Genomic DNA, 56,412 nt, shown 5'->3' with positions numbered 1-56,412 from the left:
TGTCCGGCGTTGGCAGCACGACGGCCGCCGGGGCGATCGCTTCGCCCAGCAGTTCGTCCAGGTAGTCGTCCAGTACGCCGGTGCTGTTCATGCGGCCTGCTCCAGGGCACGAGCATCCTCACCGAGGATCCAGTTCAGTGCGCGGCGATAGGCGGCCAGGCCGCGGCCCGGGTAGTCCTCACCAACGCTGGGCAGGGTCAGGCCTGCGGCATTGCTGATGCGGGTGTCGATCGGAATGGCGTCTTCCCACACGCGGGTGCCATGGCGATCCTGCATCGTGCGCAGCGACTCGTTGCCGGCGCGGGTGCGGCGGTCGAACAGGGTCGGCAGGATCGAGATCGGCAGCGGGCGGCGGCGCGAGCGCTCGACCATCTCGCCGGTGCGGACCATGCCGTCCAGGCCATGCAGGGCCAGCGGCTCGGCCTGGGTGGGAATGATCAGGCGGTCGGCAGCGGCCAGCGCGTTGATCATCAACAGGCCAAGGGTGGGGGCGCAGTCCAGCAGGATGTAGTCGTGCTGGCCCTGGTGACGCGCCAGTGCGTTCTGCAGGGCCAGGCCGAGGCCGGGCTGGTTGGCGCTGCGGCGCTCCAGCGTGGCCAGCGCCGACTGCGCGCAGACGTAGTCCAGGCCGTGGATGCTGCTGGCATGGCACAGGCTGGAAAGATCGGCCGGCGGGGCGCCGAACAGTTCCAGCACGCCCGCCGGCGGCGGATCCACCGGCACGCCGAAGGCGCGGCTGAGCGAGGCATGCGGATCGAGGTCGATCAGCAGCACGCGATGGCCAAGCGCGGCCAGGCCGCGGCCGAGGGCGAGGGTGGTGGTGGTCTTGCCGACTCCGCCCTTCTGGTTGGCGACTGCCCAGATGCGCATCGGTTTACTCCTTCATTGCCGGGGGAACGGCGGCGCCGACGCGGCTGCCAGCCGGCACCGGCGGCAACTTCACCGGTGCGATGGGGGAGGTGGGGGCGGTAGCCGGAGTTGCGGCGGCCTGTTCGGTGGTGCTGTCGTCGACGGCGCCGGTGGCCGCGTTGAGGCGCTGGCCAAGCGGATCCACCGAATGCGAGGTGTCGGCCAGGATGATGACCATCACCCGGCGGTTGCGGTTGCGCCCCTGCGCGCTGTCGTTCTCTTCGCGCGGACGGAACTGGCCATAGCCAACCATCGCCAGCCGTGATGGCTGCACGCCCTGGTCGGCGAACAGGTGCACCACGCTGGCGGCGCGTCCGGCCGACAGTTCCCAGTTCGAAGGGAAGGTGGCCGTGGCGATCGGCACGTTGTCGGTATGGCCCTCCACGCGCACGCTGTTGGGCACGTCGCGCAGCACCTCGGCCAGGCTGGCCAGCGTCTGCCGTGCATGCACGTCCAGCGCGGCCGAGCCGGTGGGGAACAGGATGTCGCTGTTGATCTCCACTTCGATCCACAACTCGGTGCGGCGCACGCTGATCATGCCGCGGTCGATCAGCGGTGCCAGCGCGGCGGTGAGGCGGTCGGCGATGCTGTTGAGCTGGCGCTCGGCACGGACGATCTGTTCCTGGTTGTGCACGGAGACCGGCATGCGCATCTGCGAGGCCATCGACGGCAGCAGGGTCGGGTCGTGCGACGGCGCGGGCGCGGAGGGGCCGATCTTGGTGCCGGACTTGATCACCGAGGGGCTGTCCCAGCCGCCACCCTGCACCTGCTTGTTACCCACCTGCACCGGATTGATGGTGCGCGGTGCGCCGCCGAAGGCATCGGTGAGCGCGTCGGCCATGATCCGGTACTTGCCCTCGTTGACCGAGGAGATCGCGTACATGACCACGAAGAAGGCGAGCAGCAACGTCATCAGGTCGGCATAGGGGATCGCCCATGCTTCATGGTTGGCGTGCTCTTCGTGGTGCTTGCGGCGGGCCATGTCAGTGCAGGAAGCCGGAGAGGTTGGTTTCGATGTTGCGCGGGTTCTCGCCCTGGGCGATCGAAATCAGGCCTTCGATGACCATTTCGCGGTCGCGGGTGTTGTGCGAGATCACACTCTTGAGCTTGGCGGCGATCGGCAGGAACAGCAGATTGGCCGAGGCGATGCCGTAGATGGTGGCGGTGAACGCGGCGGCGATGCCGTGGCCGAGTTTGCTCGGGTCGGCCAGGTTCTTCATCACCGCGATCAGGCCGAGCACGGCACCGATGATGCCGAGCGTGGGCGCGTAGATGCCCATCGCTTCGAAGACCTTGGCACCGGCCTGGTCCTGGTGCTCCTGGCTGCCCAGTTCGATCTCCAGCATGTGACGCATCGATTCGGGTTCAACGCCGTCCACCAGCAGCTGCAGGCCCTTGCGCAGGAACGGGTCCTGCTGCGCTTCCACCTGCGATTCCAGGCCCAGCAGGCCCTGGCGGCGGGCGATGTTGCTCCACTCGACGATCTGCTGGATCAGTTCGCGGCGATCGCTGTGCGGCGGGCGCACGACCCAGCGCACGATCTTGAACGCATGCTTGAACACCGCCGGCGAGGTGTGAAGCAGGATCGCGGCAACGGTACCGACGATGACGATCACGAACGCCGCAGGCGACCACAACGACGCCAGGCCAGCGCCCTTGAGGATGCTGCCACCGACCAGCGAGGCCAGGGCGAGAAAGAGTCCAATGAGGCTGAGTCTATCCATGGTTCCGGTATCGGCTTGTATGAATGGGACTTGAGACACCGGGAGAATGCGTACAGACGGTAGTCACAGTTTTCGGGTCGCCGGGCCATGCCCGGCGGCGTTCAGCGTATGCCGTCCACGTCCAGGATCAGTGCCATGCGACCATCGCCGATCAACGTTGCACCGGCATAACCGCGCAGGCCGCGCAGGGCTTTTGGCAGTGGCTTGATGACCACTTCCTCGCGCCCGCGCACCTGGTCCACGACCAGGCCGAAGCGCGCTTCGCCGGCCTGCAGCACCACGATGGTCAGCAGGGTTGACGCGGCCGGCGTCACATCCAGCCACTGGCGCAGGTCGACCAGCGGCAGGGTGTGCGAGCGGCGATCAAGCACGGCGCGGCCATCGAACCAGCCCAGCGAGGTGCGCGGCGCGTGCAGCACTTCCATCACGCGTGCCAGCGGTAGCGCGTAGACGTCCTCGCCGGCCTGCACCAGCAGGGTCGGCAGGATCGCGAGGGTGAGCGGCACGCGGATCAGGAAGCGGCTGCCACGACCCAGTTCCGACTGGATCTGGATCTGGCCGCTCAGTTCGCGGATGCGCGACTGCACCACGTCCATGCCGACGCCACGGCCGGAGATGTCGGTGACCTGCTGCTTGGTCGAGAAGCCGGGCAGGAACACCAGGTGCAGGCATTCCTCGCTGCTCAGGCGGGCGGCGGCTTCCGGATCGATCAGGCCTTTCTCACGCGCCTTCGCGCGCAGCTTCTCCGGGTCGATGCCGGCGCCATCGTCCTGCACCTCGATGCTGACGTAGTCGCCTTCCTGCTGCGCTGAGAGGCGTACATGGCCCATCCGGGGCTTGCCTTGTGCTTCGCGCAGGTCGGGCATTTCCACGCCATGGTCGATGGCGTTGCGGACCAGGTGCACCAGCGGATCGGCCAGTGCTTCGACCAGGTTGCGGTCGAGTTCGGTCTCGGCGCCGACCAGCTCCAGGTCCACTTCCTTCTTCAGCGAGCGGGCGACGTCGCGGGCGACCTTGGGGAAGCGCGAGAACACCTTGCCCACCGGCTGCATGCGGGTACGCATCACCGCCGACTGCAGGCGGGCAGTGGCGATGTCCAGCGTCGATACGGCGCGGTCCAGCTCCTCGTCGCGCAGGCGTGCACGCAGGGTCTTCAGGCGGTTGCGGGAAAGCACCAGTTCGCCGATCAGGTTGACGATCGCATCCAGGCGCTTGGTGTCCACGCGCACGGTGTGCTCGGCCTCGGCCATCGGCTTGGCCGCCGGCTTGGCGACGGGCGCCGGTACGGGCGCCGGGCGCGTTGCAGCGGCAGGTGCTGCCGCGACGGTGGCAGCAGGCTTCGCGCCTGGCGCAGCGCCGCCGTGCAGCTGGTCCAGCAGCGCTTCGAACTCGTCTTCGCTGATCAGGCCGTCGTCGGCCTTCCTGGCCGGCGCGACCGCGGTCGGTGCGTTGCCGCCATGCAGCTGGTCGAGCAGGGCCTCGAATTCGTCGTCGGTGATCAGGTCGCTGCCAGCTGCCGCAGGGGCGGCCGCAGCGACCGGCGCGGCAGTGCCACCGTTCATGTCGAACTGCGCGATCAGGTCCGGCGGCGCATAGCCTGGCTCGGTGCCGGAGGACACGGCGTCCAGCATCGACTGCAGGTAGTCCAGCGATTGCTGGGCGGCGTCGAAGTGGTGGGCCTGCAGCACCGCCTGCCCGGCACGCGCGATGCCCAGGGCCTCTTCAGCGGCGTGGCACAGTTCGACCATCGCGGTGACGCCAAGGAAGCCGGCACCGCCCTTGAGCGTGTGGTATCCACGGAACACCGCGTTGAGCTGCTCGGTGTCCTGCGGTGCCTGCTCCAGCGACACCAGCTGTTCGCCCAGGCGATCCAGGATTTCCTGTGCCTCGATGATGAAATCGGCAGTGATGTCGTCGGATACCGCGCTCATGCTTACAGCCCCAGATCCGACAACAGGTCGTCGGCGTCGTTCTGCGAGACCGCGTGGCGGTCCAGTCCCTTCAGTGCCGGCCCGGCCAGTTCCGGGTCGGTGCGATGCTGTTCCGGCGGCAGGCCGAGTGCGCCGAAGCCCTCGTGCACGCGGCGGACGATGCCGACCACGCGACGGATGATCTGCCCGGTCAGGTCCTGGTAGCTCTGGGTCAGGGCGATCTCGGTCAGGTTGTGGCGGATGCGCTCGAGCTGCGCGTCCTGGCCAGGCTGCAGGCCTTCAGCGCGCAGCTGTTCGGTCAGGCTGCGGCATTCCTCGGCCAGGTCCAGGGTGCGGTGCGTGGCCTGTTCGGTCATGGCCACCACGTGGTCCAGGCGTGCGCAGGCGTCGTCCAGCTCACCGGCCTCGCTGGGCACGGTCGGCAGCTCACCCAGTGCCTGCCCCAGCTCGCGGGCCAGCCGCGAGAGGCCGCTCATCATCGGCTGCGTACGCAGCGCGACCAGTCCGTCGATGCGCTGCCGCCAGGCGGCCTCGTCACCGGACTCGAGTGCGTCCAGGGCTTCCTGCAGGCGCAGGGCGAGGGCGCTCTTGTCGACCGTGGTATCCATCAGGCGCTGGCCGCCAGGCGTTCGAAGATCTTGCCGAGCTTCTCTTCCAGCGTCTGCGCAGTGAACGGCTTGATGATGTAGCCGTTCACGCCGTTCTGGGCGGCTTCTATGATCTGTTCGCGCTTGGCTTCGGCGGTGACCATCAGCACTGGCAGGGTCTTCAGCTTGGCATCGGCACGGATCGCCTTCAGCAGCTCGATGCCGGTCATCACCGGCATGTTCCAGTCGGTGACCACGAAATCGAACGGCTGGCTCTGCAGCAGCGACAGCGCGGCATGCCCGTCCTCGGCTTCGGCGGTATTGGTGAAGCCCAGATCGCCCAGCAGGTTCTTGACGATCCGACGCATGGTCGAGAAGTCATCGACGATCAGGATGCGCATGTTCTTGTTCAAAGCAGAGTTCCTTTGTTGTTCATTCCGGGCGGCCGGGGGCAGCCGCCTCGGGCATGTTCATTCTTCCAGGCCGGCGTCCGCCGCCTCGAAAATCTTGAGCCGGCCACGCAGGCGCAGCACCGCCTGGCCGTGGATCTGGCAGACCCGCGACTCGCTCACGCCGAGCACCGCGCCGATCTCCTTCAGGTTCAGTTCCTGCTCGTAGTAGAGCGAGAGCACCAGCTGTTCGCGCTCGGGCAGGTGGCCGATGGCCTTGCCCAGCTCGCGGCCGAACTCACCACGCTCCAGCACCTGCTGCGGGGTCGGGCCGCCCTGGGCGACGGTGTCCAGCTCGCCCTGGTCCTCGATGCGCGACTCCAGGCTCAGCACCTGGCCACGTGCGGCGTCTTCCATCAACCGCAGGTATTCGGGCAGCGGCATCTCCATCGCTGCGGCCACTTCGGTGGCGCTGGCGGCGCGGCCGCTGCTCTGTTCCAGGCGGCGGATGGTGGCGGCGGCATCGCGTGCACGGCGGTGCACCGAGCGCGGCACCCAGTCGCCACGGCGGATCTCGTCGATCATCGAACCGCGGATGCGGATCGAGGCATAGGTCTCGAACGAGGCGCCCTGGTCGGCGTCGTAGCTGCGCGACGCTTCGATCAGGCCCATCATGCCGGCCTGGATCAGGTCGTCCACTTCAACGCTGGCCGGCAACCGCGCGGCCAGGTGGTGGGCGATGCGCCGCACCAGGTCCGAATGCTGGGCGATGACCTCGTTGGCCGCCGAGCGCTGGACTTCCCTGTACTGGGCTGCGCCTTTCATGCGGCCACCCCGCGCTGCTTGAGGATGCGCTCGAGGAAGAACTCGACGCCGCCACGCGGTTCGGTCGGCGCCTGCCAGCGTGCGGTGCGACGCGCGATCTCGGTGATCGCCAGCGCGGCCGGGCTGGACGGGTAGGCCTTCACCACCGGCTGCTGGCGCTGCACCGACAGGCGCAGCCAGTCGTCCTGCGGCACGCAGCCCAGGTAGTTCAGCGAGACATCGGCGAGGAACTTCTCGCAGACGCGGGTCAGCTTTTCGTACAGCACGCGGCCCTCGTTGGGGTCGCGCACCATGTTGGCCACTACCTGGATGCGGTCCACGCCGCGTTCGCGCGACAGCACCTTGATCAGCGCGTAGGCGTCGGTGATCGAGGCCGGCTCGTCACAGACCACCACCACGGTGTCCTGCGCGGCCTGGCAGAAGGTCAGCACGCCGTCGGTGATGCCTGCGGCGGTGTCCACCACCATGATGTCCAGTTCGCGTTCCAGCTCGGAGAACACGTTGACCAGGCCGACGTGCTCGGCCGGGGCCAGCTCGGCCATGTGCCGGCGGCCGGACGCGGCCGGCACCACCAGCACGCCGTTCGGGCCTTCGACGATGACGTCGTCCAGCGAGCAGCGGCCGGCGACCAGGTCGGCCAGCGTGAAGGTCGGGTTCAGCCCCAGGATCACGTCGATGTTGGCCAGGCCCAGGTCGGCGTCCAGCAGCAGCGTGCGCTTGCCCATCCCGGCCAGTGCCACCGCCAGGTTGGCGGACACATTCGTCTTGCCCACGCCGCCCTTGCCGCCAGTGACGGCAATGGTGCGCACAGGGCCGAGCGGCTCGCTGCGGGTGGCCGACAGCGGGAAGGTCTTGGTCAGCTTGGCGTACTCACGCGACGGCATGGTTCAACTCCGGGTTGCAGGGCATATCGGCCGCTCGGCGCAAATCTTCAAGGCGAAGTACAAGATTGGCTGCACTGGCCCGGTGCAGGTCGTCCGGAACGTCCTGGCCATCGGTCACCCAGGTGATCGGCAGGGCGTGGTCCACGGCCACTGACAGGGCGTTGCCGAAGCGGCCCGTCTCGTCCAGCTTGCTCAACACCAGGCCCTGCAGGTTGGCGGCGCCGAAGCGGCGGACCACCTCGTCCATGTCGCCGAAGCTGGTGTTGGCCGGCAGCACCAGCAGGGTGCGTACCTGGCGGGCGGCGCGCAGCCACTGCAGCTGCGCGGCCAGCGCGCGGTCGCGCGGGCCCAGCCCGGCGGTGTCGATCAGCACCAGCTTGTAGTCCTTCAGGCGTTCCAGCAGCTGGTCCAGGTCGGTGCCGCTGTTGGCCTCGTGCACCGCGATGCCGAGCTGGCGGCCGTAGCCGTACAGCTGCTCGCGGGCGCCGATGCGGGTGGTGTCGGTGGTCACCAGGGCCACGTCGCGCGGCGCATGCTTCTCGGCGAAGCGCGAGGCCAGCTTGGCGATGGTGGTGGTCTTGCCGGCGCCGGTCGGGCCGACCAGGGCGATCACGCCGCCTTCTTCCAGCGGGTCGACCGGGGCGATCGGCAGCTTGCGCGAGATCAGCCCCAGCATCAGGCCGCGGCCACGATGGGCTTCGGTCTCCAGCGGGATCTGCATGGCCACGTCGCGGGCCAGCCCGGCGTCGAAACCGTACTCGTCCATCAGGTCCAGCGCGGTGGCGCGCACCGGGCTGCCACGCAGGCGCTCGTCGGTGAAGCGGTTCATCTCGCGCTCGATCACCTGGCGCATGCCGGCCACTTCCTGGCGCAGCTGGCGGATCTCGGCGTCGTCCTGGGCAACCACGGTCAGCGTCGGTGCCGGGGCCAGCATGGGGGCCGGGCTGGCTTCGCCGGCGGCTTCGAGCGCTGCCGTTTCGCTGGCGGCGATGTCAGGCTGGACATCGGCCATGGCAGCGCCCGGCAGCGGCGGCGGCTGCACGGCGGGGGGCACGCTTTCGTGATGCGTGTCGTGCGGCGGGTCGATCTGGAAGCGGGCGCGGTTGGCCGGCGCGGTGACGGCCGGGCCCGGTGCGACGATGGCCTCGGCGAACGGGGCGAAGATCTGTTCGGGCAGCGCCGGTTCGTTGACGGCGGCGCGCGCCAGGGTGGCTGCGAAGCCGGTGCTGCCGCGGGTCGGCACGATCTCGTCGGCGCTGTCCAAGGTGCGGCCGGTGGCACCCACGGCCGCACGGGCGAGGGCGGCCACGGCCGAGGTGGTGGCGGCCACCGGCTCCGGCGCCGGGGCAGCGCTGCGGCGGCGGGTGACCGCGGCGATCACCGCGTCAGCAGCGGTGCGCGGCTTGGGTGCCGGCGGCGGTGCGACATCACGGCGCGAGGCTTCCAGTGCACGCTGCACGGCGCTCTCGTCGTAGTTGGCCGCGGCGACGATCTCGACGCCTTCCTCGATCCGGCGGTTGGACAGGATCACGGCGTCAGGACCATGTTCCTTGCGCACCAGGTTCATGGCCGAGCGCATGTCGGCGGCGACGAATCGTTTGATTTTCATGCTGTGGTCACGGGACGAAGACGGCGGGGTGGCGGTCGGAGAACTCGGGTGGTCGGTGGTCTGCACGGTGCGGGTTCCCCTTGGTATCTGTCTGTTGCGTTGGTTCGAAGGTGGTGTCTGTTTTCTGGCGCATCGGTGGGCGGCGTCAGCTGATCGTTCCGACCAGCTTCAGGCGCTTGTCCTCCGGCACCTCGCTGTAGGCCAGGACCGACAACGACGGAACGCTGTGGCGGACCAGGCGCGCCAGCGCGGCGCGCACCGGGCCCGGTACCAGCACGACCGCCGGCTCGTTTCGCGCTTCCTGCTTGCTGACACATTCGGCCAGGCTCTGGTGCAGTCGCTCTGCGAGTCCGGGTTCCAGCGCGGCGCCGTTGCCCTGCGTGGACTCCTGCAAGACACGTTCCAATTGCGGGTTGAGGGTGAACACCGGCAGCTCCGCCGACATTCCGGCGATCTCCTGCACGATGAAGCGGCCCAGCGCGGTGCGCACGGCAGCGGTCAGCACCGCCGGGTCCTGGCTGCTGGGCGCGTGTTCGACCAGCGCTTCGGCGATCTTGCGCAGCTGTCGGATCGGGATGCGCTCGACCAGCAGGTTCTGCAGCACGCGCACCACTGCCGACAGCGGCAGCGCCTTCGGCGTCAGATCTTCGACGAGCTTGGGCGCGCTCTTGGCCAGGTTGGCCAGCAGGTGCTGCACTTCCTCGTGGCCGAGCAGTTCCGGCGCATGTTCGCGGATCAGGTGCGAGAGGTGGGTGGCCACCACGGTGGCCGGGTCGACCACGGTGTAGCCCAGCGTTTCAGCCTGGGCACGCTGGTGCGGCTGGATCCAGGTGGCATCCAGGCCGAACGCGGGATCCTTGCCGGCAATGCCCTCCAGGGTGCCCAGCGCGCTGCCCGGGTCCAGCGCCAGTTCGCGGTCCGGGTGGATCTCGGCGGTGGCCACTGGCACGCCATGCACCAGCACGCGGTAGCCGTTGGCCGGCAGTTCCAGGTTGTCGCGGATGTGCACCGAGGGAATCAGGAAGCCGACGTCCTGGGTCAGCTTGCGGCGCACGCCCTTGATGCGCGCCATCAGTTCGCCGCCCTGGTTGCTGTCCACCAGCGGGATCAGCCGGTAGCCGACCTCAAGGCCCAGCGGATCGACCGGGCGCAGCTCGTCCCAGCTCAGTTCGGCGGTCGGCGCAGGTGCCGCCGGGCGGCCGAGTGCGTTGAGTGCGGCCGCGTCATTGCCGGCGGCTGCCGGGTCGGTGGCTGCGGCCTTGCCCTTGCGGTAGACCTTCCAGGCGATGAAGCCGAGGATAGCGGCCAGCGTCAGGAAAGCGACGTTGGGCATGCCCGGCACCAGGCCGACCACGCCGATGATGCCGGCGGTGATCGCCAGCGCGCGGTACTGGCCGAACACCTGGCCGGTCATCGCCTGGGCCATGTCCTGCGAGCGCGAGGCGCGGGTCACCAGCATCGCCACCGCGCTGGAGACCAGCAGGGCCGGCAGCTGCGCCACCAGGCCGTCACCGATGGACAGCAGGGTGTAGGTGGCAGCGGCTTCGCCGAACGGCATGCCATGCTGCAACACGCCCACGGCCAGGCCGCCGAGCATGTTGATGAACAGGATCAGGATGCCGGCGATGGCGTCACCGCGGATGAACTTGCTGGCGCCGTCCATCGCGCCGTAGAAGTCGGCTTCCTCGCGCACTTCCTCGCGGCGCAGCTTGGCTTCTTCACGCGTCAGCAAACCGGCGTTGAGGTCGGCGTCGATCGCCATCTGCTTGCCGGGCATCGCGTCGAGGATGAAGCGCGCGGTCACTTCCGAAACGCGGCCGGCGCCCTTGGTGATGACCACGAAGTTGATGATGGTCAGGATCGCGAACACCACGATGCCTACCGCATAGTTGCCGCCGATCACGAATTCGCCGAAGGCGGCGATGACCTTGCCGGCGGCGTCGTGGCCGTTCTGGCCGTTGAGCAGGATCACGCGGGTGGAGGCCACGTTCAGCGCCAGCCGCAGCATGGTGGTGATCAGCAGCACGATCGGGAAGATGGTGAAGTCCAGCGGGCGCTTCACGTAGACCACCGCCAGCAGCACCATCAGCGAGATGGCGATGTTGAAGGTGAACAGCGCATCGAGCACCGGCGCGGCCAGCGGGACCACGACCATGGCCAGCAGGGCCAGCACGATCAGCGGTGCGCCAAGGCCCTGGCGGATCATTTCCAGGGCGCGGCGGGTGTTGAAGCCGGTGGAGGGCTGGGCGCTCACGGGCGGCCCCCCTTGCCGAATTCATCCACCTGGATGTGCGGGGCGTCCGGCATCGGGCCAGTGCGCCAGGCGCGCAGCTGGTAGACGTAGGACAGGACCTGGGCGACGGCCGAATACAGTCTCACGGGGATTTCCTTTCCGAGTTGGCCTTCCCGATACAAGGCGCGTGCCAAAGGCGGGGCGGAGACGATCGCGACCTTGTTGCCGTCGGCCACCTCACGGATGCGCAGGGCGGTTTCGTCCACGCCCAGGGCGACCACGGTGGGAGCATTCATGGTCCCACCCTCGTACTTCAGGGCCACCGCGTAGTGCGTCGGGTTGACCACCACCACGTCGGCGGTGGGTACCGCCTCCATCATCCGGCGGTTGGCCATCTGCTGCTGCAGCTGGCGGATGCGGCCCTTCACCTCGGGGCTGCCCTCGCTCTCCTTCATTTCCCGGCGCAGCTCTTCACGGGTCATCTTCAGCTTGCGCATCCAGTTCCAGCGCTGGTACGGCGCATCGATGGCGGCCAGCACCAGCATCGCGCCGGCGGTGGCCAGCAGCAGGCGCAGGGTGAAGCCGAGCCCGTCGGTGATGGCGGTCTCCAGCGGGTGGTGGATCAGCCCGCGCAGGGTGTCGAAGCCGGTCCAGACCACCAGTCCGGCGGCCACACCGACGAACGCCACGCGCAGCAGCGATTTGGTGAACTCGGCAATGGCCTCGGGGCCATAGAGGCGCTTGAGCCCGCTCATCGGGTTCATGCGGTTGATGTCGGGCAGCAACGCCTTCTGCGACCAGCGCAGGCCGCCCATCACCAACGGGGCGACGAAGCTGGCCAGCAGGCAGACCAGCACCAGCGGTGCGATCACCAGCATGAACTGCAGCAGCAGGTCGCCGAAGTGGCCGAACAGTTCCTTCGGGTTCTGCCGCAGGCCCTGTTCCGGGCTGAGCGCGTGCTTCATCCAGGCACTGGCGCCACGGCCGATCGAGCCGCTCATGGCCATCATCGCCAGCACGCCGGCACCGAACACGGCGGCGGTGCCAAGTTCGCGCGAGCGCGGCAGGTTGCCTTGTTCACGGGCGTCGCGCAGGCGTTTTTCGGTAGGTTGTTCGGTCTTTTCGCCGGCGGATTCGTTCTCGGACATCACGGGCACTGCGGCAGGGGATGCCGGGGTGCGTGCAAGAAGTGTTCCGTGATGGGCCGTTGCCTATCCACGCATGGTATGGATCTACTGTAGGGAGTCGCTGGCGGGGCGCAGGGGAATCGTCAGAACACTGTCGCTGTGCCAATCCACCTGCAGCGGGGTGCCCGCATCAGCGGCCGATTCGTCGCTGACATCGCGGCCGCTGCCGTGGTTGACCTGGTGCATGGCGTCCTTCAGCACATCCACCTTCACCAGCAGGCGGCTGCCGGCAGCCAGGCGGCGGGCGACCATGCGCGTGCGATCGAAGGGCAGGTGGGTCCATTGGCCGGGCTGCAGCAACTGGCGCGTGCCCGGGTCACGCACGTGGCTGGCCCGGCCCATGTAATAGGACAGCTGCATCCGGTGTCCATCGGCCATCAGCTCGTACAGGGTGACGGTGAAATCGAAGTCGCGCTTGTTGATCCGCACCTTCAGGTCGCCGGAGAAGCTGCCCACCAGATCCATCGGTCCGGTGAAGGGTTCCGAGACATAGGCCAGCGCGGTGTCGGCTTCATCCTGTGCTGCGACGATGGGGAACGGGTAGTAGCCGTGCCGCATTTCGTTGCGGTCGGCCATGTCCACGGTCTGCTCCAGCTGGCCCGGCGCTGGCGGCTGTTCCTGCAGGCGGTGGTAGCCATCGGGCGAAGCGGGTGCGGCCGACAGGTGGTAGCGGTGGTGAGCGCCCGCGGCGGCGTCCAGTGTTGCCGCATGCCCCCAGCGATTGGCGCCCATCAGCTGGTAGTTCACGCGGTCGGGCACCAGCGCCGGGCGAGGGGCGCCGCGCAGCACATGGTCCAGCCACTGGAAGGTCAGTGCGGGCGTGTCGAACTGCGCGACGGCGTCCAGGTCGTATCCACGCAGCTGCATCGGCTTGAGCGCCGACTGCGCACCGCGGTGGTCATAGGGGCCGATCAGCAGGGAGTGATCGGCATCGGGGCGGTGCCGCAGGTGGTCCTTGAAGTACTGCAGTGCCGAGATCTGGCCGTCGTCGTAGTACCCGGTGATGGTCAGCACCGGGATGCGGATGTCGTCGAACTGGTCGCCATAGGGAACCATCGACTGCCAGTAGGCGTCGTACGTCGGGTGATCGAGCCAGCGCTGCAGCCAGGGGTTGGGCGTGCCGTCGATCTGGTCGATCTGCCGGTAAGGGCGGCCGGAGGCATACCAGCGGCGGGGCAGCTGTGACCAGCGTTCGTTCTGGTTGTAGGTGTCGTTGTCCAGCATCGGGTCATTGGCCACATAGAACGCCCAACCGTAGTTGGCACTCAGGAACACGTTGTTCTCCATCGGCAGGCCCTGGCCGGGGATGGCGGCAACGTAGGGCACGATGGTCTTCAATGCGGGATGGTGATGGCGCGCCGCCGCCCAGGCAGTAAAGCCCTCGTAGCTGCCGCCATACATGGCCACCCGGCCATCGCTCCATGGCTGGCGGCTGATCCAGTCGATGGCCGCGTTGGCGTCCGCGCCGTCATGCTCGTAGGGGGCGATGGTGCCGCTGCCCTGGCCCTTGCCGCGCGCATCGACCACGATGCCGGCGTAGCCATGCGCGGCGGCCAGCAGCATCTTCTGCCGGTTCTTGGGTGGATCGGTGTAGATGGTGAACAGCATGGCCGCAGGCAGGGGCACCGATGCGGCGCGAGGGCGGGCCAGCTGCGCCGACAGCACGACGCCATCGCCAACGGGGATGCGCAATGCGTCGTCGATGGCGAAGCGGCGCTGCTCTTCCGCCACGACCAGCGGAGGGGCCAGGGCAGCGGCCAGGGTCTGCGCACGCAGTACCGCCCGCAGGCGCAGCAGTTCCAGGGCGACGGCCTCGGCAATGGTCGTCGCCCCCGCCTGTGCCGCGACGGCCTGCTCCAGCTGGGCGCGCACCGGGGCTGGCTCAGCCGAGAGTGCGGCACCGGCCTGCACCGCCGCAACGTCGTCGAGGGCGGCGAAGGTGGCGTGGAAGGCGCGCGCATACTCCGCTGCGTCCTGCTCGCCGGCGGTGACGAGCAGCAGCATCGGCACCCAGCGTTGCACTGCTGCGGTATCACCGTCGCTTGCAAGCGATGCGCGTGCCCGCTGGATCGATTGCCGCGCTTCGGCCGTCTGGCCCGCCGCCACCAACGCGTGGCCGCGCTGTACCTCGGTCAGGCTGGGCGACTTCAGCACGCCCTTGCCAAGGGCCTGCAGGGCAGCGTCGACCTGGGCCGGGGAAGCATCGGCTGGCAATGACCACGGCAGATCAGCGGCAGCAGCGTGGCCAACAGCAAGGGCCAGCAACAGGCCAGCAAGGGGGGTGCGTAGGGCCACGGGCGCTTCCTGGGATGAGGGTGGAACGGCGCATCCACGCGTGGCGTGGATCTACCGAAGGCCAACCAATGGTAGCGCCGGGCCGTGCCCGGCGGGAGCCGAGCGCAGGCTCGGCGCTACCGGGGCGCGTTGTCGCTGGGCGGTGGGCTCTGCGCCAGTTCCACCCGCGGCCGGGGCAGGTCGTGCAGCTGCATGAAGCGCGCCGCATCGACCGGCCGTCCCAGCAGGTAGCCCTGCAGGTAGTCGCAGCCCAGGCGCTCCAGGTAGGCGCGCTGGGCGGCGGTCTCCACGCCCTCGGCGACGATGTCCATGTCCAGCGCATGGCCCAGCGCCACGATCGCCGAGACGATCACCACGTCCTCTGCACTGTGTTCCAGGTCGCGCACGAACGCATGGTCGATCTTGATCTCGGTGGCTGGCAGCCGCTTCAGGTACAGCAGACTGGAATAGCCGGTGCCGAAGTCATCGATGGAGATGCCTACGCCCAGCGCCGACAGCGCCTGCAGCAGGCGCAGGCTGGTGTCGGTATCGCGCATCACCGTGCTTTCGGTGATTTCCAGCACCAGGTGGCGCGGGGCGATGTTGTGGCGTTCGATCACCGCGCGCACATCCTGCAGCAGGTGCGGCGAACTGAACTGCACCGGCGACAGGTTCACCGACATCGACCAGCCTTCGTGACCGGCATCGTGCCAGCGCCGCAGCTGTAGGCAGGCCTGGTCCAGCGCCCAGCGCCCGATCTCGTTGATCGCACCACTGCGCTCGGCCAGGCGGATGAACCGATCGGGCGGAATCAGGCCATGCTCCGGGTGGTGCCAGCGGATCAATGCTTCGGCACCGGCCACCTTCTGCGTGGCCACGCGGATCTTGGGCTGGTAGTGCAGGAACAGCTGCTCGCTGCCGATGGCCCGGCGCAGGTCGGCCAGCAGCCGGAACTGTTGTTCGGCGCTGTCATTCATCCAGTCGGCGAACAGCACGAAGGCGTTGCGCCCGGATTCCTTGGCCTGGTACATCGCCGCGTCGGCAAAGGCCATCAGCTGCCGCTCGCTGGCGGCGTGATCCGGGCAGATCGCCACGCCGATGCTGGCGGTTACCTGCAGTTCGTTGTCCGGCAGCAACGGCCCACTGCCGACCGCCTGCAGGATGCGCCGGGCGAGGGTTGGCAGATCCTCATCGTGCTCGATGCGCACCACCAGCACGAACTCATCGCCGCCCAGGCGCGCCAGCATGTCATGCGGGCGCAGCAGCTGGCGGGTGCGCTCGGCCACCGCCACCAGCAATGCGTCACCCGCCTGGTGGCCATAGGCATCGTTGACCTGCTTGAAGCCGTCCAGGTCCATGAACATCACCGCGAAGCGGCTACCGCCCTGTTCGGCCTCGGCCAGTGCCTGCACGATGCGGCGCTGCAACAGCAGGCGGTTGGGCAGGCGGGTGAGCGGATCATGCAGTGCGGCCTGGGTCAGTTCCTGCTGCGCATCGGTCAACGAAGTGCTCAGCATGGAATTGCGCAGCCGCAGCAGCTGCGCCTCCACCCGCTGGTCCAGCCAGGACACCACCAGCACCACCGCGAGGATCGCGACCGTCAGCACCACTACCAGCATCGCCAGCCACTCGTTCTGCAGGCCATCGCCGACCGCCGCGCCGCAGATGCTGCCTTCCGGAAAGCGTGCAGCGGCCATGCCGGTGTAATGCATGCCGACAATGGCCAGCCCGAGCAGGCCAGCGGCTGCCAGGCGATCACCGATGCGGGTGCGCTGCGCGCGCAGGCGGAATGCCACATACAACGCAGTCCATGAGGCGGCGACCGCCACGATCAGCGAGAACAGCAGCCAGCCCGGGTCATAGTCGATGCCGGGTTGCATGCGCATCGCCGCCATGCCGACGTAGTGCATGCCGGCAATACCGGTACCCATCAGCAATGCCCCGCCGGCCAGGCGTGGGTGCGGCAGGGTGCGCAGCGAAACCAGCCACAGCGCGAACACCGATGAGGCGATGGCCAGGGCCAGGGAGAGCAGGGTGATCGGCAGGTCGTAACCGAGCGGAATGGGCAGGTCGAAGGCGAGCATGCCGATGAAGTGCATCGACCAGATGCCCAGGCCCATGGCGAAGCCACCACCGAGGCGCCACCACCAGGCCGCGCCCTTGCCGGGTGCGGTGACCGTGCGCCCGGCCATCGCCAGCGCGGTGTATGACGCCATCACGGCAACCAGCAACGAGATCGCCACCAGCCACGGGTTGTACGTGCCTACCAGCATTCGTCAGTCTCCCGGACCTGCCTGTCGACGGAAACCACGGTGGGGCATGCATGAGGCAGGCCGACGCAGGGCGGCGGCCACGTGCGGCATCCCCCCGGTTGCCGCGCATTCACTCTAGCGCGCAGACCCGGGGGAAGGGCAAGCAGTAAAACGTGATGATCGGGTCAGTGTGTGACCGCGTCCGCAGCCTGGAAGGCGGCATCGAACAGGCGCTGTACCGGCGGGCCCATTTCCCCGGCCAGCAGGGCCAGCAGGAACAGGCCCAGCAGCAGTGAGACCGGCAGGCCCAGCTGGATCGGATTCAGTGCCGGGGCTGCACGCGCCAGCACGCCGAAGGCCAGGTTCACCGCCAGCATCGCCACGGTCAGTGGAATGGCCAGGGTCAGTGCGCCGCGCAGCACGGTCAGCAGGAAGGTCGGAGCGATGCTGAAGAAGGCGTGCGGGTCCGGCAGCGGCGCGCCGATCGGCAGCGCCCGGTAGCTGTCCACCACCAGCGAGATCAGCGCCAGATGGCCGTTGGCAGTGAAGAACAGCAGGCCGAACAGCAGGTAGAACCACTGCCCGATCACGCCGGAGGTGCCGCCACGAAGCGGGTCGCTCATCTGCGCAAAGGCCAGGCCGGTGCCCTGGGCGATCAGTTCGCCGGCCATCGCGCCGGCCTCGAACACCAGCCGCAGCAGGAAGCCGATGGACACGCCGATGGCCAGCTCGCGGGCGATGGTCAGTACGGTGGCAGCATCGAAGCCGGTCCAGTCCGGAACCGGCGGCAGCAGCGGTGCCAACGCGATGGCAAGGGTACCGGCCAGGATCACGCGGATCCGTGCCGGCACCGCGCGGGTGCCGACCATGGGCATGGCCATGGCCACCGCGCCGATGCGCAGCATGGTCCACAGCACGGTGCCGATCATGCCGAAGGCCTGCAGGCCGTCGGCAGCCATCTGGGTGGCGGCGTCCATCGAGGCGCGTGTCCTAGCCGATCAGGTGTGGAATGCGCTGGAACAGCAGCGTGGTGAATTCAACCAGGTGGCCGATCAGGAGGCTGCCGAGCGCGAACAGCACCGCGGTCAGTGCCGCCGCCTTGGCAACGAAGGCGATGGTCGGTTCGTTGAGCTGGGTCGCGGCCTGCACCACGCCCACCACAACGCCCACCACCAGCACGGTGAGCAGCAGCGGGCCGGCCACCCACAACACGGTGATCAGGCCGCCACGCAGTTCGGTCAAGGCAAGTTCGGGAGACATTCGGGGTCCATCTGCTTGTGTGGAGTCGAGCCGCGCTCGACTGTGCTTCTGTAGAGCCGAGCCATGCCCGACTGCCTCTCAATCACGCCGGATTGAAGCTCGCCGCCAACGTACCCACGGTCAGCACCCAGCCATCCACCAGCACGAACAGCAGGATCTTGAACGGTGCCGACACCAGCATCGGCGACAGCATCATCATGCCCATCGACATCAGCACGCTGGCCACGACCAGGTCGATGATCACGAACGGGATGAAGATCAGGAAGCCGATTTCGAAGGCGGTCTTCAGTTCGCTGGTGACGAACGATGCGACCAGTACCGGGAACGGGATCGCGTCGGGGCTGGCGTAGGTGCCGTGCCCGGCGATGCCGGCGAAGGTCATCAGGTCGGTCTCCCGGATCTGCGCCAGCATGAAGCCGCGCAACGGCGTGGTGGTCAGCGTCCAGGCGGTCTGGAAGTCGATCTCGCCATTGAGGTACGGCGCCATGCCGGTGCTCCAGGCCTTGTCCCAGGTCGGCATCATCACCATCGCGGTGAGGAACAGGGCCAGGCCCAGCAGCACCTGGTTGGACGGGGTCTGCCCGGTACCCAGCGCCTGGCGCAGCAGGCCCAGCACGATGATGATGCGGGTGAACGAGGTCAGCACCAGCAACATCGACGGGATCAGGGTGATCGCCGTCATCAGCAGCAGGGTCTGCAGCGGCAGGCTGACCGGCGCACCTCCGATCTTGCCGACGTTGATGTCCGGCAGTGGCGTGGTCGGTGCGCCGGGTGCAGCGAAGGCCAGTGCCGGCAACAGGCACAGGGCGAGCATCAGCAGCCACGGCATCAGGGTGGCAAGACGGGTACGGGCGACACGCATGTCAGGGGTCCTTGCGCAGCCGCTGCTGCAGCAGCTGGGCGAAATTCGGAAGATTCTTGAAGTCCGGCACGCGCACGGGCGCGGGCGGCGGCAGCGGTTCGGGCAGGGTGTGCAGGGTGTTGATGCCGCCGGCGGTGACGCCCAGCAGCAGCTGCTGGCCGTTGACCTCGACCACCACCACGCGCTCCTTGGCACCGACACTGAGGCTGGCCACCACCTTCATGCCTTCGGCCGGGCGGAAACCACTGCCGGGCAGGCGCTTGAGCAGCCAGCCGAGGCCGATGACCAGCGCCAGCACTGCCAGCAGCGCCAGCACCGCGCCGAACAGGCTCGGTGCGGCGGCTGCGTGCTGGCCGATCTGCGGGCCGGCCGGAGCGGCGGTCTTGCCGACCGCCAGCAGGGTGGAGGCCAGCAGGCTCAACGCAGTCTCCGGATCCGCTCGCTCGGGCTGACCACATCGGTCAGGCGCACGCCGAAGCGGTCATTGATCACCACCACTTCGCCATGGGCGATCAGGGTGCCGTTGACGAACACATCCAGCGACTCGCCGGCACCACGTTCCAGTTCCACCACCGAACCCTGGTTGAGCTGCAGCAGGTTGCGGATCGGCAGGCGCGCGCGACCGACTTCCAGCGACAGCGTCACCGGTACGTCGAGGATCACGTCCAGGTTCAGGTCCGGGCCGTTCGCCTCATCGGCCTGCAGGCTGCTGAACTGGGCCGGAGTGGGTTCGAGGGCGTCGATATCGTTCATTGCGGGTCTTCCTGGATGACGGGTACGCGCGGGCGGGTGCCCGGCGGATGGGTAGCGGTGATCTTCACGGCGTTCATGCCGTTGGCGATGCCGAACTCGCCGGTGAACACCGGGATGTTCTCCACGCACACCGGCACCTGCGGGCTCAGCTCGATCGGCAGGATGTCGCCGACCTTCAGTTGGGTCAGGTCACGCAGGGTCATGCGCTTGCTGGCCAGTACGCTGGACAGGGTGACTTCGGCGATGTTGAGCTGTTCACGCAGGGTCTTGCCCCAGCTCTCGTCGCGGTCGTTGCGGTCGCTCTGGATGCCGGCGTCGAGCAGCTCGCGGATCGGCTCCAGCATCGAATACGGCAGGGTGACGTGGATGTCGCCACCGCCGCCATCGAGTTCGACGTGCAGGCGGCACACCACCACGTATTCGCGCGGCGTCACGATGTTGGCGAAGTGCGGGTTGATCTCCGAGTTGATGTACTCGAAGTCGACGTCCATCACCGGTGCCCAGGCCTCGCGCAGGTCGGCGAAGGTCTGCTTCAGCAGCAGGTGGATCACCCGCATTTCGGTGGCGGTGAACTCGCGGCCTTCGATGCGGGTGGGGTAGCGCCCGTCGCCACCGAAGAAGTTGTCGACGATGGCGAACACCAGGGTCGGCTCGAACACGATCAGGCCGGTACCGCGCAGCGGCTTGAAGCGGATCAGGTTCAGGTTGGTCGGCACATACAGCGAGTGCATGTAGTCGTTGAACTTGATCAGCTCGATGCCGCGCACCGACAGCTCGGCCGAGCGACGGATCAGGTTGAACAGGCCGATCCGCCACAGGCGCGCGAAACGCTCGTGGACCATTTCCAGGGTTGGCATGCGACCGCGGATGATGCGGTCCTGGCTGGCGAAGTCGTACGAGCGCGCTTCGCCTGACGGCGGTTCCGGATCGGTTTCGACCGCGCCACTGTCCACGCCGTGGAGCAGGGCATCGATCTCGTCCTGGGACAACAGATCATTCATCGGTGGGCCCTTACTGGGTCACGAAGCTGGTGAACAGCAGGTCGTCGGCACCATTGCTGCCGGTCTCGGCCTTGAGCACTTTCTGCACTTCGGCCAGCGACGCAGCCTGCAGCTTCTGCTTGCCGGCGACATCGGCGATCTGGTCCGGGCTGACCTGCGAGAACAGCATCAGCAGGCGTGCGCGGATGGCGGGTGCATGGGTCTTGATCGCTTCCAGCGCGGACGGGTCGCGGGTCATCAGCTGCACTTCCAGCTGCAGGTAGCGCGGGCCATCGACCGGGCCGTTGAGGTTGACCACGAAGGCCGGGTCCAGCGCGAAATACTGGGCCGGTGCCGGGGTCGCGGTCTTCTTCGGGGCCTGCGCGGCCTTGTCTTCGTGCTTGGACTGGGTGAAGAACCAGACGCCGCCACCGGCGGCAGCGGCGGCCAGTACGGCCACCAGCGCGGTGATCAGGATCGGACTACGCGGCTTGGCGGCCTTGTCCTTCTCGGCTGTCTTCTTGGTTTTGTCAGCGGCTGCGGCCACGGGGTGAAGCTCCTGAGGGTTGCTTCACCGGGATATGCAAGGGGTGTGCCGAAGGCGGGGCAGAGGGGTGCGACGGAATTCCGTCGGGGGGCGGTGGGGCCGTGCGGAGCAAGCTCCGCACCCACCAACGCGATACTGGCCGGTGCGGCTCCATTGCCCCGGTGTCCTGATAGGCGCCAGCCGCCCCGCCCTGGTGGGTGCCAACCTTGGTTGGCACGCCAGTCAGGCGTAGGCGTCCAGCAACCCGCGCTGGCGGATCAGCTGCGCGGACGACACGTTGGTGTCGCCGGGCGACGGTTCTCCGTCACCGGCGGTCCCACCGTTGCCAGATGCTCCCGACGCATTGCCGTCGCCCCCCGGGGCCTGGTGGCCAACATCAGCGTGTGCCAGCTGGAAGCCCTGTTCGCCCAGCAGCTCGCGCAGGCGCGGCAGGCTGCTTTCCAGCGCCTGCCGCACATCCACGTGCGGGCTGCTGAAGCTGGCATGCACCTTGTCGCCGTTCAACTGCAGGCGAACATCCACCGGGCCCATGTCGTCCGGGCTCAGGCGGATATGGGCGTGGCCGATTTTCTGGTCGGCCAGCCAGCCCAGGCGTGCGCCGATGGCCTGGTCGAAGCCGTCGTCACCCAGCACGGGCTTCGGTGTGGGTTCGCCATTGAAGATCGCGTTGCCGGTGGCGAGCGCCGCCTTCAGGTCCTGTACGGCGGCCCCCGCCGGTGCATGCAGCAGTGGTGCACTGGCGCGGTCGCCAACGGCGACCACGTCACTGCCTTCGCCGCGCTCGCTGCGCTTGCCGGGCAGGATCATCTCCGGCAGTGGCAGCGCGCTGGCATCGCCCGCGCTGGTCGCCGCCGGTTTGCCGTCGGCCGTCGCTGCGGCGGCCGTTGCTGGGGCAGTTGCAGGCAGTGCCGGATTCGCGGCAGGAGCAACGGGCAGTGCGCTGCCGTCGCTGGCCTGCAACGGTGCAGCGGTGGTCGGCAGGGCAGCGGCCGCATCCACGGGCGTCGGCATCGCCAGCACCAGGCCGGCCAGACCGAGCGGCGGCCAAGGGGCGTCTTCGGTCGCGGCGGGCTTGTCCTTGTCGGTAGCGGGTGCAGCCGGGGTCACGGCAACGGGCGGCAGCGGCGGCGCTTCAGCGGTTACCGCTTCGGCGTCGCTGCGTTCGCCTGGTGCCTGGCCACTGCTGTCAGTGGTCGACGGCTGGCTCGACGTGGATGGCGACGGCGTGGTGGCGCTGCCGGCAGGGGCGGGTGCAGAGGGCGCGCCGTCCTGCAGCAGCTGGCTGAAGTCCTTTCCGCCTTCGCTGCGCGGGGCGCGCGCCGCACTGTTGCTGGTGGCCGGCGTGGCAGGGTTGGCACTGCCGGCGAGTGGGGAGGGCATCACGAGCGACCTCCCTGCTCGGTGCCGTCCTGGTCTTCGGCCTGGACCAGGCGCGCGCGGCGCGCACCGATATCGTCCATCTCGCGCTGGTCGCGGCGGTCGGTCACCACTTTTTCCTGCGCGCGGTAGCTCGCGGCCAGCTGTTCCAGCACGGCCTTGTCACGGCTGGCCAGGATCAGCCGGGCGCGCTCGGCTTCCACCTTTTCGCGGTTGCCATTGACCGTGGCCTGCTGCTGTTCGACGGCACTGTCCAACCGGTCGAGGAAAGCGCGTCGGTTGAGCAGCTGCGCCGGGCTGGTGGCGGCCATCTGAGCGTTGGCGTACTCCTCGGCGTAGCGGCGCAGTTCGTCCAGTCGCGATAGATGGGTATCGAGCACGCGCTGGCGTTCGGCCAGGTCGCGGGCAACCGCGTCCTCGTGTTCCTGGGCCCGCTTGAGCAGGGGATCAATGCGCTTGGACTGGTTCATGGCTTAACTCTCTTGTTCCACCAGGCGCTGCAGCGCCGCCTGGCTGTGCGGGAGATCTGCGGCCTTGGCAACGTCCTGGCCGAGGAACTCCATGATTTCCGGCCAGCGTTCCAGGGCTTCGTCGGTGGCCGCGTCGTTGCCGCGCTGGTAGGCACCGATGGCGATCAGGTCACGGTTGGCCGAGTAGGCCGAGACCAGTCGCTTCAATTTGCGGATGCGCAGGCGCCACGGCTCGTCGGCGATTTCCGTGACCACACGGCTGACCGACGATTCGACGTCGATGGCCGGGTACAGGCCGCTGTCGGCCACGCGCCGCGAGAGCAGGATGTGGCCGTCGAGGATCGCGCGCGCCGCATCGGCGATCGGGTCCTGCGGATCATCGCCTTCGGTCAGCACCGTGTAGAACGCGGTGATCGAGCCACGGCCCTTGGCGCCATTGCCGGCGCGTTCGACCAGTGCCGGCAGCTTGGCGAACACCGACGGCGGGTAGCCGCGGGTGGTCGGCGGCTCGCCCACCGACAGGCCGATCTCGCGCTGTGCCTGGGCGAAGCGGGTCAGCGAGTCCATCAGCAGCAGCACGTTCAGTCCCTGGTCGCGGAACCATTCGGCGATGGCGGTAGCGCGGTAGGCACCGTGCAGGCGCGCCAGCGGCGGCCGGTCGGCGGGACTGGCCACTACCACGGCGCGGCGCAGGCCTTCCTCGCCCAGCGTGGTCTCGACGAAATCGCGCACTTCGCGGCCACGTTCACCGATCAGGCCGACCACGATCACGTCGGCGGCGGTGTAGCGGGTCATCATGCCCAGCAGCGTCGACTTGCCGACGCCGGAGCCGGCGAACAGGCCGACACGCTGGCCGCGGCCGATCGGCAGCAGCGCGTTGATCGCGCGCACGCCCACGTCCAGCGGCTGGGTGATCGGTTCACGCGCCAGTGGATTGATCGACACGCCGGCCATGCCGACATGGCCTTCGGCGCGGATCGGGCCCTTGCCGTCCAGCGGCACGCCATCGCTGTCGATGACGCGGCCAAGCAGGCCTTCGCCCACTTCCACGCCACCGCGGCGCGCCGATGGCACCACGCGGGCGTTGGGCAACAGGCCATGCAGCTCGGCACTGGGCATCAGGTAAGTGCGCTCGCCGGCGAAGCCGACCACTTCGGCATCGACCCAGCCGCCGTCGACCACTTCCACCTTGCAGCTGGCCCCCAGCGGCGCCTCGCAGCCGACAGCTTCCAGGGTCAGTCCGACCGCGCGGCGCAGCACGCCTTCGCGGATCAGGCCACGGCCATGGGCGGTATCCACGCGCAGTCCATCGAGGCGACGGGCCAGGCGCAGGTTGCGGGCCATGGCCCAGTCGGCCGGTGGCGGCGTCGGCTGCGGATCGGGGTTCATGCATTGGCTCCGGTCTGGCGGATCACCGCGTCCAGCGCGCCGCGCAGGCGGGCTTCCAGGGTGCCGTCGATGCGCACGGCTTCGGCGTGCACGCGTAGATCGCCGCGGCTGAGGCTGGTGTCTGGCACCAGGCGCTGTTGTGGCGGCAGGCTCAACAGCGGGGCGAGGGCGGCGATGTCATCGGGATGCAGTCGCACTTCGACCTCGCGGGTGCTGCCACCCACCGCGTCGATGGCCTCACCGACCAGCTGTGCCAGCAGTGCCGGGTCAGCTTCATAGGCGCGGCCGACCAGCGCACCGGCGATGCGTACCGCCAGCTCACCGAGTGCGCCGACCACTTCGTTCTCCAGCCGCACCAGGGGGCGGCTGAAGTTGTCGAGGATGCCTTCGATCTGCGCGGCGAGGCGACGCACTTCGGCCTGACCCTGGCCGTAACCTTCAGCATGGCCGTGCTGGAAGCCTTCCTTCTCGGCGCTGTCCTGGATGGCCTGGATTTCCTCCAGGGTCGGCAGCTGCAGCGACGGCTCCGGCTCGTGTTCCGGGTCCGGCTCGGTGAGTTCGAACGCATCCTCCTGCTCCAGCACCGGTTCGGGCTGGGCCAGCAGGTCCGGGGCAAGCCAGCGCACGACGTTGCTCACAGCATGGCCTCCGCGCTGCCACCGATGGTGACGGTGCCTTCATCGGCCATGCGCTTGACGATGGCCAGGATCTCGCGCTGTGCGCCTTCCACGTCGGACAGGCGCACCGGGCCACGAGCTTCCATGTCTTCCAGCAGGATTTCGGCCGCGCGCTGCGACATGTTGCGGGTGATCTTGTCGCGCACCTTGATGTCGGCACCGCGCAGGGCCAGGCCCAGGCGCTCGCCGCTCACTTCGCGCAGCACCAGCTGCATTTCGCGGTCATCCAGGTCGACCAGATCGTCGAACACGAACATCAGGTCCTGGATGCGGTTGCTCAACGGCGCATCGATGCGGGCGATTTCTCCCAGGATCGCCTGGTCCTGGCCGCTGTCCATGAAGTTCAGGATGTTGGCCGCGCACTGCACGCCGCCGATGTTGGACGATTTCAGGTTCTGGTTGCCGGCGAACTGGCGCTCCATGATCTCGTTGAGTTCATTGAGTGCGTTCGGCGGAATGCCGTCGAGGGTGGCGATGCGCAGCAGCACGTCCACGCGGGTACGGTCCGGCAGCAGTTTCAGCGCGTCGGCGGCCTGGTCGGTTTCCAGGTGCGCCATCACGATGGCGATGATCTGCGGGTGCTCGTTGCGCACCAGGTCGGCCACCGCACGCGGGTCCATCCACTTCAGCGCGTCCAGGCCGGTGGTGTTGCGGCCGAGCAGGATGCGGTCGATCAGGTTGCCGGCCTTCTCGCTGCCCAGCGCCTGCACCAGCATGTTGCGGATGTAGTCGTCCGAGCCCACGCCCAGCGAGGTCTTCGAGCCCAGCTCCTGGCCGAACTGGTCCATCACCCGTTCCACCTGCTCGCGGGTGATGTCGGTCATGGTGGCCATGGCGATGCCGATCTTCTGCACTTCCTTGGGTTCCATGTGGCGCAGCACTTCGGCCGCATCCAGCTCACCCAGGGACAGCAGCAGCACGGCCGCGCGCTGTACGCCGGTCAGTTGTGCCTCAGTCATTGGCCACCCAGCCCTTGACCACCTGGGCCACGCGCTTGGAGTCGGTCTTCACGGCTTCACGCGCCATCCGCAGTCGTTCCTCATAAGAATCCACCGGCAGGGCCAGTGCGTCTGGTCCGGCCAGGCTGGCCCGGTCGGCGCCCAGCGCCGGCAGCGGCATGCCATCGTCATCGACCAGCTGCACATCCGCGGTGTGCGGTTCCAGTGCTGGTTCGTCGTTCTTCTTGTTCTGGCCGGTGATCGCACGCAGTGCCGGGCGCAGCACACCGAACAGCAGCGCCAGCACCACCACCGCGCCGAGCAGCATGCGGCCGGCATCGTGCACCCACGGCAGCTCCCACCAGGCCGGGCCTTCGACCGGCGTGGTATCCCGCACGAACGGGGCATTCATCACCGACACGGTATCGCCACGCTCGGCGTTGAAGCCGACGGCCTGCTTGACCAGCGCTTCGACGCGGGTCAGTTCGGCGGCCGACAGCGGCTGCGGGCTCATCTTGCCGTTGGCGCCGGCGCGCGGCACGTTGTCCACCAGCACCGCCACCGAGACGCGCTTGATGCGGCCTGCCGGCTGGCGGGTGTGCTGCAGGGTGCGGTCCAGCTCGTAGTTGCGGGTGGCGTTCTTGCTGCTTTCGGTCGGGGTCTGCGCGGTGGCCGGTGCAGCCTGCTGGCCCGGCGGGCTGTTGCTGGTCGCACCCGGCACACCCTGCGGGCCAGGGGTGCTGGTGGTGTTCTCGCTCATCTGCTCGCTGCGCAGCTTCTGCGGCTCACCGTTGTAAAGCTCGCGGGCCTCCTCGGTCACCGAGAAATCCATGTCCACGCTCACTTCCGGGTTGACGCGGCCAGGGCCGGTCATCGGTTCCAGCAGCTCGCGGATGCGCTGGTTGAACGAGGTTTCCTGGCGGCGCACCTGCTCGAACTGGGCAGCGTTGACCGCCGCTTCGCTGTTCGGGTCGGTGATGCTGAGCATGCGCCCACTCTGGTCGACCACGGTCACCCGCTCCGGCGCGAGATCCGGGATGCTGGCCGCAACCATGTGCACGATGGCATCCACCTGACTGCGTTCCAGCTGCTGGCCACCACGCAGTTCCAGGGTGACCGAGGCACTGGCTACGTCGCGCTGGCGGGTGAAGGCGCTGGGCTTGGGAATGGCCAGGTGCACGCGCGAATCGCGCACCGGGCGCAGCGTGTTGATGGTGCGCGACAGTTCGGTTTCCAGCGCGTGCTGGTAGCGCGCGCTTTCGACGAACTGGCTGACGCCGAAGCCCGGGTCGCGTTCCATCAGCTCGAAGCCGAGCTTGCCACTGTCGGTCAGGCCGGAACCGGCCAGCTTCAGGCGGGCGTCGTGCAGGTTCTTTTCCGGCACGGTGATGCCACCGGTGGCCGGGTCGAGCGCGAACGGAATCTGCGCGGCGCGCAGCAGGTCGGTCGCTTCAGCGGTGGCCTTCTGGTCCAGGCCGGTGTACAGCGGGACCATGCCCGGCTTCTGCGACCAGAAGAACACGGACAGGCCTGCCGCCACCGCCACCGCGATCATCGCCATCAGGCCCAGCCGACGGGTGATCTGCAGGCTCTGCAGGCGGTCGAACCATTGCCCGGCCTTTTCGGCGTTCAGGCTGTCCTTGGAGAGCGTCAGTGCCATGCGTCTCTATTCCTTACAGCGGCATGTTCATCACGTCCTGGTAAGCCTGGACGAGACGGTTGCGGACTTCCACGGTGGCGCGGAAGGCGATCTGGGACTGCTGCGAGGCGACCATCACCTTGGCGAGGTCGGCGCTGGGGTCGCCCATTTCGAAGGCCTTGGCGAGGGCGCCGGATTTCTGTTGCGCATCGTTGACGCCGGCAATCGCACCACGCAGGGTTTCGGTGAAGCTGGCCGGCTGGGCCTGCGGTGCGTCCAGCACCGTGCCCGGCAGGGCGTTGCTGCGAGGCGTTTCGCCCAGCGGGTTGAGCGCCGGCTGTCCCATCTGGGTCTGATAGGAGCGGATCTGCGAAAGGATCGAAGTGACGGAGTGGGACATCTGCAACGGTTCCAGAAACAGGGATGGGGTTGTCTGCTGTAGCCAGTGCAAGTGCCGTGCCGAAACCGGTTTTCGATTCAGTGAAGTGAGGGTGGGGGTGTTTGGTGGCAGGGCTGCGCCCTGCACCCGCAGAGGCCACGTCAACATCAACGTCAAAATCGGGCTATCCGTGGGGTGGCGGGGTGGGTCCGGTTACGGGGGACGCCGTAAACCCGTCCTTGGGGGCTTGGCCGCGGCATCCATGCCGCGGACACCCCCGCAACCGGACCCACCCCGCCTTCGACAGTGGGCCGCGATCTGTTGGAACCTGCTGCTGATGGTGCTTCTGATGGTGGTGGGTGCCGACCGTTGGTCGGCACGGGGTCGGATCCCGTTGCAACGCAACCGGCTCTGACTCCGGTCGTGGCGCCATTTAACCGGCGTCGGTTTTCTGGCCTATGGCTGCAGGGTCCATCGGCCGGAATTCTGGCGCTGGCGCGGGGCAATGGGTCCGTCGTGCTGGGTGTAGATGAAGCGACCCTGGCGGTCGCTCTGGCAGGTCAGCAGCAGGGTGTAGTGGGCGGGGCCGGCCGGGTGGGCCTCGGTCATGTGGAGTTCCGCGATATGCGGGGCCAGGCGCTGGTAGCGGTAGCTGCCGCCGATGCGCAGGTCGGTGCCGAGGATGTCGAGCACGTACTGGCTGCCGGCGAAGCTGACCTGGACCATGCGTCCGGCATTGGGGTTGTCCGGGGCGTACAGCGGGTCGCTGAGGTTGGTGAACTGGCGCTGGTCGAGCGTGGCGGGCAGGATGCAGTTGGCCGCGGTGGCCAGGGCCGGGCAGAGCAGGACGGCGAGCAGGATCAAGCGATGCATGTGGACCTCCTTGGGATGTCCTTGCCAATGCACCGCAGTTCGGCGCTGCTGTCTTTAGGAAGACTTGTAAACGCGGGAGTTTCGGCTCCCTACCGCAGGTGGCACTTTGACCCCTGCGAGTTCGTTCAGCTGGTCGGCGCGGCGTGCTCGCATTCGACGCCTCGCATGGGCTTCGGGTTAACCGTTGCCTCGGGCATTTGAGGAGCGTTCCTTCACTTCCTGCAGCCACGCTTCGAACATATCGGAAGGCAGGAGATCTTCGGTATTGGAGAAATGGAGATCGTGGCTGAACTTGACGCTCAGCTTTTCCGTAACGGCGTCGAAGTGCGCCTTCAGCTGGGTAGGGGGTTCTCGATCATGATTCTTATGAAGTTCAAGTAGGCGATCAAGATCGTCCAAGAGAAAATCCAGCAGGGCGCTGCCACGGGAATCGGAAAGGTCAAACGGCTGACCACTTCCGGCCGCGGGAGCGTCGTTCAACTGGTTGGTCCTGTAGAGGTGACCGCCAATGTCATAGAAGACGTCTGCAGATGACGTCCCATCTTCCGCTGCACCGTACAGGTAGACCCCATCCACGCGATGCTCTCCGTACTCCAGGCAAACGCTCAGCATTGATTCCAGTAATTCCTGCATGGAATCTTCGAAGGTCCCGTTCATGGCATTCCCTGGTCGAAATCACAATCCTTGAGGCTATTGCGTAACGAAGCAGAACGCATTGGGAAAAGTTGTAAATCTCAAAAACACCAACGCCCGGGCAAGCCCAGGCGTTCGTGCCCCCTTCATGCTGGTAGCGCGCTTCAGCCGGCCAGTTCGGCCTGCTCGCGTTCGATGCCGTACTTGCGCAGCTTTTCCACCAGGGTGGTGCGGCGCAGGCCGAGCAGCTGGGCGGCGTGGGCGACCACGCCCTGGGTGCGTTCCAGTGCTTCGTTGATCAGGCCCAGTTCGATGTTGGCCATGTGGTTGCGCAGGTCCATGCCTTCGTCGGGCAGGGCGGCCGGTGCCGCCGGGCGATTGACGGCGATGCCGTGCTCCAGCGCCGGCTGGTTGCCGCTGCCGGGCGTGTGGAACGAGAAGCTGCGCAGGTCCAGTCGCTCTTCGCTGGTGGCGGGCTGTGCCGGCGTCGGCGTAGCGACGGCAGCCAGCGCGGCATCGCCACGGTAGCGGGCCGGCAGGTCCTGTACGCGCACCGATCCACCCGGATGCAGCACGGCCAGGCGCTCGACCAGGTTGGTCAGCTCGCGCACGTTGCCCGGCCACTCGTAGCCGGCCAGTGCCTGCAGGGCTTCCGGGGTGAAGCGCACTTCGCCACGGCCGGTGCGGGCCAGCTGCGCGGCGATGGTTTCCACCAGCGCCGGCAGGTCCTCACGGCGCTCGCGCAACGCGGGCACTTCAATCGGGAACACGTTGAGGCGGTAGAACAGATCCTCGCGGAACTTGCCTTCGGCGATGCGCGTTTCCAGATCGCGGTGGGTCGCGGCCACGACGCGCACGTTGCAGCGGATGGTCTGGTTGCCACCGACGCGCTCGAAGCTGCGTTCCTGCAGCACGCGCAGCAGCTTCACCTGCATCGGCAGGCTCATGTCGCCGATCTCGTCGAGCAGCAGGGTGCCGCCTTCGGCCATTTCGAAACGGCCCTTGCGCGCGGTCAGTGCGCCAGTGAAGGCACCCTTTTCGTGACCGAACAGTTCGCTTTCCAGCAGGTCGGCCGGAATGGCGCCGCAGTTGATCGCCACGAACGGGCCATCACGGCGCGGCGAGCGCTGGTGGATGGCGCGCGACACCACTTCCTTGCCGGTGCCGGATTCGCCCAGCACCAGCACGGTGGTGTCGAACGCGGCCACCTGCTCGATCATGGTGCGCAGTGCGGTGACCGCCGGGCCGTTGCCGGTTGGTCCCTGCTCCTGCGCGGCACCGGCCTGGTGCTCGGCATCCAGGCGCTTGAGGCTGGCGCGGCGCAGCAGGGCTTCCATCTGCGCGTGGCGCAGCGGCGTCTCCAGTGGCCAGATGTTGGCTTCGTGCAGGCCGTGCTGCTGCGCGAAGGCTGCGGCATCACCGTCGGCCAGCAGTACCGGCGGAGGCAGGCTGCTGCCGCCCAGCCAGTTGTAGAGTGCGGTGCTGGCGGCGTTGTCGTCCAGGCTGCCGACGATCACTGCCATCCAATCGTTCTGGCGCTGCCGGCCCAGATCGAAGTCGGCCGCGTCGGAGACCCAGCGCGGGTTGAAGTCCATGAACTCCAGCAGGGCAACGGTGCGCTCTGCACGCACGGCGTCGTTATCCAGCACAAGGATGCGCGATTCGCTCACGACTGTTCCTCCCTGAGGCCTTCCAGGATCGGCATGACTTCCTGGATGTAGGACAGCTTGCTGACGAAATTGTCGGCACCGGCACGCAGCGCGTGCTCGCGGTGCTCGGCGTCGTCGAAGTGGCTGGCGATCACGATGTACGGTGCGTCGTCCTGCGACTTGATCAGGCGGGTGGCCTGCAGGCCGCCCATCTCAGGCATTGCCAGATCCATCAATACGACCTGCGGGCGCAACGTTTCCGAACGCTCGATCGCTTCCAGGCCGTTGCCGGCGCTGCCGACGATCTGCAGCCAGTCGATCTTGCGGAAGTGGCGCATTGCCGCGTTGATGAAGCCCTCGTGGTCATCGACCAGCAGGACGGTAAGCTTGTTCATGTGCAACATCCTTTTCAGCCCACCCGGGCCAGCTGTGGTTGCCTGGCGCCGAGCCGGCGCCGTTCACGGGCCGGGGCGATGTCCAGTTGTTCCCGGTATTTTGCGACGGTTCGGCGGGCAATGTTCACCCCCTGGCGTGACAACAGGCCGGCGATCGCCTCATCGGCCAGTGGCCGACCGGCCGGTTCGGCGTCGATCAGGCGGCGGACCATGGCCTTGACCGCCTGCCCGGAGACGCTGGCGCCTTCCAGTCGGACGGCGAAGAAGTGCTTCAGTTCGAAGGTGCCGCGCGGGGTCTGCAGGAACTTGCCGGTGGTGATGCGCGAGACGGTGGACTCGTGCATGCCGATTTCCTCGGCCACTTCCTTCAGGGTCAGCGGTGCCATGGCTTCCTCGCCACGCACCAGGAACGCGGCCTGGCGCTCGACGATCACCCGCGCGGTGCGCAGCAGGGTGTCGTAGCGCATTGACAGGCCGCGGCTGAACCAGCGCGCTTCCTGCAGCATCTCGCGCAGTGCCGGGACGGCCTCACTGCTCTCTGCCAGCGCCTGTTCGTACTGGCTGTTGATGGAGACGCGGCGACTGGTGGCCGGGTTCAATGCCACTTTCCACTGGCCATCGGCGTGCCAGGCGACCACATCCGGAACCACAACGGCATTTCGTTCCGGCAGCAGGCTGTCGCCTGGGCGTGGCTGCAGCGACAGGATCAGGCGTACCGCTTCGCGCACATCGTCGATCTCGGCGTCGTGCTGGCGGGCGAGGGCGGGGTAATCATGTGCGGCCAGCGCATCGAGTGCGCCGTCCAGGATGCGCGTGGCCAGGTGGCGGGCAGGCACCGCGCCGTGAAGGCTGCGCAGCTGCGCCTGCAGGCCCTCGCGCAGGTCCTGGGCGGCCATGCCGGCCGGGTCACCGTGCAGCAGCTGCTGGCGGATGGCTTCGACGCCGTCGGCGTCGATGTCGAACTGGGCGCTGGCCAGCAGCCGCAGCTGGCCCAGTGGCGCCTGCAGGTAGCCAGCCTCGTCGCAGTGGTCCAGCCAGAATGCGGCCACTGCCAGCTGGCGATCTTCCATGTCCAGCGACAGGCGCTGCAGCACGCGCAGCTGCGGGTCGGTGGATTCGCCGGCGGCGATGCGCGCCATGCGGTCGTCGTCGCCGTCCTGCCAGCTGGCGCCGGCCACGTCCCACATCGACGACTCGGGCAGCTCGTCGAACGCGGCGGTTTCCAGCGTCGCGGTGGCAACGTCGGTGGCGTCGGCGGCCGGTGCTTCGGGTTCTTCGATTTCCAGCAGGGGATTGGAGTCCAGCAGGCGCTGGATTTCCTGTTCCAGGTGCAGGCCATCAAGCTGCAGCAGCCGGATCGACTGCAGCAGCTGCGGGGTGAGGTGAAGTTGTTGGCCCAGCTGGGTCGAGAGTGCAGCCTTCATCGTGGTTCCCCGGCGCCGCTCCCCGGCGCCTTGTGGAACGCATCTTGCTTTTGATCCGGCGGGGGCGGAATCGGGGGGGTCCTGAGGAGCTTCGTGAATTTCCTGACGGCGTGTAGGGGTATTCCCTACAGTGGCGCGGAATGTTGACGATGATCTTCGCTAAGTTGCTGATTTCCGGTGCAAGGCCCGGATTGATCGGGCTGCGCCGTGTACGGATTCCTGTCGGGGAGTGTCGGGATGACGGGAATTCGACGCTGGGTGCGGGTTGGCTGCGTCGGCTGTCGATAGAGACGATCACCGGTAGAGTCGACTGTCAGTCGACTGCTCTCCGATCAGACCAAGGAAAAGTCCCGCGCTCCGCGCGCAAGTCGACTGACAGTCGACTCTACCAACAGCCCACTCTACCCAGCCATCGCTTCGTCACGCCGCGGCTGGCGCTTACTCCAGCTCGTGCTGATGGCGCGCGGCCAACAGCAGCAGATCGTTGGCGCGACGGCAGCCCAGTGACTCCATCATGCGTGCGCGGTGGGTTTCCACTGTCTTGACGCTGATGCCGAGGTCGGCGGCGATTTCCTTGTTGCTCTCGCCCTTGCCGATGCGGCGCAGGATCTCGCGCTGGCGCGGCGACAGTGCGGCGATGCCGGTGGGTTTCTCGCGCCCGAGCATCGGTGCCAGCATCTTGGCGGAGATCTGCGGGCTCAGGAACACCTGGCCGGCATGCGCCGCGCGAAGCGCCAGCTCCAGTTCCTGCGGCGCCGCATCCTTGACCACGAACCCGGCCGCGCCGCGGTCGAGGGCATCGCGCACGTGCGCGGCGTCGTCGTGCATGGTCATCATCACAACCCGGGTACCGGGCGCGCGCAGCCGGATATCGCTGAGCGCTTCCAGACCCGTACGGCCAGGCAATGACAGGTCCATCAGGACCACGTCCGGGGCGTGCTGCAGGGCCAGCTGCAGCGCCTGTTCGGCGTTGCTGGCCTCTGCAACCAGCTGCACGTCGGCAAACCCCTGCAGCAGCCGCGCCAGGCCGGCGCGGACCAGGGTGTGATCGTCGACGATGAGAACTCGCACAGGCACGCAGCAGGTCCGTGTAGGGGAGTCCACCTTAACTTAGCTGAACGGGCGCGCCAAGGCTTGCCCGCCAAGCTCGATGGTGGCAGGTTTCAGCGCGCCCGGCGTGCCTCGGCCACCTGGCGCCGGTGCAGGCGGAACAGGTGGCGCTCCATGGCCATTTCCAGGCCATCGCCAAGGCGCTGGAAGCGCAGCCACAGATAGTGGCCGCCGCCGCCATCGGCCGCTTCGGCAATCACTTCCACCGGCAGGTCGATATGGTCGGGCAGCCAATCGCTGGGCTGCAGACGGACCAGGCCCGCCTGGCCGGGGCTGGCGCCACTGCGCGGGCCCAGTTGCAGGCGGATGCCACGGCGCGACCAGCGCACCGGGCGCAGGGTCAGTTCCTGGCCCTGCTGGCGGACCAGGCGGCCAAGCAACACCATCGCCAGATCCAGCTTCGCCTCCAGCCGCTGCAATTGCAGGCTGGCTTCATTGCGGTCGTCATGCTCGTCAACGCGGCTGTCTTCAACCAGCGCCAGGCTGCGCAGCAGGCCCTCGGCACTGCCGGTACGGCCGGTGCCACTGCCTGCCTGGAATTCGGCGGGCAGTGCCAGCTCGCAGCTGAGCGTTTCGTCGAACAGCTCGCTTTCGGCGGGATGGTGCAGCGACGTTGTCGGCAGTTGGGTCATGCCAGCGATTCTGCCTGCAGGTAGGCATGGGCCGCGCGAAGAGAGCGCTGGCCGTCATTCATCAGTGCTGCCACCGCATCGCGACGCTGGCGCAGCAGGCCCAGCAGGTTCTGCTGGCGTTCGAACAGCGCACTGAGTGGTGCGTGGTCGTCCGAGGTCAGCGGCTGGCTGAGCAGGGCATGCAGCGTGCTGTCGTGACCGTCGAGCAGGCTGTCGGCCTGGTCGAGGGCGTCTTCGCCCAGGGCCTTTTCGAAGGCGTCCAGCTGGGCGTGCAGTTCGTGCAGGCTCATGGGGCCACCGCAGCCGGGCGGCGCTGTTCCATCGGGATCGCATTCCAGGCGCTGTCGATCTCGCCCAGCAACTGCAGGGATTCATCGAGGGCGGCACGGTCGTTGTGCAGGTTGGCCTCGGTCAGGCGCTGCAGCACGTAGTCGTAGAGTGCCGACAGGTTCCCGGCGATTTCACCGCCAGCCTCATGATCCAGCGAGCCATTGAGGTGGCCGACGATCGCGCAGACCTCGCCGATCGCCTTGCCCTTGCCGGCCTGGTCGCCACGCTCGAGGCTGGCCAGGGCGCGCCGCACGCGCTCCAGCGCGCCGGCCAGCAGCATCGCCACCAGCTTGTGCGGATCGGCATCGGCGACCGCACTGGTCACTCCCACCTGGCGGTACTGCTCGGCATATTGACGGCTGGAACCGTACATTCGTGATTCTCCTTGCGCGGGGTGCCGCCGGACGGTCGTGGGGACCGCTGCCGGCGGTGCGGCGTTGATTGCTGTTGCGTCCGTTATCGGTGCGTTACACGCCAAACTTGAGCGTTGCACGCCGTCCTTTAGCGGTTCAGCTGTGCCAGCTGCTGCTGCAGCGACGTATTGCTCTGCTGCAGCTTGCCCATCAGGCTGTCCAGTGCGATGAACTGCTTCTTGTAGCGCTCCTCCACGTTCTTCATGCGCGTGTCGAGGTCCTTGCGGCGCTTGTCGATGTTGTCCAGCGTGGTGTTGAGGCCCTTGGTGCGGGCGACGAAGGCACCTTCCTTGCCGACCGTGGTACTGACGTAGCCGTCGACCATGGTGTACAGCGTGCCGGCACCGCCGGTGTCGCCGGTGATTGCCGAGCGGATCTTCTCGGGCTGACTGGCCAGCGCGGCGGCAAACTTGGTGGCGTCCAGCACCAGGCTGCCGTCGGCGTTGGGGTAGCCACGCGTCTGCAGTCCCAGCGTTTTCGGGTCCAGGCCATCGGCGGACAGTTCCTTCAGCACGCCCGACATCACCGAGCGCAACTGGCTGGAGGCACCACGCATCTGCGCGTCGCCGGTCAGCGTGGCGGCTTCCTTGGTCTTGGCGTCGTACTTGGTCTCGGTGTTGATCGCCGCGATGGCTGCGTTGTAGGCGGTCACGAACTCCTGCATCACCTTGGTGGCTGCAGTGGTATCGGTGCTGATCACGACGGTGCTCTTGCCCTTGACCTTGAGGTTCAGGGTCAACCCCGGCACGGCGTCGGCCACGGTGTTGCTGGCGCTGACCACCGTGACGCCATCGATGGTCAGCTCGGCATCGGCTGCCGCGGTGTTTTCCTGGAGGCTGCCCACCAGTGCGGTCAGTTTCGGGTCGCTGCCGCCGTATTCGAGCTTGATGGCATTGGCGGCGCCGGTCTTTTCCTGGGCAATCGACAGGTACTGGTTGTCGCCCGAGGCGATCAGGGTCGCCTGCACGCCTTCCTTGCGGCCTGCGGCGTCGATCTTGTTGCGCACGGTGGTCAGCGTATCGCCGGCTTCCACCTCGACCTTCATCGTCTTTGCCTTGTCGCCGACGCCAACGGTCAGCGTCAAGGTTCCGGCGCCGAAGGTGTCGGTCTTCCCTACCGAGGTATTGGCAATCAGCTTGTGTGCGGTGGCAAGGGATTTCACCTCCACCTGGTGGGTGCCATTGGAGGCTGCTGCCTTGGTCGTGCCAAGGTCGTACAGTGCCACCGAGGCCGTCAGCACGTCGTCGGTGTTGGCGGGTTGCGCCTTGCCGGTGGCGGTCACGGTGCGGGTATCGAAGGCGGTGGTGGCCTTCAGTGCGGTCAGCGCGGTCTTCAGCTTGTCGAAGGCCGCAGTGACGGTGCCGATCGACGACAGCTGCATCTTGGCCTTGGACTGCTGCAGGTTCAGCGCGTTGTCGGCGGGCTTGCGGTCGGCCGCGACCAGCTGGTTGACGATGTCCGAGATGTTGAGCCCCGAGCCAATGCCACCGTATCCAAAGCTTGCCATGTGATTCTCCTGGTATCCGGGCCTGGCCGTCGTGCGGTGGCCCGTCGTCAACGAAAATAGCGGCCTGCGCCGCTGGGTCTTGAGGACTTCGTTGATGCACGTGCCGTGCCAATGGTCTGGCGCAGGTTCTGGCACGCGGGTTGCAGGAGGGCTGGGGCAGGGTGCGGGTAGGTTCACCGCGGGCTGCCGGGAGTCTGCAAAAAGCCCTCCCCCAATGCAGGGGAGGGATCAGGCTACTGACAATCGGGGGGAGACGAAGCCGCCCGGTACGTACAGTCAAAGGTACAGCGCTGAAAGAGAGGTCCGCAGGAGCGGGCGATGCCAAGCCGGTTCGGGAGCGATCCCGGGCCGGGCATGGCCCGCGCCTTCGTGCACCGTGGCTTCCGGGTTGCCGCTACCGTCGGTTCGACCCGACGGTAGCGGCGCCTTCTTGCCGTGGATCAGCGCAGCAGGCTGAGCACGCCCTGCGGCACCTGGTTGGCCTGGGCCAGCATGGCCGTACCGGCCTGCTGCAGGATCTGGGTGCGGGTCAGCTCTGCGGTTTCCTTGGCGAAGTCGGTGTCCTTGATGCGGCTGCGCGACGCCGACAGGTTTTCCGACGAGGTCTGCAGGTTGGCGACGACCGAGGTGAAGCGGTTCTGGATCGCACCGAGGTCGGCGCGGGTGCTGTTGATCGCACCCAGGGCCTTGTCGACCACTTCCATCGCCTGCTGTGCACCAAGCACCGTGCTCACGTCCAGCTTCTGCACGTTGGCGGCGGTGGCGGTGCCAGCGGTGTAAGCACCGGCTGCGGTCTTCGCGCTCCACACGCCGGTCGCGGCGGTCAGATCGCTGCGCTCAAGCGCGATGTCGGCAGCGACGACGGCCTTGCCTTCCTTCACCGAGGTCAGTTTCATCGAGCCGTCGGCATTCGCCTCGGCATAGAGGCCGGCTTCGCCGATCTTTGCGTTGATCGCCGTGGCGACAGCCTTGGACGCGTCGGCAGTGGTGGCGCCGGCCTTGATCTCGACGGTGCCGATGTCCACGCCCATTACCTTGCCGGTAATGCGCGAGCCGTCGGTACTGGCGGCCAGTACGTCAGTTGCACCGCTTGCGAAGGTCGAGGTGCCGAGCGAACCCGCTTTCGCATCGATGGTCTTGTCGATGGCGATGGCCTGGCCGGCATTGGCGCCGACCTGGAACAGCTGGCTGGAGAACGTGCCGTCCAGCAGCTTGGTGCCGTTGAAGTCCGACTGCTTGGCGACGCGGTCGATTTCCGAGACCAGCTGGGTCACTTCGGCCTGCAGGGCCTTACGGTCGCTGGCCGAATTGGTGGCGTTGGAGGCCTGCACCGACAGCTCGCGGACGCGCTGCAGGTTGTTGCCGATTTCGGTCAGCGAACCTTCGGCGACCTGGGCCAGCGAGATGCCGTCGTTGGCGTTGCGGATGGCAACGTCGGTACCGCGGATCTGCGTGCCGAAGCGCTCGGAAATCGCCAGGCCGGCGGCGTCGTCCTTGGCGCTGTTGATGCGCGAACCGGAGGACAGGCGCTGGATGGTGGTGGCCAGCGAGCTGCCGCTGGTGCTCAGGTTGCGCTGAGCATTCAGGGACATCGTATTGGTGTTGATGACTTGTGCCATGGTGCTTTTCCTTTGGCGAAGGTGGAACGTATTTCAGGATCCGGGCGCCGCGTCATGCGGTGCCCGGAGGTCGATCAGCGAGCGGATCAGCGCAGCAGGCTGAGCACGCCCTGCGGCACCTGGTTGGCCTGGGCCAGCATGGCCGTACCGGCCTGCTGCAGGATCTGGGTGCGGGTCAGCTCTGCGGTTTCCTTGGCGAAGTCGGTGTCCTTGATGCGGCTACGCGAAGCCGACAGGTTTTCCGACGAGGTCTGCAGGTTGGCCACGACCGAGGTGAAGCGGTTCTGGATCGCGCCGAGGTCGGCGCGGGTGCTGTTGATCGCACCCAGGGCCTTGTCGACCACTTCCATTGCCTGCTGTGCACCCTTCACGGTGGACACGTCGATCTTGTCGGCGAACTGCTTGCCCGGGACCGGGGTGGCCGCGGCGAAGCCGGCCAGCGAGCTGCCGATGGCAGTGAAGGCGCCCGCGTTGTTCACGCTGTCCTTGACCGAGGTCAGGGTCAGTGCGCCGGCGGCATCGGTTTCGGCCAGCACGCCGGTTTCGCCGATCTTGGCGTTGATGGCGGCAGCGACGGCCTTGCCGTTTGCAGCGGTGTTGGCGGCAGCGTCACCGACGCTCTTGACCGTCATGGCGCCGAAGTTGAAGACGGTGCCCTTGCTGTCGGTGATGGTGAACGCACCCACTGCGGTGTCGGTGTCAGCAGTACCGGCGATTGCGGTTGCGGTACCGCTGGAGAACTGTGCACCACCCAGGGCGTTGGCCTTGGCATCGATGGTCTTGTCGATGGCGATGGCCTGGCCGGCATTGGCGCCGACCTGGAACAGCTGGCTGGAGAACGTGCCGTCCAGCAGCTTGGTGCCGTTGAAGTCCGACTGCTTGGCAACGCGGTCGATTTCCGAGACCAGCTGGGTCACTTCGGCCTGCAGGGCCTTGCGGTCGCTGGCCGAGTTGGTGGCGTTGGAGGCCTGCACCGACAGCTCGCGGACGCGCTGCAGGTTGTTGCCGATTTCGGTCAGCGAACCTTCGGCGACCTGGGCCAGCGAGATACCATCGTTGGCATTGCGGATGGCGACGTCGGTACCGCGGATCTGCGTGCCGAAGCGCTCGGAGATCGCCAGACCGGCGGCGTCGTCCTTGGCGCTGTTGATGCGCGAACCGGAGGACAGGCGCTGGATGGTGGTGGCCAGCGAGCTGCCGCTGGTGCTCAGGTTACGCTGAGCATTCAACGACATCGTATTGGTGTTGATGACTTGTGCCATGAGGAGAGGTCCTTGAGCGGTTGCACGTGAGTTGGGTTAGACGCCCCCGACGTGCCCCGGGGGCGGCTCATGTCAGCGCTGCAACAGGCTGAGCACGTTCTGCGGTACCTGGTTGGCCTGGGCCAGCATGGCCGTACCGGCCTGCTGCAGGATCTGGGTGCGGGTCAGTTCGGCGGTTTCCTTGGCGAAGTCGGTATCGCGGATGCGGCTGCGCGAGGCCGACAGGTTCTCCGAGGAGGTCTGCAGGTTGGCCACCACCGAGGTGAAGCGGTTCTGGATCGCGCCGAGGTCGGCGCGCACGCTGTTGACCGACTCGAGGGCCTTGTCGACGATCGACAGCGCCTTCTGCGCACCTTCGGCGGTGGTGACGTTCAGGTCCTTGACGAAGTTGGCCGTGGCGCCGGTCAGCAGGCCGCCGTTGGTGCTGGTTTCGGTCAGGCCCAGGCCAGCGATGGTCGCGGCGGTGGCGCCAGCCGGCGGGGTTGCGGCACTGATGCCCAGGGTGAAGGTCTGGCCGTCCTTGACCGAGGCCAGGCTGATCACGCCGGCATTGACCGAGGCCATGACGCCGGTTTCGCCCAGCTTGTTGTTGATCGCGGCGGAGGTGGCCGAGGTGATCGATTCGCCCGCCTTCACGGTGAAGTCGTTGATGGTGACCGTGGTGGCGGTGCCGCCCGGCGGGGTCACCGAGATCTGCAGGCCGGAGTAGGTGGTGTCGGCGGTGGCCTTGTCGGCGGCGGCCAGGCTGGTGCCGGTGTAGCCGTTGGCGAAGGTTGCCGCGCCCAGCGAATCAGCCTTGGCGTTGACCACGCTGTTGATGGCGATGGCCTGGCCGGCGTTGGCGCCGACCTGGAACAGCTGGCTGGTGAAGGAGCCGTCCAGCAGCTTGGTGCCATTGAAGTCAGCCTGCTTGGCCACGCGGTCGACTTCCGAGACCAGCTGGGTCACTTCAGCCTGCAGGGCCTTGCGGTCGCTGGCCGAGTTGGTGGCGTTGGAGGACTGCACGGCCAGTTCACGGATGCGCTGCAGGTTGTTGCCGACTTCGCTCAGCGAACCCTCGGCGACCTGGGCCAGCGAGATACCGTCGTTGGCGTTGCGGATGGCCACGTCCAGACCGCGGATCTGGGTGGTGAAGCGCTCGCTGATGGCCAGGCCGGCCGCGTCGTCCTTCGCGCTGTTGATGCGCAGGCCGGACGAGAGGCGCTGGATGGTGGTAGCGAGCGAGCTGCCGCTGGTGCTCAGGTTGCGCTGAGCGTTGAGCGACATCGTATTGGTGTTGATTACCTGTGCCATGGGGTCGTCTCCTCTTATATGGAACCCGTTGGTGAATGAAACGAAGCGCCGCCTGTTTTTTTGTGTGGCTGTGTGCTTCGCTGTTGCCAAATGAATAACGGCGCTTTGTCAACAACCTTTAGCCGTGAATTCCGTCGATGCTGCAATTCGGTGCCGGAGGCTGTTTTTCCCGGGTTTTCCAGCCCTGGCTGGGCGTGAAGGCGACCCCGGAAAGGGCGGTTGGGCATGCCCAACCAGCGCTGATGAAGGTATCGGCGGGGCAGGGCCGGGCTTGATGGGCAATCACGGAAAATGCGTGCAGCACGTTTCCGGTAGCGCCAGCCCACGCCCGGCGAGCGCGACGGAACGGGCACGCAGAAACGAAAAAGGCCGCGATGCAGGGCATCGCGGCCTTTCAGGGGTGACGCAGGAGATGCGTCAGCGGATCTTGTTGAACAACGACATCGACTGCATCTGCGAGAAGATCGTCTGTGCCGCCTGCAGCGCGGTGCTCTGCAGCTGGTACTGGCTCAGTGCATCGGCATAGTCCAGGTCACGCATCTGCGACAGCGTGGTCTTCAGGGTCACGCTGTTGGCTTCACGCATGTCGGCGGCATTGTCCAGTGCCTTCAGCTGCGCACCGCCGGCCGCGCGCGAATCGATCATCCGTTCCGACGCACGGGCCACATCGCGCAGGGCGCTCTGCAGTTCGTTCTGCTGCGCGCTCATCTTGGCGGTGGTGCCGGTGTCGGCATCAAGCGCGGCAATCAGCTTGTCCATGGTGTCGAAGATGTCGCGGCTGGTGGCCGGCTTCACGTTGAAGCTGTCACCGGCAGCGGGTGCGCCGGTGATCTGCAGGCGGACACCGTTGACTTCCACGTTGTCACCGGCCTTGAACGTGCCGGTGCCGGTCACGTTGCCAGCGCCGTCCAGTACCTGGTACTGGTCGGCGGCGGTGAAGCGGATGCTGAAGGACTGGCCGTTCCAGCTGTCGCTGCCATCGCGGGTGATGTTGGTCAGCACGCCGTTGCCGGTATTGCCGGCCGCGGCAACACCATCGACGAAGCCGTCGCCGGTAGGAATGCGCATGAAGATCTCGCTGCCGGGCAGGGCATCCCGCACATAGGTATCGGGGCCGACTTCAATCTGGCGCTGGGTCTGGTCGCCACGGTAGACCACCTTGCCATTGATCTTGGCGAACGGCGGATCGCCATCGTTGGTGCCGCCGAACACGTAGCGGCCGGTGCCGTCGTCGGCGTTGGCCAGCGACAACAGGCCCTCGCGGATCTGGTTCAGTTCGGTGATCAGCGTTTTCTTGTCGGCGGCGCCCAGCGCCGGATTGCTGGCCTGGATGGTCAGGTCGTTGACGCGCGCCATCAGGTCGTTGACCTGGGCCAGGGTGTTTTCCTGTACGCCCAGTCGGTTCTGCACGTTGCCGGCATTCAGTTTCATCCGGTCCAGTGCGGCCAGGCTGCGGTCAAGCCCGACCGCCGCACCAGCGGCAACCGGATCGTCCTTGGCGCTGACGATCTTGCTGCCGGTGGCGATCTGCTGCTCCAGGTGGCTGAGCTTGGCCTGCTTGGCCATCATCAGCGACACGGACTGGTTGAACATCATGCTTGTGGAGATACGGCTGCTCATCGACGGACGGCTCCCAGGATGGTCTGCAACATGCTGTCGGCGGTGGAGATCAGCTGCGAGGCTGCCTGGTAGGCCTGTTGCAGGCGAAGCATGTCGGCCGCCTCTTCGTCCAGATTGACGCCGGATACTTCATCGCGTGCTTCCTGCGCCTTGTCATTGATCACCAGCTGCGCTTCCAGCGAATACTCGGCCGAGCGGGCGGCTGCACCGACCTGGGTGGTCAGGCCCCCCAGGGCGCCGTTGAGGGTGACCGTGCCGCTGTTGAATGCCTTGGCGCTCTCCACCTTGGACAGCCTGGAGGCGTTGCTGTTGTCCGACGAGCCCGCCGGAGTCGGGGTGATGTTGAAGGTGTCGCCGACCTTCGGCGCACCGTCCAGCACGAAGCTCCAGCCATTGGCACTGATGGTCTGGCCGGGCGTGTAGGTCTGCGGCGGGCCCCCATCGATGGTGTAGGTGGTGGCCGAGGTGAACACGATCGCGGCCGGATTGCGCAGGTTGGCGTTGGTCGAATCGCTGACGGTGACACCGCTCAGCTTGCCGGTGCCCGTGTTGGACGTCGCCGCCGCGCCCTTCACTGCCGCAGCAGCGGCGATGCGCGAGGGATCGGTGACCGCCACTTCCATGCTGCCCGCCACGCCTGCGGTCGGCTGCAGCAGGAAGCGGTCGTTGGCCGCCGGGGTACCGCCGACCACCAGCTTGACGCCGTTGATCACCAGTGGATCGGCGGCCGTACCGGTGCCGGTCAGCGGAACGTTCGCACCGGTGTCGGCACGACTGGCCTTCCAGTTGGTGCCATCGAACTGCAGCACCACGTTCTGCGCGTCCAGCTTGCCGAGGTCGCCGTAACTGGCGCTGAGGCTGGCGGTGCCGGTGTTGGCATTGTTGGCGGTGACGCGTGGATTGCCGATGTTGAAGAAGTCACCCCCCAGCTGGCCATACAGGTCCACGCCCTGGTGATGCACCTGGTTGAAGCTCTCGGCCAGGCCTACCGCCAGCTTGCCCAGTTCGGCCTGGGCAGGCGTCAGCACGGTGTCGCGGAATTCCAGCAGGCCGCCGATCTGGCCACCGACCGCCTTCGGGTCGAGGCGGATGGTGTTGCCCTGCGTTTCCAGCGCCAGCTGCAGCCGCTCCGGCTGGTACGGGTCGGCCACGGTGGTGACCTTGGTCGCCGTGGTGCCCACCACCAGTGCGTTGCCGCCGGCGGTGTAGACATTCATGATGCCGCCGTCCTGGATCACCGCCGTGCCACCGGTGTAGCCGATCAGCTGGGTGATCAGCTGATCGCGGCGGTCGAGCAGGTCCGGTGCGGCGGTAGCGATGTTGGTGCCGATCGCACCGTTGATCTGCGCGATCTCCTGCGCCAGCCGGTTGACCTCGGTGGCACCGGCCAGCAGGCCGTTGTTGACCTCGCTGTTGAGGTTGTTCAGGTGCGTGTTGAGCTGCACGAAGCGGTTGGCCAGCGCCTTGCCACCATCCAGCATGTTCTGGCGGTCGGCGGTGCCGGCGGCATTGGAGGACAGGCCGCTGACCGAATCGAAGAACTTCGACCAGACGCCGGACACGTTGGTTGCCGCGTCGGAGAACAACGAATTGACCCGGTCGGCCATGCCGGAGAGCTGCTTCAGGCGCGCCAGCTCGCCGCTGCTGTCGAGCAGGCGCGAGATCGCCAGCTGGTCGGCGGTACGGCGGATGTCGGTGATGCGGGTGCCGTTGCCGACCGTGCCGTAGCCGTAGTTCTGGGGATCAGCCGTGGCGAAGTTGACCTTCTGCCGGCTATAGCCCGGAGTATTGAGGTTGGCCACGTTGTGGCTGGTGGTCGCCAACGCACGCTGGAAGGCGAGCAGGGCACCGGTACCGGTGGAAAGTACGCTGGACATGGGGTTCCTCAACGACGGGTGATACCCAGCGCCGCGGTTGCGGTGCTGGCGAAGGTCTGGCCAAGGCGCGAGCCGGCATCGGCCACGGCGCTGACGGCGCGCTCGATGGTCGGTCCGCCGGCGATCGCGGCGATCTTGGCCGCGTAGCGCGGGTCGGTGGCATAGCCGGCGCGCTGCAGGCCACGGGCGAAGCCCTGCACGTCGGTGCCGGCCTGCAGGGCCTGCTGGTAGCGCGGGCTGGTCTTCAGCAGGCGCACGTAGTCGGCAAAGCTCTCGGCCGGCGAACTGTAGGCACGGAAGCTGGCGGTCTCGTTGCGGCGCACGCCATCGACGTACTCGTGGGTGCCGGCCACGGCGCGCTGGCCGTTCCAGCCATTGGCCTTGATGCCGAACAGGTTGTGCGAGGTGCTGCCGTCGGCATGCTTGATGTGGCGCTTGCCCCAGCCGGTTTCCAGCGCCGCCTGGGCAACCAGGGCGCGGGCATCCACGCCCAGTTCCTTGGCCGCACGCTGCGCGTGCTGCCAGATGCTGGCGACGAAGCCTTCCGGGGTGTGTTCGCCCAGCTGGGCGACGGCGGTACGGGTCGCCATCGCATCGGCCGGGCTGATGGCCGTACCGCGGTTGCTGGCGGTGGCCGCCCACTGGTCGCTGTTGGCAGCCCAGTCCTCGCCTTGCAGGCCGCCGATGTACGGATCTTCGGTACCCAGCGAGCGGTGCATGCTGCTGCTTTCGCGCCCGGCGATCAGGTCCAGCGCCTGTTCCATCGGTGCAACCGCCGCGTGTGCGCCGGACTGGGCGCCGGCGGCCATCTGCTGCAGCAAATGCACGGCCTGGCTGCCGTCTTCCAGCGGCAGCGACGGTGCCGGCTTGGCCGGTGCATTGAGCTGATAGGCACGGCTGGCCTTGGCCGGGTCCACGCGGGTATCCAGCGCCGGGCCATCGGCGGCCTGGCCGGACAGCTGCCGGCTGATCATGCCGGACAGGCCCAGGCCTTTGCCGCGGGTCATCGCCTCGGCAATCTTCTGGTCGTACATCTCGCGGAACATCTTGTTTTCGCCGGGGAACAGCGAGTCGCCGAAGCTGGCGTCACGCATGCTCTTGACCAGCATCTGCGCGAACTGGCCTTCCAGCTGGCGCGCGACCTTGTCGATCTTCGCCGGATCGTTCTGTTGTGCCGGGTGCAGATCGAATGCGGGATTGATGCGCATATCAGATCACCTCGAGCTCGGCACTCAATGCGCCGGCCTGCTTCAGGGCTTCCAGGATCGCGATGAGATCGCCTGGTGCTGCGCCCACGGCGTTCACCGCGTGCACGATCTCGTCCAGGGTGGTGCCGCCGCTGAACTTGAACATGCGGCTGCCGTCGTTGGTGGCGGTGATGGTCGACTGCGGGCTGGCTACGGTACGGCCGCCGGACAGCGCATTGGGCTGGCTGACGTTGGTGTTTTCCTGGATGGTCACGGTCAGCGAACCGTGCGAGATCGCGGCAGGTCCCACGCGCACCTGCTGGCCGATGACCACGGTGCCGGTACGCGAATTGACCACCACCTTGGCCGGAGCGCTGCCCGGGGTCAGTTCCAGGTTCTCGATGCGCGCCAGCAGGCCGATGCGTGCACCCGGATCGCTCGGCGCGGTAACCGCCACGGTCACGCCGTCGACCGCACGCGCCGCACCGTCGCCGAACGCATTGTTGAGCGCAGCGACCATGCGCGAGACCGTGGTGAAGTCGTTGTTGTGCAGGTTCAGGGTGATGTCACCGCCGTTGGCCAGCGGATCGGGCAGGGCGCGCTCAACGGTGGCACCGTTGGGAATGCGGCCGACGCTGGGCACGTTCACCGAGACACGGGAACCGTCCTTGCCCTGCGCACCGAAGCCGCCGACGATCAGGTTGCCCTGCGCGATGGCGTAGATCTGTCCGTCGGCGCCGCGCAGCGGGGCCATCAGCAGTGAACCGCCGCGCAGCGACACCGCGTTGCCGATCGAGGACACGGTGATGTCGATCGGCTGGCCCGGCTTGGCGAACGGCGGCAGTTCGGCGTGGATCGCCACGGCGGCCACGTTCTTCAGCTGCGGGTTGACGTTCGGCGGTACGTTCACGCCCAGCTCGCCGAGCAGGTTCTTCAGGCTCTGCACGGTGAAGGGTGCCTGGCTGGTGCGGTCGCCGCTGCCATCCAGGCCGACCACCAGGCCATAACCCACCAGCGCATTGCCACGCACGCCGCCGACCTGGGCCAGGTCCTTGATGCGCTCGGCGCTGGCCGGGGCCACCACCGCGAAGACCAGGAACACGCCGCAGTAGAGCGACGTCATGCGTCGCTGCCAGGAAGAAGAGGAGAAGAGTTTCATGGTCATACTCAGAACGGCGTCAGGCCGGAGTTGAAGAAGCGGCTCAGCCAGCCCATCGCGTTGGACTGCGCGACCGGGCCGCGGCCGCCGTAGACGATGCGGGCTTCGGCCACGCGGCTGGACGGAATGGTGTTGTCCTGGCTGATGTCGCCCGGGCGCACGATGCCCTGCACCTGCACCAGTTCATCGCCTTGGTTCAGGCGCAGGTTCTTCTGCCCCTGTACCACCAGGTTGCCGTTGGGCAGGCGCTGGATCACCGTCACCGTGACGCTGCCCTGCAGGCGGTTGCTCTGCGCGCTGTTGCCCTTGCCGGTGAAGTCACGTGCGCCCTTGGCCGTCGCACTGAGGATGTCCTTGCCGCCCAGGGTGACCGGCGCACCGAGGATGGACGGCGTGCCCAGGCTCAGGTTCGATTCCTTGTTGGTGGCGGTATTGGCACTGGTCTGCGCGGTGGTGTTTTCCAGCAGGGTGATGGTCAGCAGGTCGCCGACATCGCGCGCGCGACGGTCCGAATACAACTGCAGGGTCGGGCCGGCCGCGTAGATCGCGCCGGCGGTCGGTTCGGACTGCGGTGGCATGATCGGCTGGATCGGTGCCATTGCCGGATAGGGGCGCACATCGCCGGCAATGACGCAGCCACCTAGCAGGGCAGCCACGGTGCAGGCGAGGGCAGTGCGGGCGAAGTTGGAAATGGGCGACATGGCGGTTTCCCGGGTTGGCCGGTCAGAGCTTGTTGTTGAGGTAGCCGAGCATTGAATCGGTGGTGGAAATCGCCTTGGCGTTCATTTCGTAGGCGCGCTGGGTTTCGATCATCGACACCAGCTCTTCCACCACGTTGACGTTGCTGCCTTCCAGCGCGCCCTGCACCACGGTGCCGAGGCCGTTGAGGCCGGGGTTGCCGTTCTGTGCCGGGCCGGAGGCCGTCGTCTCGAGGAACAGATTCTCGCCACGGGCCTGCAGGCCGGCCGGATTGACGAAGTCGGTCAGGGTCAGCGCGCCGACTTCCACCGAGGCGGCGCCGTCGGCCATCTTCACGCTGATGGTGCCGTCGGTACCGATGGTTACCGACTGCGCGCCTTCGGGAATCTGGATGCCTGGCTGCACCGGGTAGCCGCTGTTGGTGACCAGCTCGCTGTCCTGGTTGATCTTGAACGAGCCATCACGGGTGTAGGCCGAGCTGCCATCAGGCATCTGAACCTCGAAGAAGCCGCGGCCATTGACCATCACGTCGAGGGCGCGGCCGGTCTGCTGCTGGCCACCCTGTTCAAAATTCTTGGCGGTGGCGACCACGCGCACGCCGGTACCCAGTTGCAGGCCGGTTGGCAGCTGCGTCTGTGCCGAGGAGGAGCCGCCGGGCTGGCGCACCTGCTGGTACAGCAGGTCTTCAAAACTGGCACGGTCCTGCTTGAAGCCGGTGGTGTTGGTGTTGGCGAGGTTGTTGGAAACCACCGACATGCGCATCTGCTGCGCATCCAGTCCGGTTTTCGCGATCCACAATGCCTGGTTCATCTTCGATGTCCTGTCTGGTGAAGCCGGCCGCGTGGTGCGGCCCTTGTATGCGGGTGTGCAAGCGGTGTGCCAGCGCCGGCATCAGGCGGCGCCGGAATTCCGTCAGCTGCCCAGGCGCAGCATGCTGTTGGCGCTGCGCGCGTTCTCGTCGCCGTGCTTGATCACCTGCACCTGCATTTCGTACTGGCGCTGCAGCTGGATCATCTGCACCAGCGCGCCTGCGGCGTCCACGTTGCTGCCTTCCAGCTGGCCGCTGTGCACGGCCGTGCCCTGTGCCGGGGCGAACGGCTGGCGCGGGTCGGTGTTGCGGAACAGGCCATCCAGGCCACGCTCAAGGCGCTCGTCCGGCGCCTGCACCACCTTGATCCGGCCGATCTGCGCCATCGTCTGCGGGCCTTCGCCCTGTGGAATGATCGAGATCGTGCCGTCGGCACCGATCTCCATGGCCTGGTAGGGCGGAATGGCGATCGGATTGTTGTTGTCATCCAGTACCGTGCGGCCACTGGAGGTCACCAGCTGGCCGTTCGGCGTCACCGACAACGCCGCGCCGCGCGTGTACGCCTCGCTGCCGTCGCTGGACTGCACGGCAAGCCAGGTGCCGGTCTGCAGGGACAGATCCAGCGGCTTGCCGGTGATGTGCTGCGAGCCGGGCGTACGGTTGAAGCCGGCGTCGACGTGCAGCGCATCCACCCGCGAGGCAAAGCCCGGGCCCTTGATCGGGAAGGCTTCAGTATTGGCCAGCGCTTCCTTGAAGCCAGGGGTGTCCGAGTTGGCGAGGTTGTGGCTGAGCGTTCCCTGCGCCTGCAGGGAGGCGCGGGCACCGGTCATCGCCACGTAAAGGGCTTTATCCATGCGGGGAGTTCCGTGACAGGGTCAGCAGCTCATCAACGGATGTTGATGACGGTCTGGGTGATCTGGTCCTGGGTGGTGATCATCTGCGCGTTGGCCTGGAAGTTGCGCTGCGCGGTGATCATGTTGACCAGCTGCTCGGTGAGGTCGACGGTGGATGCTTCCAGCGAGCCGGCCTGGATCTTGCCGAGATTGGAGGTGTCCGGCATTCCGGTGCGCGGGGTGCCCGAGCTGAAGGTGTCCACCCACAGGTTGTTGCCCTTCGATTCCAGGCCCTGCGGATTGTTGAAGGTGGTCAGCGCGACCTGGCCCAGCGGCTTGTCGGCGCCATTGGAATAGCGGGCATAGACCACGCCGGTTTCCGACACGGTGATCTCATTGAGCTTGCCGGCGGCGTAGCCGTCCTGCTGGGTGTTGCGCAGCGCGAACTTTTCGCCGTACTGGGTCGAGCCGCTCACGTCCAGCGTCATGTTCAGCACGCCGGCACCGGTGGTCGGGGTGAAGGTGCCGAGGCTGACCTTGCCGTTGGCAGGTGCGACCAGCTTGCCGCTGTTGTCGAAGGTGACCGGGGTCGGCGCGCCGGCCGGCTGGCCGTCCACGTAGTTGCGCACGGTCCACTCGTTCGGGTTGGCACCCTTCACGAAGTACGAGACCTGGATGTGGCTGACGCCCAGCGAGTCGTACACGGTGATGCCGCCGCTGGAGTGGTTGTAGCTGTTGGAGTCGGTCGGATCGAAGGTGGTGACCGTCGGTTGCTTCGCGTTGGCCGGCAGGGTAAAGCCGACCTTCACTTCGCTGGTCTGCTTCGGCGGGCTGTCGGTGGTGAGCAGCTGCAGGTCGACCATGCGGCCGGCATCGAAGTTGGTGCCGTCGGCATTCGGTGCGAACACCTGCAGGCGCGCGCCCTGCGGGTTGACCACGTAGCCCGATGCATCGGTCTGGAAGTTGCCGGCGCGCGAGTACACGCGGGTGCCGTTCATGTTCATGGTGAAGAAGCCTTCACCGGAAATAGCCATGTCCAGGCTGCGGCCGGTCTGTTCGTTGTGGCCCTGCTTGAACTGCTGGGCGACATTGGAAACGCGCACACCAGAGCCGACCGCGTTCTTCGACAGGCCATAGCCGGTGGCCGAGAACAGGTCGGCGAACTCGGCGCGCGATTCCTTGAAGCCGGTGGTGTTGACGTTGGCGACGTTGTTGGCAGTGACGCTCAGGTCGGAATTGGCGGCATTGATGCCGGACAGCGAGACATTGAAGCCCATGGGATGCTCCTGGTAAGTGCGGGGTGTGCGGCTCAGCTGACGCGGAGCACGTAGTCGATCGGGGCCGTGCCCAGGCCCTTGAGGTTCAGGTACAGGCCGTCGGAACCGACGGTCACGCTTTCCACCGGCGCCTGCACGTAGGTGGACAACTTGGTGCTCTTGCCGGCGGTATCGACGTGGTTGGCAACGATGGAGTACTTGCCCGGCTCCATGCGCTTGCCGTTGGCATCCTTGCCGTCCCACTGGAACGCAGTCTCGCCGGCGGCCTTGGCTTCCACGCTCAGCGAGGTGACCTTGGCGCCGGTGGCATCGGTGATGTCGACGGTGATGATGCCGGCCGAAGGCGCGGCCACCGTGCCTTCAACGTTGCCTTCCTTTTCCAGCACCAGCTTTTCCGACGGCACCAGCACCTGGTGGCCGACCAGCGCCGCACCACGCAGCACCTGGTCGCTGGCCATCGATTCCTGGAAGCCCTTCACCGTCTTGTTCAGATCGGTGATGCCCTGCACGGTGGACATCTGCGCCATCTGCGCGACCATCTGCGTGTTGTCCATCGGCTTCAGCGGATCCTGGTGCTGCAGCTGTTCGGTCATCAGGCGCAGGAAATCGGCCTGGTCCAGCGTGTTCTTCTTCTTGGTGGCGTTGCTGTTCGGGGCGTTCAGACCGAGTGCGGTGTAGACGTCCTGGTTGGTCTGGTTGTTGACGGCGGTGGTCATGGCGGTATCCGGTACTGCGGGCCTCAGCGGCCCATGGTCAGGGTGGCCAGGGCCAGTTCCTTGGCGGTGGTCAGCATCTCCACGCCGGCCTGGTAGTTGCGCGAGGTCGAGATCAGGTTGACCATCTGCGCCACCGGATCGACGTCGGGCTGGTAGATGTAGCCGTCGGCGTCGGCCAGCGGATGTCCGGGCTCGTAGCGCTTGATCGGCGCCGCATCGCTCTGGGTGATTTCCTTCACCTTCACCGAGGTGATGTTCGGATCGTTCTTGCTGGTGACGGCCTGGAAGATCGGCTCCAGCGGCTTGTACACCGCGTCGGCGGAACCGGCGACGGTATCGGCGTTGGAGAGGTTGGAGGCGATGGTGCTCATGCGCACCGACTGCGCCTGCAGCGCGGAGCCGGCGATATCGAAGATCGGCAGGTTGCTCATGGCTTATTGCCCCGTGATCGCGGTCAACATGGAACGCACCTTGCTCTCGACGAAGCTGAGCGAAGCGCGGTACTCGAGCGCGGCGCGGCCATAGGCCGCACGCTCGGCATCGGGATCGACGGTGTTGCCGTCCAGGCTGGGTTGCACGCCCTCGCGCGCGATCTGGAACGGGTTCAGGCCACTACTGATTTCGTAGTGCTGCTCATGGGTGGTGGCCATCAGGCCATTGGCATCCTGCCCCTGGGCATGGCGCAGGGCGGCATCGAAGTCCAGGTCCTGGGCCTTGTAGCCGGGAGTGTCGGCATTGCCGAGGTTGCTGGCGATCAGCTTCATCCGCTGTTCGCGCAACGGCATGGCCTGGGCATGGACGCCCAGGTAGTCGGTAATCAGGTTGCGCACGGTGCACTCCCACGGGAACGTTGCCCGGGAAGCTGCAAGGGGTGTGCCAAATTCGAGAGGGTAGTGCCGGCCGCTGGCCGGCTCCCCGATGGATCTGCGGTTGCCGGCCAGCGGCCGGCACTACCGGATCAGTGGCCTCAGGCCGCCAGCGCCACCTTGCGCAGGCGGTCCAGCACGAAATCGGCCAGCTCGTGCGGCGAGTACTTGGCGACGAAGGCGTTGGCGCCGACGCGCTCGACCATCGCATTGTTGAAGACGCCCGACAGCGAGGTATGCAGCAGCACGTAGAGGCCGGCAAGGCCTGGATGGCGCCGGATTTCCGTCGTCAGCGTATAGCCGTCCATCGCCGGCATTTCGATGTCCGAGATGACCATGGCGTAGCGCTCGGCCGGGTTCTCGCCTGACGCGTGGATCTGCAGCAGGTGGTCCAGCGCCTGCTTGCCATCGGAAAGCAGGGTGGCGCCCACCCCCAGCTGGTCCAGCACGCTGCGGATCTGCTGGCGGGCCACGCGCGAGTCATCCACCACCAGCACCTGCAGCTGCGGGCCGTCGGAGGGCATCGCCATCGCCGGATCGAGCACCGCTTCGCCGCGCACCTGGGCGATGTCGGCCAGGACGCTTTCCACGTCGATCACCTGGATCAGTTCACCCTGGAAGCGGGTCACTGCGGTCAGGTAGCTCGATTCGGCGCCCAGTTCCGGCGGCGGATGGATGTCTTCCACCGCGATGTTGACGATGCGCTCCACGCCGCTGACCAGGAAGCCCTGGATCGAGCGGTTGAACTCGGTGACGACCAGGTAGCCGGGCGAGGTGTCCGCCTCCGGCTCGCGCTCGGGATGGCCGATCGCCAGGCCGAGGTCCAGCACCGGCACCGAGCGGCCGCGCACGTCGGCCACGCCGGAGAACTGGCTGGGCAGTCCGGGCACCTGGAACAGTTCCGGGCGCCGCAGGACTTCCTGCACCTTGAAGACATTGACGCCAAAAAGCTGACGTCCGCCGAGACGGAACAGCAGCAGCGCCAGGCGATTGTGGCCGGCCAGTCGGGTCCGCTGGTCGATCCGGTTGAGCAGGTCATGGGACATGGCTGCTGTATCGGCGGGGTAGGCGCCGAACTTGAGGGCGCTCTGCCGCCCACGCGCTCCACACCGCTTCTGTAGAGTCGACTGTGAGTCGACTGCTCTTATAGTCGACTGCTCTTATCGGATCGCGGGAAATCCCGCGCTTCGCGCGAAAGTCGAAAGTCGACTAACAGTCGACTCTACACATCCCCATCCCGAGACCTCGTCTCTGGCACACACCTTGCACGCATCTGGGCCAGGTCCCATCGACAGGAGGCGCCATGCGCCGGGTCACATCTCTATTGGCCATCGCGCTTGCTGTGGCCTCGCCGTGGGCGACGGCCGCCGACTGGCAGCCCGTAGCCAGCATCCGCGCCGCAGCGCTGACGACCTTGCCGGCCGGGAGTGAGGGTGAGGCCCAGGTGGCCGATGCGCTGCGCCTGCCCAAGTGTGGCGGCGCGCTGCAGGTGCAGCCTACCGCCAACACCACGGTGGAGGTCAGTTGCCCTGATGCGGGGGGCTGGCGCCTGTTCGTGCCGGTGAAGGTGCGGCGCAACCAGACCGTGCTGGTGCTCAATCGTGGAATCGGCACTGGAGAAACCCTCACCGCCGCCGATATCACCACTGCCCAGCGTGACGCTGCCCGGATTGCCGGTGCGGTACTGGCCGATCCCAATGCAGCGATCGGCCGCATCGCCCGCCGTCCGTTGCAGGCCGGAGCCCTGCTGTCGAACAACGACCTGGTGGTTCAGCGTCTCATCAAGCGAGGAGACAATGTAGCCCTGGTGTCGCGTCGCGGTTCGGTCGAGGTCCGCATTGCCGGCCGTGCGATGGGTGATGCCGGTGAGAACGAGCGGGTCTCGGTCGAGAACCTGTCCTCGCGGCGGATCGTGCAGGGCACGGTTGATGCCGCAGGTGACGTAATCGTGGCGCGTTGAATTACCGCAAAATATCCCTAAAGATCACGGCCCTGCGGCCGTTATCCCTTGTGAACGGCAACTCCAGGACACCCCATGAGCCAGAAAATCGACGGCAACCTGCAGGTCCCCCAGGCACTGCGCAGCGTGACGACCCCGGCCAACAAGCCCGGCGTCAGCACCGATGCGGCGGCGCGCCCGGTCGAGGCGGCCGACAGCCTGCGCCTGACCGGCGAGGCCACCAATCTGCAGGCCATCGAGCGTGAGCTGACCACCGCCCCGGCGATCGACGCCCAGCGCGTGGCCGCCGTGCGCGAGTCGCTGCAGAACGGCACCTACAAGATCAATCCGGACGCGATCGCATCGCGCATGCTCGATCTGGACCAGCAGCTGCACGGATGACCGCGGCGATGAGCGAGCCGCTGCAGCGCCTCGCCCAGGCCCTGGACGTTGAACGCCAGGCCCTGGTCGAGCACGACGTACACGCCTTGATCCGGGCCACCGGCGCCAAGCTGGAAGCGCTGCGTGCGCTGGAAGGCGCGCCGCCGGTGGGGCAGGGCGAGCAGCTGCAGGAACTGGCCGAGCGCAACCGCGCCAATGGCGTGCTGCTTTCGCGGCGCCGACGCGAAGTCAACTGGGCATTGCGCCAGTTGGGCCGTACCGAAGACGCCTCGGCCTATGACGCCAAGGGCCAGTCACACACCGTCACTGCCCGCCGCCCACTCGCCGTCGCCTGACGCGACGGCGGTCGCACTACCCACCCCCGCGGGCTGAAGCCCGCTGCGTGACCGCGTATATTGGGCGCCTGTTCGAACGTCCCGAGTCGCCGTGTCCGCTGCCAACGCCCTGGTTACCGCCCCCCTTCCGCCGCAGCCGGTGCTGCAGGCCCTGCTTGAGCGCCTGCGCGAAGGGCTGCTGCTGTTCACTGAAGACGGGCAGGTGGCGCTGGCCAATCCGGCCGCGCAGAACCTGTTGGCGGGTGGGGAGGACGGTGCACTGCCGCCGCAGCGGCTGCGTGAGCTGCTGCCACCCGATGCGCTGGAACAGGCGCGGCAGCATGGTCACTGGAACGGCAGCCTGCCGCTGGGGGAGGGTGTGGTCATCGCCCACCTCTACCACCACGGCCCGGTCGGCCAAGGGCACTTCCTGGCGTTGTTCCGCCATATCGAAGGGCAGGAAGACTACGAGCGCGAGCTGCAGCAGCGCCATGCCGAGCTGCGCCAGGCCTACCTGCGCCTCAACGGTACCCAGGAAAAGCTGCTGCAGTCGGAAAAGATGGCGTCCATCGGCCAGCTCGCTGCCGGTGTGGCGCACGAGATCAACAACCCGATCGGCTACGTGCACTCCAACCTGGGCAGCCTGCAGGAGTACCTGCGCAGCCTGTTCACGGTGATCGAAGCCTACGAACGCGCCCTTCGTGCGCCCGACCCGAAGGCGTTGATTCCGGAAATCGACGATATCCGTGACCGCCTGGACATCGATTTCATCAGCCGCGACCTGCCGCAGCTGATGGCCGAATCGCGCGAAGGCATCGAACGGGTGACCCGCATCGTGCGTGACCTGAAGGACTTCTCGTATTCCGGCCGCGACGAATCGTGGAAGCTGGTCGACCTGCACGCAGGGCTGGAATCGACCATCAACATCATCTGGAACGAGCTCAAGTACAAGGTCACCCTGGTGCGTGAGTTCGGCCAGCTGCCGCTGGTGGAATGCCTGCCGTCCGAGTTGAACCAGGTCTACATGAACCTGCTGCTCAACGCCGGCCACGCCATTGCCGAGCGCGGCACGATCACCGTGCGTACCGGTGTCGACGGTGACCAGGTATGGGTCGAATTTGAAGACACTGGCGGCGGCATCTCGCCGGAACTGCGCCAGCGCATCTTCGATCCGTTCTTCACCACCAAGCCGGTGGGCAGCGGTACCGGCCTGGGCCTGTCGATCTCCTACAGCATCATCAACAAGCACCATGGCCGCATCGACCTGGACAGCACCCCGGGCGTGGGCTCGCGCTTCCGCGTGGTGCTGCCGGTCAAGCAGCCGCGCTGACCGCTTCGGGTACTGCCGGCCAGCGGCCGGCTCTACCAGGGCTTGTCCCCGGCCTGGATTCGCGCTTCGGGTAGTGCCGGCCGCTGGCCGGCAACCTCATTGAATCCAGCATCGAGAGCAGCCGGCCAGCGGCCGTCTCTACCAGGGCTTGTCCCCGGCCTGGATTCGCG

General features: G+C 67.1%; 57 protein-coding genes (1 of these 57 only partly in view). 4 read left to right on the top strand and 53 right to left on the bottom strand.

Annotated elements, in window-relative coordinates; translation table 11 throughout:
* From AC5P5X_RS19570 to AC5P5X_RS19310, 53 genes are all read right to left on the bottom strand, one after another.
* Positions 1-91, bottom strand: partial view of a chemotaxis protein CheW gene (locus AC5P5X_RS19570; protein WP_227843739.1) — the 5' portion only. 1,124 nt of this gene lie to the left of the window's left edge; the window shows 91 of its 1,215 coding nt (coding positions 1-91); its start codon is at positions 89-91; its stop codon lies off the left edge, out of view.
* Positions 88-870, bottom strand: coding sequence for a ParA family protein (locus AC5P5X_RS19565; protein ID WP_005413243.1), 783 nt, complete (start codon positions 868-870; stop codon positions 88-90). The genes AC5P5X_RS19570 and AC5P5X_RS19565 overlap by 4 nt, the downstream gene beginning before the upstream one ends.
* Positions 871-874: 4 nt before the next feature.
* On the bottom strand, positions 875-1,891 hold the full coding sequence (gene motD / locus AC5P5X_RS19560; protein ID WP_111188868.1) for a flagellar motor protein MotD: 1,017 nt from the start codon (positions 1,889-1,891) through the stop codon (positions 875-877).
* A 1-nt stretch (position 1,892) separates the two neighbouring features.
* Complete coding sequence (locus AC5P5X_RS19555; RefSeq protein ID WP_005409527.1) at positions 1,893-2,633, bottom strand: flagellar motor protein; 741 nt, start codon at positions 2,631-2,633, stop codon at positions 1,893-1,895.
* Positions 2,634-2,734: 101 nt separating this feature from the next.
* Positions 2,735-4,564: a chemotaxis protein CheA gene (locus tag AC5P5X_RS19550; RefSeq protein ID WP_111188869.1), complete on the bottom strand. Its 1,830-nt coding sequence runs from the start codon at positions 4,562-4,564 to the stop codon at positions 2,735-2,737.
* Between the two features lie 2 nt (positions 4,565-4,566).
* Positions 4,567-5,172, bottom strand: coding sequence for a protein phosphatase CheZ (locus AC5P5X_RS19545; protein ID WP_010482455.1), 606 nt, complete (start codon positions 5,170-5,172; stop codon positions 4,567-4,569).
* Positions 5,172-5,564 (bottom strand): chemotaxis response regulator CheY, encoded by a 393-nt coding sequence (gene cheY / locus AC5P5X_RS19540; protein ID WP_005413247.1) that lies wholly within the window; start codon positions 5,562-5,564, stop codon positions 5,172-5,174. The genes AC5P5X_RS19545 and cheY overlap by 1 nt, the downstream gene beginning before the upstream one ends.
* Positions 5,565-5,621: 57 nt before the next feature.
* Positions 5,622-6,365: an RNA polymerase sigma factor FliA gene (locus tag AC5P5X_RS19535; protein ID WP_005413248.1), complete on the bottom strand. Its 744-nt coding sequence runs from the start codon at positions 6,363-6,365 to the stop codon at positions 5,622-5,624.
* Entirely contained in the window at positions 6,362-7,249 is an 888-nt protein-coding gene (locus AC5P5X_RS19530; protein ID WP_005409532.1) for a MinD/ParA family ATP-binding protein, read from the bottom strand. The genes AC5P5X_RS19535 and AC5P5X_RS19530 overlap by 4 nt, the downstream gene beginning before the upstream one ends.
* Positions 7,236-8,858 carry a flagellar biosynthesis GTPase FlhF gene (flhF, locus tag AC5P5X_RS19525; RefSeq protein WP_111188870.1) on the bottom strand — a complete coding sequence of 541 codons (1,623 nt, stop codon included), beginning with the start codon at positions 8,856-8,858 and terminating at the stop codon, positions 7,236-7,238. Before flhF ends, AC5P5X_RS19530 begins: the two co-directional genes overlap by 14 nt.
* Before the next feature lie 145 nt (positions 8,859-9,003).
* Positions 9,004-11,064: a flagellar biosynthesis protein FlhA gene (gene flhA, locus AC5P5X_RS19520; RefSeq protein ID WP_169449112.1), complete on the bottom strand. Its 2,061-nt coding sequence runs from the start codon at positions 11,062-11,064 to the stop codon at positions 9,004-9,006.
* A 44-nt stretch (positions 11,065-11,108) separates the two neighbouring features.
* Positions 11,109-12,239, bottom strand: a complete 1,131-nt coding sequence (gene flhB, locus AC5P5X_RS19515; protein WP_062606962.1) for a flagellar biosynthesis protein FlhB — start codon at positions 12,237-12,239, stop codon at positions 11,109-11,111.
* 84 nt (positions 12,240-12,323) lie between these two features.
* The gene (locus tag AC5P5X_RS19510; RefSeq protein ID WP_099527248.1) at positions 12,324-14,573 is read right to left on the bottom strand and encodes a CocE/NonD family hydrolase; all 2,250 of its coding nucleotides are present in this window, start codon (positions 14,571-14,573) and stop codon (positions 12,324-12,326) included.
* A gap of 116 nt (positions 14,574-14,689) precedes the next feature.
* Positions 14,690-16,825, bottom strand: coding sequence for a putative bifunctional diguanylate cyclase/phosphodiesterase (locus AC5P5X_RS19505; protein WP_060380339.1), 2,136 nt, complete (start codon positions 16,823-16,825; stop codon positions 14,690-14,692).
* 164 nt (positions 16,826-16,989) lie between these two features.
* A complete protein-coding gene (gene fliR, locus AC5P5X_RS19500; RefSeq protein WP_005409539.1) occupies positions 16,990-17,781 on the bottom strand; it encodes a flagellar biosynthetic protein FliR in 792 nt (263 codons plus the stop codon).
* Between the two features lie 13 nt (positions 17,782-17,794).
* The gene (locus tag AC5P5X_RS19495; RefSeq protein WP_005413254.1) at positions 17,795-18,064 is read right to left on the bottom strand and encodes a flagellar biosynthetic protein FliQ; all 270 of its coding nucleotides are present in this window, start codon (positions 18,062-18,064) and stop codon (positions 17,795-17,797) included.
* 82 nt (positions 18,065-18,146) lie between these two features.
* Positions 18,147-18,926, bottom strand: a complete 780-nt coding sequence (gene fliP / locus AC5P5X_RS19490; RefSeq protein WP_049404621.1) for a flagellar type III secretion system pore protein FliP — start codon at positions 18,924-18,926, stop codon at positions 18,147-18,149.
* 1 nt (position 18,927) lies between these two features.
* Positions 18,928-19,347 carry a flagellar biosynthetic protein FliO gene (gene fliO, locus AC5P5X_RS19485; protein ID WP_005409542.1) on the bottom strand — a complete coding sequence of 140 codons (420 nt, stop codon included), beginning with the start codon at positions 19,345-19,347 and terminating at the stop codon, positions 18,928-18,930.
* A complete protein-coding gene (gene fliN / locus AC5P5X_RS19480; RefSeq protein WP_005409543.1) occupies positions 19,344-19,679 on the bottom strand; it encodes a flagellar motor switch protein FliN in 336 nt (111 codons plus the stop codon). The genes fliO and fliN overlap by 4 nt, the downstream gene beginning before the upstream one ends.
* Positions 19,676-20,680, bottom strand: a complete 1,005-nt coding sequence (gene fliM, locus AC5P5X_RS19475) for a flagellar motor switch protein FliM (protein WP_005409544.1) — start codon at positions 20,678-20,680, stop codon at positions 19,676-19,678. Before fliM ends, fliN begins: the two co-directional genes overlap by 4 nt.
* Before the next feature lie 10 nt (positions 20,681-20,690).
* Positions 20,691-21,206, bottom strand: a complete 516-nt coding sequence (locus AC5P5X_RS19470) for a flagellar basal body-associated FliL family protein (protein ID WP_062606966.1) — start codon at positions 21,204-21,206, stop codon at positions 20,691-20,693.
* A gap of 222 nt (positions 21,207-21,428) precedes the next feature.
* Complete coding sequence (locus AC5P5X_RS19465) at positions 21,429-22,586, bottom strand: flagellar hook-length control protein FliK (protein WP_111189485.1); 1,158 nt, start codon at positions 22,584-22,586, stop codon at positions 21,429-21,431.
* On the bottom strand, positions 22,586-23,053 hold the full coding sequence (fliJ, locus tag AC5P5X_RS19460) for a flagellar export protein FliJ (RefSeq protein WP_005413256.1): 468 nt from the start codon (positions 23,051-23,053) through the stop codon (positions 22,586-22,588). Before fliJ ends, AC5P5X_RS19465 begins: the two co-directional genes overlap by 1 nt.
* A gap of 3 nt (positions 23,054-23,056) precedes the next feature.
* Positions 23,057-24,442: a FliI/YscN family ATPase gene (locus AC5P5X_RS19455; RefSeq protein ID WP_005413257.1), complete on the bottom strand. Its 1,386-nt coding sequence runs from the start codon at positions 24,440-24,442 to the stop codon at positions 23,057-23,059.
* Complete coding sequence (locus tag AC5P5X_RS19450) at positions 24,439-25,080, bottom strand: FliH/SctL family protein (RefSeq protein ID WP_111189486.1); 642 nt, start codon at positions 25,078-25,080, stop codon at positions 24,439-24,441. The genes AC5P5X_RS19455 and AC5P5X_RS19450 overlap by 4 nt, the downstream gene beginning before the upstream one ends.
* Positions 25,077-26,063, bottom strand: coding sequence for a flagellar motor switch protein FliG (gene fliG, locus AC5P5X_RS19445; RefSeq protein ID WP_024958226.1), 987 nt, complete (start codon positions 26,061-26,063; stop codon positions 25,077-25,079). Before fliG ends, AC5P5X_RS19450 begins: the two co-directional genes overlap by 4 nt.
* 7 nt (positions 26,064-26,070) lie before the next feature.
* Positions 26,071-27,717, bottom strand: coding sequence for a flagellar basal-body MS-ring/collar protein FliF (fliF, locus tag AC5P5X_RS19440; RefSeq protein ID WP_012480110.1), 1,647 nt, complete (start codon positions 27,715-27,717; stop codon positions 26,071-26,073).
* A 13-nt stretch (positions 27,718-27,730) separates the two neighbouring features.
* The gene (gene fliE, locus AC5P5X_RS19435) at positions 27,731-28,096 is read right to left on the bottom strand and encodes a flagellar hook-basal body complex protein FliE (RefSeq protein ID WP_005409552.1); all 366 of its coding nucleotides are present in this window, start codon (positions 28,094-28,096) and stop codon (positions 27,731-27,733) included.
* Between the two features lie 435 nt (positions 28,097-28,531).
* Positions 28,532-28,948, bottom strand: coding sequence for a hypothetical protein (locus tag AC5P5X_RS19430; protein WP_044570072.1), 417 nt, complete (start codon positions 28,946-28,948; stop codon positions 28,532-28,534).
* A 177-nt stretch (positions 28,949-29,125) separates the two neighbouring features.
* Positions 29,126-29,605 (bottom strand): hypothetical protein, encoded by a 480-nt coding sequence (locus AC5P5X_RS19425; RefSeq protein WP_111189487.1) that lies wholly within the window; start codon positions 29,603-29,605, stop codon positions 29,126-29,128.
* 140 nt (positions 29,606-29,745) lie between these two features.
* On the bottom strand, positions 29,746-31,251 hold the full coding sequence (locus tag AC5P5X_RS19420; RefSeq protein ID WP_111189488.1) for a sigma-54 dependent transcriptional regulator: 1,506 nt from the start codon (positions 31,249-31,251) through the stop codon (positions 29,746-29,748).
* On the bottom strand, positions 31,248-31,625 hold the full coding sequence (locus AC5P5X_RS19415) for a response regulator (protein WP_005409556.1): 378 nt from the start codon (positions 31,623-31,625) through the stop codon (positions 31,248-31,250). Before AC5P5X_RS19415 ends, AC5P5X_RS19420 begins: the two co-directional genes overlap by 4 nt.
* A gap of 14 nt (positions 31,626-31,639) precedes the next feature.
* Positions 31,640-33,049, bottom strand: a complete 1,410-nt coding sequence (gene rpoN / locus AC5P5X_RS19410; protein ID WP_043033575.1) for an RNA polymerase factor sigma-54 — start codon at positions 33,047-33,049, stop codon at positions 31,640-31,642.
* A gap of 438 nt (positions 33,050-33,487) precedes the next feature.
* Complete coding sequence (locus tag AC5P5X_RS19405; protein ID WP_111189503.1) at positions 33,488-34,120, bottom strand: response regulator; 633 nt, start codon at positions 34,118-34,120, stop codon at positions 33,488-33,490.
* Between the two features lie 92 nt (positions 34,121-34,212).
* A complete protein-coding gene (locus AC5P5X_RS19400; RefSeq protein ID WP_005413262.1) occupies positions 34,213-34,791 on the bottom strand; it encodes a PilZ domain-containing protein in 579 nt (192 codons plus the stop codon).
* Positions 34,788-35,081 carry a hypothetical protein gene (locus AC5P5X_RS19395; protein ID WP_005413263.1) on the bottom strand — a complete coding sequence of 98 codons (294 nt, stop codon included), beginning with the start codon at positions 35,079-35,081 and terminating at the stop codon, positions 34,788-34,790. The genes AC5P5X_RS19400 and AC5P5X_RS19395 overlap by 4 nt, the downstream gene beginning before the upstream one ends.
* Entirely contained in the window at positions 35,078-35,494 is a 417-nt protein-coding gene (gene fliS / locus AC5P5X_RS19390; RefSeq protein WP_049448908.1) for a flagellar export chaperone FliS, read from the bottom strand. Before fliS ends, AC5P5X_RS19395 begins: the two co-directional genes overlap by 4 nt.
* 128 nt (positions 35,495-35,622) lie before the next feature.
* On the bottom strand, positions 35,623-37,041 hold the full coding sequence (gene fliD / locus AC5P5X_RS19385; RefSeq protein WP_012480116.1) for a flagellar filament capping protein FliD: 1,419 nt from the start codon (positions 37,039-37,041) through the stop codon (positions 35,623-35,625).
* Positions 37,042-37,481: 440 nt separating this feature from the next.
* The gene (locus tag AC5P5X_RS19380; protein WP_005413265.1) at positions 37,482-38,660 is read right to left on the bottom strand and encodes a flagellin; all 1,179 of its coding nucleotides are present in this window, start codon (positions 38,658-38,660) and stop codon (positions 37,482-37,484) included.
* An 86-nt stretch (positions 38,661-38,746) separates the two neighbouring features.
* Entirely contained in the window at positions 38,747-39,922 is a 1,176-nt protein-coding gene (locus tag AC5P5X_RS19375) for a flagellin (RefSeq protein WP_099473109.1), read from the bottom strand.
* A gap of 72 nt (positions 39,923-39,994) precedes the next feature.
* Positions 39,995-41,215, bottom strand: a complete 1,221-nt coding sequence (locus AC5P5X_RS19370; RefSeq protein WP_111118369.1) for a flagellin — start codon at positions 41,213-41,215, stop codon at positions 39,995-39,997.
* 417 nt (positions 41,216-41,632) lie between these two features.
* Positions 41,633-42,835 (bottom strand): flagellar hook-associated protein FlgL, encoded by a 1,203-nt coding sequence (flgL, locus tag AC5P5X_RS19365; RefSeq protein WP_049402743.1) that lies wholly within the window; start codon positions 42,833-42,835, stop codon positions 41,633-41,635.
* Positions 42,832-44,712, bottom strand: coding sequence for a flagellar hook-associated protein FlgK (gene flgK / locus AC5P5X_RS19360; RefSeq protein WP_495216040.1), 1,881 nt, complete (start codon positions 44,710-44,712; stop codon positions 42,832-42,834). The genes flgL and flgK overlap by 4 nt, the downstream gene beginning before the upstream one ends.
* An 8-nt stretch (positions 44,713-44,720) precedes the next feature.
* Complete coding sequence (flgJ, locus tag AC5P5X_RS19355; RefSeq protein WP_005409568.1) at positions 44,721-45,920, bottom strand: flagellar assembly peptidoglycan hydrolase FlgJ; 1,200 nt, start codon at positions 45,918-45,920, stop codon at positions 44,721-44,723.
* 1 nt (position 45,921) lies between these two features.
* Positions 45,922-47,064 (bottom strand): flagellar basal body P-ring protein FlgI, encoded by a 1,143-nt coding sequence (locus AC5P5X_RS19350; protein WP_495216039.1) that lies wholly within the window; start codon positions 47,062-47,064, stop codon positions 45,922-45,924.
* Positions 47,065-47,066: 2 nt separating this feature from the next.
* Positions 47,067-47,759, bottom strand: a complete 693-nt coding sequence (flgH, locus tag AC5P5X_RS19345) for a flagellar basal body L-ring protein FlgH (protein WP_111189491.1) — start codon at positions 47,757-47,759, stop codon at positions 47,067-47,069.
* Between the two features lie 22 nt (positions 47,760-47,781).
* A complete protein-coding gene (gene flgG, locus AC5P5X_RS19340) occupies positions 47,782-48,567 on the bottom strand; it encodes a flagellar basal-body rod protein FlgG (protein WP_005409571.1) in 786 nt (261 codons plus the stop codon).
* A gap of 102 nt (positions 48,568-48,669) precedes the next feature.
* On the bottom strand, positions 48,670-49,419 hold the full coding sequence (locus AC5P5X_RS19335; RefSeq protein WP_049402746.1) for a flagellar basal body rod protein FlgF: 750 nt from the start codon (positions 49,417-49,419) through the stop codon (positions 48,670-48,672).
* A 32-nt stretch (positions 49,420-49,451) separates the two neighbouring features.
* Positions 49,452-50,675 (bottom strand): flagellar hook protein FlgE, encoded by a 1,224-nt coding sequence (gene flgE / locus AC5P5X_RS19330; RefSeq protein ID WP_111189492.1) that lies wholly within the window; start codon positions 50,673-50,675, stop codon positions 49,452-49,454.
* Positions 50,676-50,707: 32 nt separating this feature from the next.
* Positions 50,708-51,391 carry a flagellar hook assembly protein FlgD gene (locus tag AC5P5X_RS19325; protein WP_005413273.1) on the bottom strand — a complete coding sequence of 228 codons (684 nt, stop codon included), beginning with the start codon at positions 51,389-51,391 and terminating at the stop codon, positions 50,708-50,710.
* 23 nt (positions 51,392-51,414) lie between these two features.
* Positions 51,415-51,822, bottom strand: a complete 408-nt coding sequence (gene flgC / locus AC5P5X_RS19320) for a flagellar basal body rod protein FlgC (RefSeq protein WP_033835497.1) — start codon at positions 51,820-51,822, stop codon at positions 51,415-51,417.
* Positions 51,823-51,825: 3 nt separating this feature from the next.
* Entirely contained in the window at positions 51,826-52,221 is a 396-nt protein-coding gene (gene flgB, locus AC5P5X_RS19315) for a flagellar basal body rod protein FlgB (protein ID WP_005409576.1), read from the bottom strand.
* A gap of 137 nt (positions 52,222-52,358) precedes the next feature.
* The gene (locus AC5P5X_RS19310; protein WP_005409577.1) at positions 52,359-53,303 is read right to left on the bottom strand and encodes a chemotaxis protein; all 945 of its coding nucleotides are present in this window, start codon (positions 53,301-53,303) and stop codon (positions 52,359-52,361) included.
* Positions 53,304-53,560: 257 nt separating this feature from the next.
* Between AC5P5X_RS19310 and flgA the strand changes: the two genes are divergently transcribed.
* The 4 genes from flgA to AC5P5X_RS19290 all read left to right on the top strand — a co-directional run bounded on the left by flgA (position 53,561) and on the right by AC5P5X_RS19290 (position 56,242).
* Complete coding sequence (gene flgA / locus AC5P5X_RS19305; RefSeq protein ID WP_005413275.1) at positions 53,561-54,217, top strand: flagellar basal body P-ring formation chaperone FlgA; 657 nt, start codon at positions 53,561-53,563, stop codon at positions 54,215-54,217.
* A 75-nt stretch (positions 54,218-54,292) separates the two neighbouring features.
* Positions 54,293-54,598, top strand: coding sequence for a flagellar biosynthesis anti-sigma factor FlgM (gene flgM, locus AC5P5X_RS19300; RefSeq protein WP_005409579.1), 306 nt, complete (start codon positions 54,293-54,295; stop codon positions 54,596-54,598).
* Positions 54,595-54,933, top strand: a complete 339-nt coding sequence (locus AC5P5X_RS19295; protein ID WP_005409580.1) for a flagellar protein FlgN — start codon at positions 54,595-54,597, stop codon at positions 54,931-54,933. The genes flgM and AC5P5X_RS19295 overlap by 4 nt, the downstream gene beginning before the upstream one ends.
* A 91-nt stretch (positions 54,934-55,024) precedes the next feature.
* On the top strand, positions 55,025-56,242 hold the full coding sequence (locus tag AC5P5X_RS19290; protein WP_005409581.1) for an ATP-binding protein: 1,218 nt from the start codon (positions 55,025-55,027) through the stop codon (positions 56,240-56,242).
* Positions 56,243-56,412 lie beyond the last annotated feature (170 nt).

The sequence above is a fragment of the Stenotrophomonas sp. YJH_SMC_91 genome, assembly GCF_059368495.1.
The sequence above is the reverse complement of the archived record's forward strand: the minus strand, read 5'-3'. Positions and strand labels throughout refer to the sequence as shown.

Bases quoted from the DNA above. Each gene is read 5' to 3' on its own strand.
- fliF (WP_012480110.1), bottom strand. From the start codon at position 27,717: ATGGCACTGACGCTCTCCAAGGACAGCCTGAACGCCGAAAAGGCCGGG.
- fliJ (WP_005413256.1), bottom strand. From the start codon at position 23,053: ATGAACCAGTCCAAGCGCATTGATCCCCTGCTCAAGCGGGCCCAGGAA.
- AC5P5X_RS19550 (WP_111188869.1), bottom strand. From the start codon at position 4,564: ATGAGCGCGGTATCCGACGACATCACTGCCGATTTCATCATCGAGGCA.
- flhA (WP_169449112.1), bottom strand. From the start codon at position 11,064: ATGATCCGCCAGGGCCTTGGCGCACCGCTGATCGTGCTGGCCCTGCTG.
- AC5P5X_RS19350 (WP_495216039.1), bottom strand. From the start codon at position 47,064: ATGACCATGAAACTCTTCTCCTCTTCTTCCTGGCAGCGACGCATGACG.
- flgE (WP_111189492.1), bottom strand. From the start codon at position 50,675: ATGGGCTTCAATGTCTCGCTGTCCGGCATCAATGCCGCCAATTCCGAC.
- AC5P5X_RS19565 (WP_005413243.1), bottom strand. From the start codon at position 870: ATGCGCATCTGGGCAGTCGCCAACCAGAAGGGCGGAGTCGGCAAGACC.
- fliM (WP_005409544.1), bottom strand. From the start codon at position 20,680: ATGAATGATCTGTTGTCCCAGGACGAGATCGATGCCCTGCTCCACGGC.
- AC5P5X_RS19370 (WP_111118369.1), bottom strand. From the start codon at position 41,215: ATGGCACAGGTAATCAACACCAATACGATGTCGCTCAACGCTCAGCGC.
- AC5P5X_RS19465 (WP_111189485.1), bottom strand. From the start codon at position 22,586: ATGCCCTCCCCACTCGCCGGCAGTGCCAACCCTGCCACGCCGGCCACC.
- AC5P5X_RS19555 (WP_005409527.1), bottom strand. From the start codon at position 2,633: ATGGATAGACTCAGCCTCATTGGACTCTTTCTCGCCCTGGCCTCGCTG.
- flgG (WP_005409571.1), bottom strand. From the start codon at position 48,567: ATGAACCAGGCATTGTGGATCGCGAAAACCGGACTGGATGCGCAGCAG.
- flgH (WP_111189491.1), bottom strand. From the start codon at position 47,759: ATGTCGCCCATTTCCAACTTCGCCCGCACTGCCCTCGCCTGCACCGTG.
- AC5P5X_RS19495 (WP_005413254.1), bottom strand. From the start codon at position 18,064: ATGTCTCCCGAACTTGCCTTGACCGAACTGCGTGGCGGCCTGATCACC.
- flhF (WP_111188870.1), bottom strand. From the start codon at position 8,858: ATGAAAATCAAACGATTCGTCGCCGCCGACATGCGCTCGGCCATGAAC.
- AC5P5X_RS19295 (WP_005409580.1), top strand. From the start codon at position 54,595: ATGACCGCGGCGATGAGCGAGCCGCTGCAGCGCCTCGCCCAGGCCCTG.
- AC5P5X_RS19545 (WP_010482455.1), bottom strand. From the start codon at position 5,172: ATGGATACCACGGTCGACAAGAGCGCCCTCGCCCTGCGCCTGCAGGAA.
- flgL (WP_049402743.1), bottom strand. From the start codon at position 42,835: ATGAGCAGCCGTATCTCCACAAGCATGATGTTCAACCAGTCCGTGTCG.
- fliN (WP_005409543.1), bottom strand. From the start codon at position 19,679: ATGAACGATATCGACGCCCTCGAACCCACTCCGGCCCAGTTCAGCAGC.
- AC5P5X_RS19335 (WP_049402746.1), bottom strand. From the start codon at position 49,419: ATGGATAAAGCCCTTTACGTGGCGATGACCGGTGCCCGCGCCTCCCTG.
- flgJ (WP_005409568.1), bottom strand. From the start codon at position 45,920: ATGCGCATCAATCCCGCATTCGATCTGCACCCGGCACAACAGAACGAT.
- AC5P5X_RS19375 (WP_099473109.1), bottom strand. From the start codon at position 39,922: ATGGCACAAGTCATCAACACCAATACGATGTCGTTGAATGCTCAGCGT.
- fliR (WP_005409539.1), bottom strand. From the start codon at position 17,781: ATGGACGCCGCCACCCAGATGGCTGCCGACGGCCTGCAGGCCTTCGGC.
- flgK (WP_495216040.1), bottom strand. From the start codon at position 44,712: ATGTCCAGCGTACTTTCCACCGGTACCGGTGCCCTGCTCGCCTTCCAG.
- AC5P5X_RS19455 (WP_005413257.1), bottom strand. From the start codon at position 24,442: ATGAACCCCGATCCGCAGCCGACGCCGCCACCGGCCGACTGGGCCATG.
- motD (WP_111188868.1), bottom strand. From the start codon at position 1,891: ATGGCCCGCCGCAAGCACCACGAAGAGCACGCCAACCATGAAGCATGG.
- flgC (WP_033835497.1), bottom strand. From the start codon at position 51,822: ATGAGCAACCTGCCGATCTTCGATATCGCCGGCTCCGCGCTGCAGGCG.
- AC5P5X_RS19425 (WP_111189487.1), bottom strand. From the start codon at position 29,605: ATGAACGGGACCTTCGAAGATTCCATGCAGGAATTACTGGAATCAATG.
- AC5P5X_RS19505 (WP_060380339.1), bottom strand. From the start codon at position 16,825: ATGCTGGTAGGCACGTACAACCCGTGGCTGGTGGCGATCTCGTTGCTG.
- AC5P5X_RS19530 (WP_005409532.1), bottom strand. From the start codon at position 7,249: ATGCCGTCGCGTGAGTACGCCAAGCTGACCAAGACCTTCCCGCTGTCG.
- fliS (WP_049448908.1), bottom strand. From the start codon at position 35,494: ATGTACGGTTCCAGCCGTCAATATGCCGAGCAGTACCGCCAGGTGGGA.
- flgA (WP_005413275.1), top strand. From the start codon at position 53,561: ATGCGCCGGGTCACATCTCTATTGGCCATCGCGCTTGCTGTGGCCTCG.
- AC5P5X_RS19395 (WP_005413263.1), bottom strand. From the start codon at position 35,081: ATGAGCCTGCACGAACTGCACGCCCAGCTGGACGCCTTCGAAAAGGCC.
- AC5P5X_RS19380 (WP_005413265.1), bottom strand. From the start codon at position 38,660: ATGGCACAAGTCATCAACACCAATACGATGTCCCTGAATGCTCAGCGC.
- AC5P5X_RS19430 (WP_044570072.1), bottom strand. From the start codon at position 28,948: ATGCATCGCTTGATCCTGCTCGCCGTCCTGCTCTGCCCGGCCCTGGCC.
- AC5P5X_RS19325 (WP_005413273.1), bottom strand. From the start codon at position 51,391: ATGACCACCGCCGTCAACAACCAGACCAACCAGGACGTCTACACCGCA.
- AC5P5X_RS19415 (WP_005409556.1), bottom strand. From the start codon at position 31,625: ATGAACAAGCTTACCGTCCTGCTGGTCGATGACCACGAGGGCTTCATC.
- flgM (WP_005409579.1), top strand. From the start codon at position 54,293: ATGAGCCAGAAAATCGACGGCAACCTGCAGGTCCCCCAGGCACTGCGC.
- fliD (WP_012480116.1), bottom strand. From the start codon at position 37,041: ATGGCAAGCTTTGGATACGGTGGCATTGGCTCGGGGCTCAACATCTCG.
- fliP (WP_049404621.1), bottom strand. From the start codon at position 18,926: ATGCGTGTCGCCCGTACCCGTCTTGCCACCCTGATGCCGTGGCTGCTG.
- flhB (WP_062606962.1), bottom strand. From the start codon at position 12,239: ATGTCCGAGAACGAATCCGCCGGCGAAAAGACCGAACAACCTACCGAA.
- AC5P5X_RS19310 (WP_005409577.1), bottom strand. From the start codon at position 53,303: ATGTCCCATGACCTGCTCAACCGGATCGACCAGCGGACCCGACTGGCC.
- AC5P5X_RS19535 (WP_005413248.1), bottom strand. From the start codon at position 6,365: ATGAAAGGCGCAGCCCAGTACAGGGAAGTCCAGCGCTCGGCGGCCAAC.
- fliE (WP_005409552.1), bottom strand. From the start codon at position 28,096: ATGTCCCACTCCGTCACTTCGATCCTTTCGCAGATCCGCTCCTATCAG.
- rpoN (WP_043033575.1), bottom strand. From the start codon at position 33,049: ATGAAGGCTGCACTCTCGACCCAGCTGGGCCAACAACTTCACCTCACC.
- AC5P5X_RS19400 (WP_005413262.1), bottom strand. From the start codon at position 34,791: ATGACCCAACTGCCGACAACGTCGCTGCACCATCCCGCCGAAAGCGAG.